At 67.4% G+C, this 55,822-nt stretch carries 55 protein-coding genes (2 of these 55 cut by a window edge); 36 read left to right on the top strand and 19 right to left on the bottom strand.

Annotated features, from left to right (window positions below; genetic code table 11):
* On the top strand, nt 1-546 hold the 3' portion of the coding sequence (locus MRBLWO14_RS05480) for an iron chelate uptake ABC transporter family permease subunit (protein ID WP_341935445.1). The gene continues 486 nt to the left of window position 1, outside the view; only the last 546 of its 1,032 coding nucleotides appear in the window; the start codon falls outside the window, past its left edge; the stop codon is at nt 544-546.
* Complete coding sequence (locus tag MRBLWO14_RS05475; RefSeq protein ID WP_341935444.1) at nt 543-1,298, top strand: ATP-binding cassette domain-containing protein; 756 nt, start codon at nt 543-545, stop codon at nt 1,296-1,298. Before MRBLWO14_RS05480 ends, MRBLWO14_RS05475 begins: the two co-directional genes overlap by 4 nt.
* 19 nt (nt 1,299-1,317) lie before the next feature.
* On the opposite strand, the gene MRBLWO14_RS05470 is transcribed toward MRBLWO14_RS05475, so the two are convergent.
* The 3 genes from MRBLWO14_RS05470 to MRBLWO14_RS05460 are packed head-to-tail and all read right to left on the bottom strand — an operon-like array spanning nt 1,318 to nt 3,235.
* Nucleotides 1,318-1,515 (bottom strand): hypothetical protein, encoded by a 198-nt coding sequence (locus MRBLWO14_RS05470; RefSeq protein ID WP_341935443.1) that lies wholly within the window; start codon nt 1,513-1,515, stop codon nt 1,318-1,320.
* Between the two features lie 36 nt (nt 1,516-1,551).
* A complete protein-coding gene (locus MRBLWO14_RS05465) occupies nt 1,552-2,508 on the bottom strand; it encodes a DNA-3-methyladenine glycosylase 2 family protein (RefSeq protein ID WP_341935442.1) in 957 nt (318 codons plus the stop codon).
* 34 nt (nt 2,509-2,542) lie between these two features.
* A complete protein-coding gene (locus MRBLWO14_RS05460; RefSeq protein ID WP_251589026.1) occupies nt 2,543-3,235 on the bottom strand; it encodes a winged helix-turn-helix domain-containing protein in 693 nt (230 codons plus the stop codon).
* Between the two features lie 330 nt (nt 3,236-3,565).
* Between MRBLWO14_RS05460 and MRBLWO14_RS05455 the strand changes: the two genes are divergently transcribed.
* The 4 genes from MRBLWO14_RS05455 to MRBLWO14_RS05440 all read left to right on the top strand — a co-directional run bounded on the left by MRBLWO14_RS05455 (nt 3,566) and on the right by MRBLWO14_RS05440 (nt 8,851).
* Nucleotides 3,566-3,874, top strand: a complete 309-nt coding sequence (locus MRBLWO14_RS05455) for a GNAT family N-acetyltransferase (RefSeq protein ID WP_341935441.1) — start codon at nt 3,566-3,568, stop codon at nt 3,872-3,874.
* A 54-nt stretch (nt 3,875-3,928) separates the two neighbouring features.
* The gene (locus MRBLWO14_RS05450; protein ID WP_341935440.1) at nt 3,929-4,396 is read left to right on the top strand and encodes a DIP1984 family protein; all 468 of its coding nucleotides are present in this window, start codon (nt 3,929-3,931) and stop codon (nt 4,394-4,396) included.
* A gap of 280 nt (nt 4,397-4,676) precedes the next feature.
* Nucleotides 4,677-5,831, top strand: coding sequence for an exonuclease SbcCD subunit D (locus tag MRBLWO14_RS05445; protein WP_341935439.1), 1,155 nt, complete (start codon nt 4,677-4,679; stop codon nt 5,829-5,831).
* Between the two features lie 14 nt (nt 5,832-5,845).
* Nucleotides 5,846-8,851 (top strand): SMC family ATPase, encoded by a 3,006-nt coding sequence (locus MRBLWO14_RS05440; RefSeq protein WP_341935438.1) that lies wholly within the window; start codon nt 5,846-5,848, stop codon nt 8,849-8,851.
* A 3-nt stretch (nt 8,852-8,854) separates the two neighbouring features.
* On the opposite strand, the gene MRBLWO14_RS05435 is transcribed toward MRBLWO14_RS05440, so the two are convergent.
* On the bottom strand, nt 8,855-9,412 hold the full coding sequence (locus tag MRBLWO14_RS05435) for a nucleoside phosphorylase (protein WP_341935437.1): 558 nt from the start codon (nt 9,410-9,412) through the stop codon (nt 8,855-8,857).
* A gap of 111 nt (nt 9,413-9,523) precedes the next feature.
* On the opposite strand from MRBLWO14_RS05435, the gene nadE reads away from it, so the two are divergent.
* The 3 genes from nadE (at nt 9,524) to MRBLWO14_RS05420 (ending at nt 14,750) form a co-directional block, all read left to right on the top strand.
* Nucleotides 9,524-10,342 carry an ammonia-dependent NAD(+) synthetase gene (gene nadE, locus MRBLWO14_RS05430; RefSeq protein ID WP_341935436.1) on the top strand — a complete coding sequence of 273 codons (819 nt, stop codon included), beginning with the start codon at nt 9,524-9,526 and terminating at the stop codon, nt 10,340-10,342.
* 74 nt (nt 10,343-10,416) lie between these two features.
* Complete coding sequence (locus tag MRBLWO14_RS05425) at nt 10,417-13,887, top strand: TM0106 family RecB-like putative nuclease (protein ID WP_341935435.1); 3,471 nt, start codon at nt 10,417-10,419, stop codon at nt 13,885-13,887.
* Nucleotides 13,884-14,750 carry a hypothetical protein gene (locus MRBLWO14_RS05420; protein ID WP_341935434.1) on the top strand — a complete coding sequence of 289 codons (867 nt, stop codon included), beginning with the start codon at nt 13,884-13,886 and terminating at the stop codon, nt 14,748-14,750. Before MRBLWO14_RS05425 ends, MRBLWO14_RS05420 begins: the two co-directional genes overlap by 4 nt.
* 10 nt (nt 14,751-14,760) lie before the next feature.
* Here MRBLWO14_RS05420 and upp read toward each other — a convergent pair whose 3' ends face one another.
* Nucleotides 14,761-15,393: a uracil phosphoribosyltransferase gene (upp, locus tag MRBLWO14_RS05415; RefSeq protein ID WP_341935433.1), complete on the bottom strand. Its 633-nt coding sequence runs from the start codon at nt 15,391-15,393 to the stop codon at nt 14,761-14,763.
* 59 nt (nt 15,394-15,452) lie between these two features.
* Between upp and tadA the strand changes: the two genes are divergently transcribed.
* A complete protein-coding gene (gene tadA / locus MRBLWO14_RS05410; RefSeq protein ID WP_341935432.1) occupies nt 15,453-15,908 on the top strand; it encodes a tRNA adenosine(34) deaminase TadA in 456 nt (151 codons plus the stop codon).
* 28 nt (nt 15,909-15,936) lie between these two features.
* Here the strand turns inward: tadA and MRBLWO14_RS05405 are convergent, their stop codons facing one another.
* Nucleotides 15,937-16,908: a cation diffusion facilitator family transporter gene (locus MRBLWO14_RS05405; protein WP_341935431.1), complete on the bottom strand. Its 972-nt coding sequence runs from the start codon at nt 16,906-16,908 to the stop codon at nt 15,937-15,939.
* Between the two features lie 60 nt (nt 16,909-16,968).
* On the opposite strand from MRBLWO14_RS05405, the gene proC reads away from it, so the two are divergent.
* Nucleotides 16,969-17,808, top strand: a complete 840-nt coding sequence (gene proC / locus MRBLWO14_RS05400) for a pyrroline-5-carboxylate reductase (RefSeq protein ID WP_341935430.1) — start codon at nt 16,969-16,971, stop codon at nt 17,806-17,808.
* 33 nt (nt 17,809-17,841) lie between these two features.
* Here the strand turns inward: proC and MRBLWO14_RS05395 are convergent, their stop codons facing one another.
* On the bottom strand, nt 17,842-18,513 hold the full coding sequence (locus MRBLWO14_RS05395) for a TrkA family potassium uptake protein (RefSeq protein WP_047520565.1): 672 nt from the start codon (nt 18,511-18,513) through the stop codon (nt 17,842-17,844).
* The gene (locus MRBLWO14_RS05390; RefSeq protein WP_341935429.1) at nt 18,506-19,936 is read right to left on the bottom strand and encodes a potassium transporter TrkG; all 1,431 of its coding nucleotides are present in this window, start codon (nt 19,934-19,936) and stop codon (nt 18,506-18,508) included. Before MRBLWO14_RS05390 ends, MRBLWO14_RS05395 begins: the two co-directional genes overlap by 8 nt.
* A gap of 104 nt (nt 19,937-20,040) precedes the next feature.
* Here MRBLWO14_RS05390 and MRBLWO14_RS05385 point away from each other — a divergent pair, with 104 nt between their 5' ends.
* The 10 genes from MRBLWO14_RS05385 (at nt 20,041) to MRBLWO14_RS05340 (ending at nt 25,660) form a co-directional block, all read left to right on the top strand.
* Entirely contained in the window at nt 20,041-20,457 is a 417-nt protein-coding gene (locus MRBLWO14_RS05385; protein ID WP_341935428.1) for a metalloregulator ArsR/SmtB family transcription factor, read from the top strand.
* A gap of 317 nt (nt 20,458-20,774) precedes the next feature.
* Nucleotides 20,775-21,635, top strand: coding sequence for a cyclase family protein (locus MRBLWO14_RS05380; protein WP_341935427.1), 861 nt, complete (start codon nt 20,775-20,777; stop codon nt 21,633-21,635).
* 75 nt (nt 21,636-21,710) lie between these two features.
* A complete protein-coding gene (locus MRBLWO14_RS05375) occupies nt 21,711-21,902 on the top strand; it encodes a helix-turn-helix domain-containing protein (protein WP_096713387.1) in 192 nt (63 codons plus the stop codon).
* Nucleotides 21,903-22,042: 140 nt separating this feature from the next.
* Nucleotides 22,043-22,141 (top strand): AURKAIP1/COX24 domain-containing protein, encoded by a 99-nt coding sequence (locus MRBLWO14_RS05370; protein WP_003792170.1) that lies wholly within the window; start codon nt 22,043-22,045, stop codon nt 22,139-22,141.
* 82 nt (nt 22,142-22,223) lie between these two features.
* Nucleotides 22,224-22,526: a rhodanese-like domain-containing protein gene (locus MRBLWO14_RS05365; RefSeq protein WP_341935422.1), complete on the top strand. Its 303-nt coding sequence runs from the start codon at nt 22,224-22,226 to the stop codon at nt 22,524-22,526.
* Nucleotides 22,523-22,819 (top strand): glutaredoxin family protein, encoded by a 297-nt coding sequence (locus tag MRBLWO14_RS05360; RefSeq protein ID WP_341935421.1) that lies wholly within the window; start codon nt 22,523-22,525, stop codon nt 22,817-22,819. The genes MRBLWO14_RS05365 and MRBLWO14_RS05360 overlap by 4 nt, the downstream gene beginning before the upstream one ends.
* A complete protein-coding gene (locus tag MRBLWO14_RS05355; protein ID WP_341935420.1) occupies nt 22,816-23,118 on the top strand; it encodes a Dabb family protein in 303 nt (100 codons plus the stop codon). The genes MRBLWO14_RS05360 and MRBLWO14_RS05355 overlap by 4 nt, the downstream gene beginning before the upstream one ends.
* Nucleotides 23,119-23,258: 140 nt before the next feature.
* Nucleotides 23,259-24,074, top strand: a complete 816-nt coding sequence (locus tag MRBLWO14_RS05350; protein ID WP_341935419.1) for a basic amino acid ABC transporter substrate-binding protein — start codon at nt 23,259-23,261, stop codon at nt 24,072-24,074.
* Between the two features lie 36 nt (nt 24,075-24,110).
* Nucleotides 24,111-24,908 carry an amino acid ABC transporter permease gene (locus MRBLWO14_RS05345; RefSeq protein ID WP_341935418.1) on the top strand — a complete coding sequence of 266 codons (798 nt, stop codon included), beginning with the start codon at nt 24,111-24,113 and terminating at the stop codon, nt 24,906-24,908.
* Nucleotides 24,905-25,660 carry an amino acid ABC transporter ATP-binding protein gene (locus tag MRBLWO14_RS05340; RefSeq protein WP_341935417.1) on the top strand — a complete coding sequence of 252 codons (756 nt, stop codon included), beginning with the start codon at nt 24,905-24,907 and terminating at the stop codon, nt 25,658-25,660. The genes MRBLWO14_RS05345 and MRBLWO14_RS05340 overlap by 4 nt, the downstream gene beginning before the upstream one ends.
* Nucleotides 25,661-25,918: 258 nt before the next feature.
* Here the strand turns inward: MRBLWO14_RS05340 and MRBLWO14_RS05335 are convergent, their stop codons facing one another.
* From MRBLWO14_RS05335 to MRBLWO14_RS05320, 4 genes are all read right to left on the bottom strand, one after another.
* Nucleotides 25,919-26,998 carry an ABC transporter ATP-binding protein gene (locus MRBLWO14_RS05335; protein ID WP_341935416.1) on the bottom strand — a complete coding sequence of 360 codons (1,080 nt, stop codon included), beginning with the start codon at nt 26,996-26,998 and terminating at the stop codon, nt 25,919-25,921.
* On the bottom strand, nt 26,995-27,789 hold the full coding sequence (locus MRBLWO14_RS05330; RefSeq protein ID WP_341935415.1) for an ABC transporter permease subunit: 795 nt from the start codon (nt 27,787-27,789) through the stop codon (nt 26,995-26,997). The genes MRBLWO14_RS05335 and MRBLWO14_RS05330 overlap by 4 nt, the downstream gene beginning before the upstream one ends.
* Nucleotides 27,786-28,646: an ABC transporter permease gene (locus tag MRBLWO14_RS05325; protein ID WP_341936167.1), complete on the bottom strand. Its 861-nt coding sequence runs from the start codon at nt 28,644-28,646 to the stop codon at nt 27,786-27,788. Before MRBLWO14_RS05325 ends, MRBLWO14_RS05330 begins: the two co-directional genes overlap by 4 nt.
* A gap of 86 nt (nt 28,647-28,732) precedes the next feature.
* Nucleotides 28,733-29,878: an ABC transporter substrate-binding protein gene (locus MRBLWO14_RS05320; RefSeq protein ID WP_341935414.1), complete on the bottom strand. Its 1,146-nt coding sequence runs from the start codon at nt 29,876-29,878 to the stop codon at nt 28,733-28,735.
* A 242-nt stretch (nt 29,879-30,120) separates the two neighbouring features.
* Here MRBLWO14_RS05320 and MRBLWO14_RS05315 point away from each other — a divergent pair, with 242 nt between their 5' ends.
* Nucleotides 30,121-30,948 carry a TSUP family transporter gene (locus MRBLWO14_RS05315; RefSeq protein ID WP_341935413.1) on the top strand — a complete coding sequence of 276 codons (828 nt, stop codon included), beginning with the start codon at nt 30,121-30,123 and terminating at the stop codon, nt 30,946-30,948.
* 164 nt (nt 30,949-31,112) lie between these two features.
* Here the strand turns inward: MRBLWO14_RS05315 and aspS are convergent, their stop codons facing one another.
* The gene (gene aspS, locus MRBLWO14_RS05310; protein ID WP_341935412.1) at nt 31,113-32,894 is read right to left on the bottom strand and encodes an aspartate--tRNA ligase; all 1,782 of its coding nucleotides are present in this window, start codon (nt 32,892-32,894) and stop codon (nt 31,113-31,115) included.
* Nucleotides 32,895-33,010: 116 nt separating this feature from the next.
* On the opposite strand from aspS, the gene MRBLWO14_RS05305 reads away from it, so the two are divergent.
* Both MRBLWO14_RS05305 and MRBLWO14_RS05300 read left to right on the top strand, forming a co-directional pair.
* The gene (locus MRBLWO14_RS05305) at nt 33,011-33,385 is read left to right on the top strand and encodes a DUF5684 domain-containing protein (RefSeq protein ID WP_341935411.1); all 375 of its coding nucleotides are present in this window, start codon (nt 33,011-33,013) and stop codon (nt 33,383-33,385) included.
* A 1-nt stretch (nt 33,386) separates the two neighbouring features.
* Nucleotides 33,387-34,016 (top strand): histidine phosphatase family protein, encoded by a 630-nt coding sequence (locus MRBLWO14_RS05300; protein ID WP_341935410.1) that lies wholly within the window; start codon nt 33,387-33,389, stop codon nt 34,014-34,016.
* Nucleotides 34,017-34,157: 141 nt separating this feature from the next.
* Here the strand turns inward: MRBLWO14_RS05300 and MRBLWO14_RS05295 are convergent, their stop codons facing one another.
* The gene (locus MRBLWO14_RS05295; protein WP_341935409.1) at nt 34,158-35,063 is read right to left on the bottom strand and encodes an NAD(P)/FAD-dependent oxidoreductase; all 906 of its coding nucleotides are present in this window, start codon (nt 35,061-35,063) and stop codon (nt 34,158-34,160) included.
* A gap of 238 nt (nt 35,064-35,301) precedes the next feature.
* Here MRBLWO14_RS05295 and MRBLWO14_RS05290 point away from each other — a divergent pair, with 238 nt between their 5' ends.
* From MRBLWO14_RS05290 to MRBLWO14_RS05280, 3 genes are all read left to right on the top strand, one after another.
* A complete protein-coding gene (locus tag MRBLWO14_RS05290; RefSeq protein WP_341935408.1) occupies nt 35,302-35,616 on the top strand; it encodes a helix-turn-helix transcriptional regulator in 315 nt (104 codons plus the stop codon).
* The gene (locus tag MRBLWO14_RS05285) at nt 35,606-35,995 is read left to right on the top strand and encodes a MerR family transcriptional regulator (RefSeq protein ID WP_341935407.1); all 390 of its coding nucleotides are present in this window, start codon (nt 35,606-35,608) and stop codon (nt 35,993-35,995) included. Before MRBLWO14_RS05290 ends, MRBLWO14_RS05285 begins: the two co-directional genes overlap by 11 nt.
* A 362-nt stretch (nt 35,996-36,357) precedes the next feature.
* Nucleotides 36,358-36,837 carry a GNAT family N-acetyltransferase gene (locus tag MRBLWO14_RS05280; RefSeq protein WP_341935406.1) on the top strand — a complete coding sequence of 160 codons (480 nt, stop codon included), beginning with the start codon at nt 36,358-36,360 and terminating at the stop codon, nt 36,835-36,837.
* Between the two features lie 303 nt (nt 36,838-37,140).
* Here the strand turns inward: MRBLWO14_RS05280 and MRBLWO14_RS05275 are convergent, their stop codons facing one another.
* From MRBLWO14_RS05275 to MRBLWO14_RS05260, 4 genes are all read right to left on the bottom strand, one after another.
* Complete coding sequence (locus tag MRBLWO14_RS05275; RefSeq protein ID WP_341935405.1) at nt 37,141-38,280, bottom strand: hypothetical protein; 1,140 nt, start codon at nt 38,278-38,280, stop codon at nt 37,141-37,143.
* Nucleotides 38,280-39,437, bottom strand: a complete 1,158-nt coding sequence (locus MRBLWO14_RS05270; RefSeq protein WP_341935404.1) for a hypothetical protein — start codon at nt 39,435-39,437, stop codon at nt 38,280-38,282. Before MRBLWO14_RS05270 ends, MRBLWO14_RS05275 begins: the two co-directional genes overlap by 1 nt.
* Nucleotides 39,434-41,890 carry a hypothetical protein gene (locus MRBLWO14_RS05265; RefSeq protein WP_341935403.1) on the bottom strand — a complete coding sequence of 819 codons (2,457 nt, stop codon included), beginning with the start codon at nt 41,888-41,890 and terminating at the stop codon, nt 39,434-39,436. Before MRBLWO14_RS05265 ends, MRBLWO14_RS05270 begins: the two co-directional genes overlap by 4 nt.
* Nucleotides 41,891-42,111: 221 nt before the next feature.
* The gene (locus MRBLWO14_RS05260; RefSeq protein ID WP_341935402.1) at nt 42,112-42,579 is read right to left on the bottom strand and encodes a hypothetical protein; all 468 of its coding nucleotides are present in this window, start codon (nt 42,577-42,579) and stop codon (nt 42,112-42,114) included.
* Nucleotides 42,580-43,926: 1,347 nt separating this feature from the next.
* Between MRBLWO14_RS05260 and MRBLWO14_RS05255 the strand changes: the two genes are divergently transcribed.
* Nucleotides 43,927-45,129: a Druantia anti-phage system protein DruA gene (locus MRBLWO14_RS05255; protein ID WP_341935401.1), complete on the top strand. Its 1,203-nt coding sequence runs from the start codon at nt 43,927-43,929 to the stop codon at nt 45,127-45,129.
* A gap of 292 nt (nt 45,130-45,421) precedes the next feature.
* Here MRBLWO14_RS05255 and MRBLWO14_RS05250 read toward each other — a convergent pair whose 3' ends face one another.
* Nucleotides 45,422-45,931, bottom strand: a complete 510-nt coding sequence (locus tag MRBLWO14_RS05250) for a hypothetical protein (RefSeq protein ID WP_341935400.1) — start codon at nt 45,929-45,931, stop codon at nt 45,422-45,424.
* A 147-nt stretch (nt 45,932-46,078) separates the two neighbouring features.
* Between MRBLWO14_RS05250 and MRBLWO14_RS05245 the strand changes: the two genes are divergently transcribed.
* From MRBLWO14_RS05245 to MRBLWO14_RS05210, 8 genes are all read left to right on the top strand, one after another.
* Nucleotides 46,079-46,894 carry a metallophosphoesterase gene (locus MRBLWO14_RS05245; protein ID WP_341935399.1) on the top strand — a complete coding sequence of 272 codons (816 nt, stop codon included), beginning with the start codon at nt 46,079-46,081 and terminating at the stop codon, nt 46,892-46,894.
* Nucleotides 46,895-48,005: 1,111 nt separating this feature from the next.
* Nucleotides 48,006-50,468, top strand: coding sequence for a hypothetical protein (locus MRBLWO14_RS05240; protein WP_341935398.1), 2,463 nt, complete (start codon nt 48,006-48,008; stop codon nt 50,466-50,468).
* Between the two features lie 175 nt (nt 50,469-50,643).
* Nucleotides 50,644-51,003: a MerR family transcriptional regulator gene (locus MRBLWO14_RS05235; protein WP_341936166.1), complete on the top strand. Its 360-nt coding sequence runs from the start codon at nt 50,644-50,646 to the stop codon at nt 51,001-51,003.
* Nucleotides 51,004-51,116: 113 nt separating this feature from the next.
* Nucleotides 51,117-51,743 (top strand): MSMEG_1061 family FMN-dependent PPOX-type flavoprotein, encoded by a 627-nt coding sequence (locus MRBLWO14_RS05230; protein ID WP_341935397.1) that lies wholly within the window; start codon nt 51,117-51,119, stop codon nt 51,741-51,743.
* A gap of 18 nt (nt 51,744-51,761) precedes the next feature.
* Nucleotides 51,762-52,688 (top strand): PDR/VanB family oxidoreductase, encoded by a 927-nt coding sequence (locus MRBLWO14_RS05225; protein WP_341935396.1) that lies wholly within the window; start codon nt 51,762-51,764, stop codon nt 52,686-52,688.
* A gap of 103 nt (nt 52,689-52,791) precedes the next feature.
* The gene (locus MRBLWO14_RS05220; protein ID WP_341935395.1) at nt 52,792-53,442 is read left to right on the top strand and encodes a TlpA disulfide reductase family protein; all 651 of its coding nucleotides are present in this window, start codon (nt 52,792-52,794) and stop codon (nt 53,440-53,442) included.
* Nucleotides 53,443-53,458: 16 nt separating this feature from the next.
* On the top strand, nt 53,459-54,217 hold the full coding sequence (locus tag MRBLWO14_RS05215) for a cytochrome c biogenesis CcdA family protein (RefSeq protein WP_341935394.1): 759 nt from the start codon (nt 53,459-53,461) through the stop codon (nt 54,215-54,217).
* Between the two features lie 28 nt (nt 54,218-54,245).
* Nucleotides 54,246-55,822, top strand: the 5' portion of a protein-coding gene (locus MRBLWO14_RS05210; protein ID WP_341935393.1) for a cytochrome c biogenesis protein ResB. Its footprint extends 280 nt past the window's final position; the window shows 1,577 of its 1,857 coding nt (coding positions 1-1,577); its start codon is at nt 54,246-54,248; its stop codon lies beyond the right edge, outside the window.

Here is a 55,822-nt window from a genome sequence, read left to right as displayed (position 1 = left end):
ATCGGGATCATCCTCGGCACGGGGATGGGCGCGCTGTCGACCTTCCTGCAGCAGATGCTCGACCCCAACGAGTTCGACGTGCTCGCGGCGCGGCTCTTCGGCAGCATCACGAACGCGAACACCGACTTCCTCTGGTTCGTCGTCCCGGTCTGCGCCGCCGTCGGAGGGACGATCTGGATGCTGTCGAAGCGCCTCGACCTCATCGGGCTCGGCCGCGACATCAGCACGAACCTGGGTCTGAACCACAAGCGTCAGGTCATGCTCGTGCTCACCCTGGTCGCGGTCCTGTCGGCGATGAGCGCCTCGTTGTTCGGCCCGATGACGTTCCTCGGGTTCCTCGTCGCGACGCTCGCCTACGCGATCGCCGACACCTACGATCACCGGCTCCTGCTTCCGATGGCCTGGCTCCTGGGGTACGTCGCGCTCGGGCTCGCCTACTTTCTTCTCAAGCACGTGTTCACTCTGGTCAGCGCGGCGACGATCATCGTCGAACTGATCGGGGGGCTCGTCTTCCTCGTCGTGATCCTCCGAAAGGGGCGGCTGTGATCAGCATCCGCGAACTCGTCCACCGCTACGGCAGCGACACCGAGATCGGACCGCTCACGCTCGACCTGCCCTCCGGCGGAATCGTCGCGCTGATCGGTCCGAACGGGGCGGGGAAATCGACGCTGCTGACCATGATCGGGCGGCTTCTCGTCCCCGACGACGGTCGGGTCGAGATCGCCGGGCTCGACGTCCAGCGCACGCCCTCGAAGCAGATCGCGAAGATCGTCTCGATCCTCCGACAGGAGAATCATTTCGTGACGCGGCTCACCGTGCGTCAGCTCGTCGGCTTCGGACGCTACCCGCACTCCGGCGGACGTCTCACGCAGCTCGACGAGGACAGGATCTCGGAGGCGATCGACTTCCTCGGTCTGACCGACCTCGAGCAGCGCTTCATCGACGAGCTGTCGGGCGGCCAACGGCAGCGCGCGTACGTCGCCATGGTGCTCGCGCAGGACACGGAGTTCGTGCTGCTCGACGAACCGCTCAACAACCTCGACATGAAGCACGCGGTGCAGATGATGAAGCACCTCCGGCGGGCCGCCGAGGAGCTCGGACGCACGATCGTCATCGTGCTGCACGACATCAACTTCGCGGGGCACTACGCCGACCGCATCTGCGCCATGAAGGACGGGGCGATCGTCGAGTTCGGCACCCCGGCCGAGATCATGACCGACGAGGTTCTCACCCGGGTGTTCGACACTCCGGTGCGGGTGGTCGACGGGCCGGCCGGGCCGCTCGCCGTGTACTACTGACCGGTGCGGTCGGCAGAGGTCAGAGCTCTATGCCGTGATCCTCGTCGTTCACACCGGCGTTGCGACCGCGCCGCGACTCGTAGCCGAGGAACCAGCCCAGCCAGATGATCGCCGCGAGCAGGATGCCGAGCCACACGTTCTGGAAGACGAGACCGATCACGACGCCGGCGACGAGCAGACCGACGGTGACGGAGACGCGGAGTGCGGTGCGTGACATGGTCTCAGCCTAGAGCCGCCGCGGGTCGTGCAGGGATCAGTGCCGGCGGTGGTCGGCCGGGGTGAGCCGGGGGCCTCGGCGCGGTTCGCTGACGCCGCTCGCGAAGATGAGGCGGATCACGCGCTGTCGGTGGCCGGCCCAGGGGGCGAGGAGCTCGAGCATCCCGTCGTCGTCGGTGCGGTGGCCGGTGAGGGCGTGGCCGACCTCGTGAGCGAGGTGGTAGTCGCCGACGCTCACGGCGTCGGAGTCGCCCAGCGCGCGGAGTCGGGTCTCGGCGGAGGTCCACACTCCGATCCCGGGGAGGCTCGTGAGCACCCGATCGCGGTCGTCGCCGGTCGTCGCGGAGAGGAAGGCGCGGGAGACGGAGTCGGCACGCGCGGCGGCTCTCACGATCGTCTTCGACTGCGGGGGCTGGACGCCGGCGCGGTGCCACTCCCACGACGGGATGCGATGCCACTCGGATGCCGTGGGCGCGGCGTACAGGGGGCGAGGAGTGGGGCCGGGAGCCCGGTGGCCGAACTTCGTGACGAGCAGACGCCAGGCGCGGAACGCCTCCAGACCGGTGACCTTCTGCTCGAGGATGGCGCAGGCCAGGGCGTCGAACACCTCGCCGGTCCTCGCGAGGCGGATGCCAGGAGACCGCCGAGCGACCTCTGCGATGAAGGGGTGGTGGGAGGGGTCGAATCCGGTGGGGTCGTCGTCTGCGCCGCACAGGGCGGGCACGGTATCGAGCGCCTCGTCGGCGCCGGCGCCCCACGCGCTCGCTCTGATCTCGTCGCCGACGGCGCGGAGAGCGAGCGTGGCTGCTCCGTGCGAGGTGCGCACCGCGCGCCAGATGACGGCGCCGTCGAACACCATGGTGGGATCGCCCGGGCCGCGACGCAGCATGCCCACCGTGCGCCGGACGTCGACGTGGTGTCCCGGCCGGTAGACCGATTCCCGACGAGGGGCGGCTGCCGCCTCGGCGGCTGCGGCGTCCTGCGTCAGGGTCATGCGCCCACCCTACGCGGCGGGCCTGACACCGGGATCAGAAGCGGTCGGGCGACGGCGTTCCATGGCCGTAGCGGATGACGACGTCCGCGTGGCGGTCGAAGCGGTAGCCGATGCCGCGCACCGTGCGCACGATGTCCTCGTAGCGGCCGAGCTTCGCGCGGAGACGACGCACGTGCACGTCGATGGTCCGCTCGCCGGGGGTCTCGTCGTCCTGCGCCTGCCACAGAGCCGACACGAGCTCGCTGCGCTCGATCGTGCGTCCCTCGCGGAGCACGAGGTACTGCAGCAGCTCGAACTCCTTGTACGTGAAGGCGGCGGATTCGCCGTCGATGAGGACGCGCTTGCGGGAGATGTCGACGACGACGCCGCCCTCTTCGTCAGTGGTCTCCTCTTCGGCGGCCGCCTTGGTGCGGGCGATCGCGCCGGGCTCGTGCAGCGCGAGGCGCACGACGTCGAGGTCGCGTCCGCCGGATCCGTGCGGGGCGAGCGCCACGGTGGCGTGGGTCTCGGCGCCGGGTGCGAGCTCGGCGAGGGTACGGCGCAGGGCGTCGACGAGGAGCGGGAGGCTCACGCCGGCTTCGGCGGCCTTGATCTCGTCGAGTCCGACGTACAGGGCGAAGCCGCGCGGGGAGCGGACGGCGGGCAGATCGGCGGCGAGCGGTGCCGAGGCGGCGGGGGCCGGGGCGGCAGCGGTGGAGGGACGCTCGAGAAGTGCGGTGTTCGACATGATGATGAAGTCGCTCTCAGGACGTGAGCCGAAGGGGCTCTGATGCGTTGCATGAATGACCGGGCGAGCCGGAGGAGCGAGCAAGGGTGGATGCTCGGAGACCCGGACCTCGCAGATCGCGAAAGGTCAGGTCAGACGGAGTGGCTGTTCGTTCAGCGACACATTCGGCAACACATGCCAACGCGACCGGGCATCATCATCCCGGCAGTCCCGTTCGCCTCCTGGGCGGACAAAGGGCTTGCGTTGGTAGTCATGGGAGGGATTATGTCCGAAGAAGTCCGCGTATGTCAAAACGAGCCCCGGCAGGGGTGGCGGGCGTAACGTGGAGGCGTGACCAGCTCGACACTCGCCTCCGGTTTCATCCTCACCGATGAGAAGGACGCCTCTCGGTACACGCTGACGCGCGACGGCAAGCTCGTGAGCGTGCTCGACTACCGTGACGACGGCCGCACCATCGCTCTCACGAGAGCCTTCACGATCCCGACTTTCCGGGGCCACGGCTATGCCGGGACTGTCGTCGAGGGGGCCGTCGCCGACATCGAGTCGCGCGGCGATCGCAAGGTCGACGCGGTGTGCTGGTACGTCGCCGACTGGTTCTCCGCGCACCCCGAGCACGCCGGACTCCTGCGCTCCCGATGAACGTTCCGTCGTGTGACGCCGTGTTACACGACCGCCCCCTGCGAGGATGAAGCCATGAGACTCGCAGAGGCACTCACCGCCAGAGCCGACCTGCAGCGCCGCATCGAGCAGCTGCGCGCCCGCATCACCGCCAACGCGCGATACCAGGAGGGCGAGGAGCCGGCCGAAGACGCCTCGGCACTCCTCGTCGAGGCCGACGAGGCGCTCGACCGGTTGCGCGACCTGATCCGTCGCATCAACGCCACGAACGCCCGGCTCGACCTCGGTGCGGACGGCACTATGACCGACGCCCTCGCCGCACGCGACGTGCTGCGGCTGCAGCACTCCCTTCTCACGGATGCCGCAGCCGCGGCGTCCGGCGCATCGTCGCCGGGCTTCCGGCAGATGCGCTCCGAACTGCGCCAGCTCGCCGCACTGCCCGTCGCGACACTGCGGGTCCGTGCCGACGACACCGCGCGCGACCTGCGGGAGCTGGACAACCGGATCCAGCAGGCGAACTGGACCAGCGACCTGGAGGAGTAGAGCGGAAGTCGGTAGTCACGACGGGGCGGGCACATCCCCAGCCGGAGGGGCAAGTCCGGCACCTGTGGGCGGAGGGCAGCCCGTGCATCGCATCGCGCAGCCCCGCACGTCGCACAGGTGATCGTGCATCGCGCACCACGCATCACCGCGTGCCGACCGTCGTGACGAGGGTGGGTCAGGGGACCTTCCGCGCTCTCCACCGCGCCGGAACGGCGGTCGTTCCGCGCTGTCGGCGGCACGCCTCTGAACGAATGTCGGTGGGGGTTCGTACCGTGTGAGTATGCGCATCCTGCACACCTCCGACTGGCACATCGGCCGCACGTTCCATGGCAACTCCACCATGGATGCACTGGCCGAGGTGCTCGGAGCGCTCACGGAGCAGGTGCGCGAGCATGCGGTCGACGTCGTCGTGATCGCGGGAGACGTCTTCGACTCCGCGACCCCGGCCGGCGCGGCCTACACCCTGCTCAGCGACGCGCTCGTCGCCCTGAGTGAGACGGGCGCGCGCGTGATCGTCACGAGCGGCAATCACGACTCGGCCGCACGACTGGGTTTCCAGGCGCGGCTGCTGCGCGACGGCATCCATGTGCTCACCGACCCGCGCGCGATCGGCACGCCCATCACCGTGGAAGACGAGCACGGGCCGGTGCGGTTCTTCGGCATCCCGTACCTCGAGCCGGCGGTCGTCCGCCAGCACTGGCCGGATGTCGAGCTGCGCACGCAGGCGCAGACCGTCGCTCACGCGATGGACCTCGTCCGCAGCGGCATGCGGGACCACCCCGGCCGCTCCGTCGCGATCTCCCACTGCTTCTCTGCGGGAGTCGACGCCACCGTCGGGCTCGAGCGCGAAGTGCGTCAGGGCGGTCTCGACGTCGTTCCACTCGCGGTGTTCGACGGTCCCGACTACGTGGCGCTCGGTCACATCCACGGACGCCAGCAGGTCAGCGAGCGGGTGCGGTATTCGGGAGCACCGCTGCACTACAGCTTCGGCGAGCAGAGCAAGCCGCGCGGGTCGTGGCTCGTCGACCTCGACGTTGACGGCCTCGCCACGGTGGCATGGCTCGATCTGCCCGTGCCTCGCCCGCTGGTGACCCTCACCGGTACGCTCGACGAGATCCTCTCGACCGCGAACGTCGAGGCGCATGCCGAGCATTGGGTGTCTGCGGTGTACACCGATGCTGTCGCTCAGACGGAGCCGATGCGTCGTCTGCGAGAGCATTTCCCGTACTGCGCCATGGTCCAGCATCAGCCGGCCGAAGGCGGCGATCAGACGCCGCGCACCTATGTCGACAGGTTGCGCGGAGCGGTATCCGATGTCGAACGCATCGATGCCTTCCTCGAGCATGTCCGCGCGGGGCACGGACCCACGGATCGCGAGCGCGAGCTGATTCGCGAGGTCCTCGACGACCGCGTGCGCGCTGACGCGCTGATCTGAGGCGGAGACTCCTGGTGCAGCTCCATCGGCTCGAGGTCGAAGGGTTCGGTCCCTTCCGCGAACGCCAGATCGTCGACTTCGACGCATTCGCCGACGACGGCATCTTCCTGATCGAGGGTCGGACCGGTGCCGGGAAGTCGAGCATCCTCGACGCCGTGTGCTTCGGGCTCTACGGCGGTGTCCCCCGCTACGAGAGCGGAGACAAGCGCCTGCGCAGCGACCACTGCGAACCCGACGACGTCACCGAGGTCGTCGTCGAATTCAGCACGCCCGCCGGTCGGTATCGGGTGCGGCGCTCGCCCGAGTACGAGAGGCCCAAGAAGCGCGGCGGTGGCATGACCGTTCAGGCCTCCTCCGTCCAACTCGACGCCCTCGTCGCGGGTGAGTGGATCGGTCTCGCCGCCAAAGAGCGAGAGGCGGCGTACGAGCTCGACGACATCCTGCAGTTGAGTCGCGAGCAGTTCCTTCAGGTCATCCTCCTCGCTCAGAACCGCTTCTCGGAGTTCCTTCTGGCCGGCAGCCGCGAGCGGCAGGCGCTGCTGCGGAGGCTGTTCGGCACCGAGCGTTTCGAAGACGTGCAGGCCCGGTTCGACGAGCGTCGACGGGCTGCCGAGCAGGAGCTCGCCTCGGGGCTCGCCGTCGTGGCGGCGAGACTCGACGAGGCCGAGCGGCTCGTCGAGAACGCCGGGCTCCTGACCGAGGACCGCGAAGCCGTCGAGGGCGGGTCGCCGCGCGGCGAAGGAACGCACGCCGCCGCCGCCCTCACGACCGAGCAGCGGCTCGACGAACTGGCCCTCGCCCGTGCACGAGCGGACTATCGCGCGGAGCGTCGGGCCGCGGAGCGGGACGATGCCGCGACGCGGTCGGCTGCCGCCGATGCGACGCTGAGTACCGCCAGGGAGGAGCGCCGAGCGCAGCAGGAGCGCGACCGTGCCAGGCAGGCGCTCGCACGCCTCGAGGAAGCCGAGCCGCAGATCGTCGCAGCGCGCGAGGAGCTGTCGCGAGCGCGAGAAGCAGAGACCCTGCGGACGATGATCGTTGCGGCGGCGCGCGCGGACGCGGCGCTCGTCCAGGCGGTCGAGGAGCACGCGCGGGCGCAGCGCGACTGGGACGCTCATGACGTCGACGCCGAGGACCTCTCCGCGTGGGCGTCCGAGCGAACCAGAGAGACCGGGGCCTGGAGGCGCGCAGACGAGCTCGAGCGGTCGGCGTCGGCACGCGAATCCGAACTGCGCGAGGCGGCGGAGGGCGTCACCGGCGCCGCGGATCGACTCGCAGCGGTCGACGCAGAAGGCGAGACCCTTCCCGTCCGACTCGACGAGACGACCCGTGAGCGCGACGCTCTCCGTCGCATCGCCGACCGATCTGACGACCTCGCCACGGCCCTGCAAGCAGCGACGGGGCGTGTGGCGGCCGCGCACGACGTCGTGCGGCTGGAGGCGGAGAGCGCGGCGGCTGAGCAGGATCTGGTCGCGGCGAGCTCGGTGCTCGCAGAGAGGCAGACAGAGCTCGCGCGTCTGCGGCAGCGTCGTCTCGACGGGTTCGCGGGTGAGCTCGCGAGCGCTCTTGTCGACGGCGGGGCCTGCCCGGTGTGCGGTGCGCATGAGCATCCGGCTCCGGCCGACCACACCGATCCCGTATCCGCCGACGACATCGTCGCCGCGGAAGCACGACGCGACGACGCCGTCGACGTCGAGCGGTCGGCCGCCGAGAAGGTGGCGTCGCTGCGCGTCGAGCTGGCGGCAGCGAGCAGTCGCGCCGACGGGAGAGACGTCCGCGCCGCGACTGACGAGCTGACCCGAGCGACAGACGAGCACGCTCAGAGTCTCGCCGCCGCCGAACAGGTGACCGCTCTCGACCGACGCGCCGCCGAGCTGTCGGCGCGCATCGCCGGACTGCAGAGCGACCGCGAATCGGCGGCCGCAGCGCTCGCGGCCGCACGCGAGACCCACGCGATCGTCGAGCAGAGGGAGATCGAGGCGGCGTCCGCGGTGGCGGAGGCTCGCGGAGCCTTCCCCTCGGTCGCCGAGCGGATCACCGCGGCGGAGCGCGAGGTCACCGACGCGCGCACGCTCATCGAGGCGACCGATGAACGAGCGCGCCGCGCTGACGCCGCGGCATCGGCCGCCCGGGAGCTGAGCACAGCGCTCGACGCCTCCGCGTTCGACGACGCGGACGCCGCCGAGGCCGCACTTCGCTCACCTCTCGTACAGGCCGAGCTCGAAGCACGCATCTCCCACCACGCCGTCGAGCGTGAGAAAGAACGGGCGATCCTCCTCGACCTCGAACTCCGGACTCTGCCCGAGGAGCCGATCGACCTCGATCCGATCGAGCAGCGTTCCGCCGAGGCGAGGTCGCTGTGGTCGACGGCCGTGGCCGACGCGGAGCGCGCTGCTGCGCTCGCCGAGCAACTGGGATCGCTCATCGGCTCCGCGTCCGCGGCTCACGCGGAGAGTGCCGCGGGCGCCGCCGACTTCGAGGTGCTGCGAGGGCTCGCCGACGCTCTCGCAGGTCGCGGCGCCAACACGCGCAAGATGACCCTCGAGACCTTCGTGCTGGCCGCCGAGCTCGAAGAGATCGTCGAGGCGGCCAATCGCCGTCTGGCCGACATGTCCACCGGACGGTATCAGCTGCGCCACTCCGACGCCCTCGCCGCACGCGGTGCCGCCTCCGGCCTCGGCATCGTCGTGTTCGACGCCTACACGGGCCAGACGCGTCCCGCGCAATCGCTGTCCGGTGGAGAGACGTTCCTCAGCTCGCTCGCGCTCGCGCTCGGACTCGCCGAGGTCGTGACGGCGCGAGCCGGCGGCATCCGTCTCGACACACTGTTCATCGACGAGGGCTTCGGATCGCTCGACGGCGACACGCTCGACGTGGCCATGCGCACCCTCGACGAGCTGCGCCAGGGCGGCCGGACGGTCGGTGTCATCAGTCACGTCGAAGCGATGAAGGAGCAGATCCCGGCTCAGCTGTCGGTGCGGGCCACGCCGAACGGTCCGAGCGTCATCGAGACGCGCTGAGCGTCAGACTCCGTACTCCTGGCGGATCGTCTCGCGCAGCATCACGCTGCAGCGCGCGATCGCCGCACGGAAGTCGACGAGTGCGCCGTCCTCAGCGCGATCCGAGATCGCTCTGAACGCGCGGATAGGCACGCCGAACTGCTGCGCGACCCAGATGTACGCGTACGTCTCCATGTCGACCAGCCCGGCACCGGACGGGCGGATGACCGCGGTGATCCCCGCATCGCCCACGAAGCTGTCTCCCGTCGCGATCAGCACACCCTCGCGGCCGGTCGACACGCGCGCGGGCAGCGAGACGTGCTGTCCCGCGACGCCCTCGAGGTCGAAGACGTCATGCTGCAGCGCACTGCCCACCTCGTGCACCACCGCGTCCAGCTCCGGGTCGATGCCGCCCGCGGTGCCGACGACGACGATCTCCTCGTAGTCCCTCGCGGACAGCGCCCTCGTCAGCGCGTATGTCGCCTGCATCTTGCCCTCGCCGGTGACGAGCTGATCGAAGCCCTCCAGGTCGTCGGGGAACGCTTCGAGTTCGGATGCCATCGCGGCGACGAGAAGTCTCACCCGTCCATTCTCCCATCGTGCGTCGACGCCCCGTGCTGCTCCTCGCCCGGCACGTCATTCCGATGTAACACTGGGGGAGGATACTGATGTCGACAAGACCGGAGGACCGCCATGACCCTGCAGCAGCAGATCGCGGAAGCGCTCGGCGTGAAGCCCGAGATCGACCCGGAAGCCGAAGTGGAACGCCGGGTGCAGTTCCTCGTCGACTACCTGCGCACGACCGGAGCCAAGGGGTTCGTCCTCGGCATCTCCGGCGGACAGGACTCGACTCTGGCAGGCCGCCTGGCTCAGCTCGCGGTCGAGCGCGTGCGCGCCGAAGGCGGCGAGGCCAGCTTCCTCGCCGTGCGGCTCCCGTACCGCGTGCAGCACGACGCGGAGGACGCGGCGGCAGCGCTGGCGTTCATCGAACCCGACTCCTCGGTCGAGGTGAACATCCAGAACGGCGTCGACGGTGTCGAGGAGGACATCGAGTTCGCCGTCACGAGCGACATCACCGACTTCAACAGGGGGAACATCAAGGCGCGTCTGCGCATGGTGACCCAGTACGCCCTCGCGGGCCACGACGGGCTGCTCGTGATCGGCACCGACCATGCGGCGGAGGCCGTGACCGGTTTCTACACGAAGTTCGGCGACGGAGCGGCAGACATCCTGCCGCTCTCCGGCCTGACCAAGCGCCAGGGGCGGTCCCTGCTGCTGCATCTCGACGCGCCGGAACGGCTCGCCTACAAGGTGCCCACCGCTGACCTGCTCGACGGGCAGCCCGGTCGTGCCGACGAAGACGAACTGGGACTCACCTACGAGCAGATCGACGCGTTCCTCGAGGGCGAGCAGGTCGACGCCGATGTCGCCGGGCGCATCGAATCCCGGTACCTCGCGACACAGCACAAGCGTCACCTCCCGGTCACGCCGGACGACACCTGGTGGCGCTGACCGGTCCGAGCCGATCGAACGCCCGTGTCGGATGCCGCGGCTAGTGTCGAAGCATCCGAAGGAACGGGAGCAACGTGCGGATCGACACCCTGGCGCAGCGCGTCATCTGGAGCGCGAGCGATCTCAAGGCGGCCGCCGAGTGCGAGTTCGCCTGGTGTCGAGCGATCGATGCGAAGCTGGGGCGCGTACCGGCGGTCGATGAGCCGGAGGACGCGACGCTGGCGCGGGCTGCGCGTCTCGGAGACGTGCACGAGCAGAACGTGCTCGACCGCTACATCGCCGAGCTCGGCGATGAGCGGGTGCACCGGATCGAGAAGGTGTCGTCGGTCGATGCCGACGCCCTCGCCGCAGCCGTCGACGAGACGATCGACGCCCTCGGGTCCGATGCGGTCGTCGTGTTCCAGGCGGCGTTCTCGACAGACGAGTTCGTCGGATTCGCCGACTTCCTGAAGCGCGATGACGACGGGCGGTGGCGGGTGCAGGATTCCAAGCTGGCCCGAACGGCGCGAGTCACGGCGCTGATGCAGCTGGCGGCATACGTCGATCAGCTCGATCGTCTCGGTGTACCCCGCTCCGATGAGGTCGACCTGATCCTCGGCGACGGCACCCTCAGCACGCATCGCGTCGACGACCTGCTGCCTCTGTTCCAGGTCCGCCGCGCGCGGCTGCGCGCCCTGATCGCCGACCGGCGCATCGACGACCCGAGTCCCGACGCCGTGCTCGCCTGGGGAGACGATCGCGGCGATCTCGACGTCGTCGCCTGCGGCCGATGCGCGACCTGCGAGGAGCAGGTGGTCGCCCATCGCGACCTGCTCATGGTCGCGCGCATGCGGCCCGTGCAGCGAGCGCGACTCCGCGCGGCGGGGATCGAGACCATAGACGCTCTCGCCGCGGCGACGACCGCTCCCGACGGCATGAACGTCGACACGTTCGAGACGCTGCGCTCGCAGGCGCGCGTGCAACTGCGGGCGGATGCCGAGGGCGTGGCCGCCTACGACGTGCACTACGCTGCGGCGATCCACACGCTTCCCGTGCCGAGCCTCGGCGACATCTTCTTCGACTTCGAGGGCGACCCGCTGTACACCGAGCCCGCTGCAGACGGACAGGCGCAGTGGGGACTCGACTACCTCTTCGGCTGGGTGGACAACCACGACCAGTACTCGGCCCTGTGGGCGCACGATTTCGCGGCCGAGAAGCGGGCCTTCGAGCAGTTCCTCGACTTCGTGAACGTGCGGCGGACCGCCCATCCCGGCATGCACATCTACCACTACGCGCCCTACGAGACGTCGCACCTCATCGCGATGGCCGCTCGGTACGGCGTGCGAGAGGCCGAGGTAGACAGGTTGTTGCGCGAGGGCGTGTTCGTCGACCTCTACCCGCTCGTGCTGCGGACCGTGCGCGTCGGTTCGCGCTCGTACTCGATCAAGAAGCTCGAGCCGCTCTACATGGGCGACGACGTGCGCACGAGCGACGTGCAGAAGGGCGACGACTCGATCGTGCAGTACGTCGCAGCCCGCGAGCTCGCCGCGGCGGGGGAGCAGGCCGATGCCGACGCCGTGCTCGCCGACCTCGCCGACTACAACCGGTACGACTGCGTCTCGACCAGGCGCCTCCGCGACTGGCTGATCGAGATCGCCCGCCGCGAAGGCGTGAACCCGGCCCCGCCCGACGAAGCGGACGAGGTGATCTACGAGCCGTCCCCGCGGTCCGTCGCGCTGCTCGCCGACGCGGAGCGCGCGGTCGCCGCGGGGTCCGACGGCCAGGTGCACCGCATCGCGGCCGCGGCCATCGACTACTTCCCCCGAGAGGCGAAGAGCTTCTGGGTGTCGCACTTCCAGCGGCTGCGGGAGCCCGTCACGATGTGGGACCACACGCGTGACGTCGTCCGCGTCGATCGCCTCGCGTCCCGCGTGGTCCGTGAGTGGAGCGTCGGGGAAGGGCGCCGCGTGATGTCTCGCGACATCGAGATCCGGGGCGAGGTCTCTCCCGGCACGACCCTCGGCGAGGGCGGCCAGCCGTTCGCGCTCTACGAGGTCCCTGCTCCGTTCGACCTCGAGGTGCCGTCACGCGCCGTGCACGTGCCGCACTCCGTCTCGGTCACGGGGGTGCTCGATGACGGCTACGTCGTGACCGAGTCGGCGATCCAGGGACAGACGTGGGACGACCTGCCCCTCGCGCTGACGCCGGCCCCCCCTCCGCGGGTCGTGTCGCTGCAGGGAGCGATCGACGAGTGGGCGGATGCCGTGCACGCGGCCGCACCCGGCTATCCGCGGGACGCGGCCACCGACATCCTGCGGCGGATCCCGCCGCGCACGCGGTCGGGGCAGAGCCTTCCCGCACAGGGCGACGACACGGTCGACGCGATCGTCCGAGCCGTCCTCGATCTCGACGACAGCTACCTGGCCGTGCAGGGTCCTCCCGGCACAGGCAAGACCTACACGGGATCGCAGGTCATCGCGCGGCTCGTGAACGAGCACGGCTACCGCATCGGCGTGGTGGCCCAGTCGCACTCGATCATCGAGAACCTGCTCGAGCGCGTGGTCGCCGACGGGGTGCCGCCTGGTCAGGTGGGGAAGGCTCCGAAGGATCCGTCCGCCGAGCCGGGGTACACCGTCATCCCCAAAACCGGCATGGCGTCGTTCCTCGCCGAGAACGAGGGCCGGGGCGTCGTCGTCGGCGGTACGGCCTGGGATTTCAGCAACACGACCAGGGTCGACCGGCACGGGCTCGACCTGCTCGTCGTCGATGAGGCCGGCCAGTTCTCCCTCGCGTCGACCATCGCCGTCGCCGCGGGCGCGAAGAGCCTCCTGCTCCTCGGAGACCCGCAGCAGCTGCCGCAGGTCAGTCAGGGCGCGCACCCCGAGCCTGTCGATACCTCCGCGCTCGGCTGGGTCATGGACGGCGACGAGGTCGTGCGGCCGGAATACGGGTACTTCCTCGAACGCTCGTGGCGCATGCACCCGTTCGTCGCGGCCCCGGTCTCGCGCCTCGCGTACGCCGGACGTCTGGCGTCGGCCCCGGGGACCGAGAAGCGCTCGATCGAGGGCATCGATCCCGGGCTCCACGTGGTTCCGCTGCGTCACCGCGGCAACGCCACCCAGTCGCCCGAGGAGGCCGACGCGGTCGTGGCGCTCGTGCGGGAGCTGCTGGGCCGAACCGTCACCGATCACACGGCTGAGACGCCCACACGCCCCCTGGCCCAGAGCGACATCATCGTGGTCACGCCGTACAACGCGCAGCGGCAGCTCGTGCACGACGCTCTGGCTGCCGCAGGGTTCCCCGACGTGCCCGTGGGCACGGTCGACAACTTCCAGGGCAAGGAGGCCGTCGTCTCGATCACGTCGCTCGCGGCGTCGAGCGGCAAGGATGCCCCGCGAGGACCGGAGTTCCTGCTCATGCAGAACCGCCTGAACGTCGCCATCTCTCGGGCGCAGGTCGCGGCCTACCTGATCCACTCACCGGCGCTTCTCGACGACCTCCCCCGCACGCCCGAGGGGGTCGCGCGGCTCAGCGCCTTCGCACGACTCGTGGGGGCGGCGGCGTGAACGCCTCCGCGTCGCGCGAGTACGCCGCAGAGCGGCCGGAGCCGACCGGCGCGGCTCTCGATCGCCGAGGACTCCACGGCGACGCGGCACCGACCGCGCACACCACCGAGCAGATCCTGCGCGCCGCCGCCGCGTGGGCGTGGTTCCCGCGCGACAGCGAACAGGAGAAGACCCACCTGCAGCTCGTCCGCTACCCCGCGCGCTTCGGCGGCGGGGTCCGCGGATCGCAGGTCGACTCGCGCGCCGATTCGAGTACCGTGATCGACCACGCACTGGAGCGGACGCAGGCGTGGGGCGAGACCGTGTTCACGTTCTGGACGAACGAGTCCGATTCCCCCGACCTCGAAGACGAGCTCCGCCGCCGCGGGGCCGACCACATCGACACGGTCGCGGTCTTCTCACGCGCGATCGACAGCCCGGCGATCGACGTACCGCCCGGTATCACCGCCGAGATCGTGCGCACCCTCGAGCAGGTGCGCGACGTCGACAGCGTGAACGTGCCGGTGTGGGAACAGGCCGCGCTCGACGACGAGGGACTCCGCACCGAGCTCGCCGAGGTCAGCGCCGCGCTCGACGCCGGAGAGGGTCTGCGTGTGCTTGCCCGCCTCGACGGCATGCCCGTCAGTACCGGCGGCTGCACGATCGTCGACGGCTTCGCCCGACTCTGGGGAGCGGCGACGCTGGAGCACGCGCGCGGACGCGGGGCGTACCGCGCCGTGCTCGCCGAACGCCTCCGCGCGAGCGCAGAGAGAGGCGCGACCACCGCGCTCGTGAAGGGCCGGGTCTCGACGTCGGCGCCGATCCTCCGTCGTGCGGGATTCGTGCACTACGGCGACGAGCGGGCGTACCGCCTGGCCGTGTGAGGCGTGCGGGTCAGACCGTGCCGTAGAGGCGGTCGCCCGCGTCGCCGAGGCCAGGAACGATGTAGCCCTTCTCGTTCAGTCGCTCGTCGAGAGCGCCGAGCACGAGTGTGACGTCGCGGTCGCCGGCCATCTCCTCGATCGCGGCCACGCCCTCGGGAGTGCCGAGCAGGCAGATGGCGGTGACGTCCTTGGCCCCGCGGTCGAACAGGAACTGGATCGCGGCGGCGAGCGAGCCGCCGGTGGCGAGCATCGGGTCGATCGCGAAGCACTGGCGGTCGCTGAGGTCGTCGGGAAGGCGCTCGGCGTAGGTCGTGGGCTCGAACGTCTGCTCGTCGCGCACCATGCCGAGGAAGCCGACCTCGGCGGTGGGCAGCAGCTTGACGAGGCCCTCGAGCATGCCGAGACCGGCGCGCAGGATGGGGACCACGATGGGCCGGGGCTCCGAGATCTTCACGCCCATGGTCGTGGTGACCGGGGTCGTGATCTCGATCGGGCTGACCTTGACGCTGCGGGTCGCCTCATACGCGAGGAGCGTCACGAGCTCCTCGGTGAGCTGACGGAACACCGGCGACGGCGTGCGATGGTCGCGCAGCACCGAGAGCTTGTGGGTGATGAGAGGGTGGTCGGCGACGTGGACACGCATGAATACAGGCTAATGCGCCGCGGGCCCGCGCACGACATCCGACCCCATAGGCTCGACGCATGACCGAGGCCGACACCGCAGCCATGCAGCGCGCGCTCGAACTCGCCGCCGAGGCGGCCGCCGTCGACGAGATCCCCGTCGGCGCCGTGATCCTCGACCGCACCGGTCGTGTCATCGCCGAGGGGCGCAACACCCGCGAAGAGTCGCACGACCCGACCGGACACGCGGAGATCGAAGCGCTGCGTCGCGCTGCGGCATCCCTCGGCTCCTGGAATCTGCAGGGGTGCACCCTGGTCGTCACGCTCGAACCGTGTGTGATGTGCGCGGGCGCGATCCTCCAGGCGCGCGTCGCGCGCGTGGTGTTCGGGGCATGGGACGACAAGGCGGGGGCCGCCGGCTCCATGTACGACGTGCTGCGCGATCGGCGACTGCCCTACCGCGCCGAGGTCGTCGCCGGAATCGAGGCGGATGCCGCGACGGCACTGCTCCGGGACTTCTTCGAGCAGCGCCGCTGACGCCGGTGATCCGCCGGCGATCGTCGTCTCAGTCGGAGGACTTCAACACGAAGACGTCGGTCGACGGCTCCGGGTCCAGCGACGGGCGGTACACGTCGGGCTCGATGTAGATGACTCGGGCGATCGGCACGGCCTCGCGGATGCGGGCCTCGATCACGTCGATGTCATCGGCGGCCTCGCGCAGGGGCTTGTCGGCATTGAGGGCGATCTTCACCGCGACCATCAGCTCGTCCGGACCCAGGTACAGGGTCTTCATGTGGATGATCTTCTCGATCTCGTCGCCCGCGTTGATCGCGTCGACGATGCGGTCGTGGTCGGCGGCCGTGGCCCCTTCGCCGATCAGGAGGCTCTTCGTCTCGACGCCGAGCACGATCGCGATGAGCACGAGCAGTGTGCCGATCATGAGCGTTCCCAGAGCGTCGAAGACCGGGTTGCCGGTGATCACGGTGAGACCGACGCCGAGCAGCGCGAAGCTGAGGCCCGTCAGAGCCCCGACGTCTTCGAGCAGCACGACGGGCAGTTCCGGCGCCTTCGCACGGCGCACGAACGACACCCACGACTGACCCTTCTCGCGGACGAGGTTGCTCTCCTTGACGGCGGTGCGCAGCGAGAACGACTCGAGTCCGATCGCGACGAGCAGCACCACGATCGGCAGCCACCACCAGGTCTGGTCGAGCTCGTGCGGATGCGTGAGCTTCTCGACGCCCTCGTAGATCGCGAACAGACCGCCGACGGAGAAGAGGATGATCGACACGACGAACGCGTACACATAGCGCTCTCGCCCGTACCCGAACGGGTGCGCGCGGTCGGCCTCGCGCTTCGCCTTGCGCCCGCCGAGCATCAGGAGCAGCTGGTTGCCGGAGTCGGCGACGGAGTGGATGGCCTCGGCGAGCATGGACGCCGAACCCGAGAGCGCCCACGCGAGGAACTTCGCGAGGGCGATGCCCAGGTTCGCCAGAAACGCCGCGATGATCGCCTTGCTGCCGCCGGAAGCACTCATGGTCCGAGTCTAGAACCGCCTGTCGGAGGATGCCGGGTGAGCCCGCCGTAGGATGACGACATGGCTGACTCTCTTCCCTCTCTCGCGTTCGTCGGTGCCGGATCGATGGGAGGAGCCATCCTCCGCGGAGTGGTCGCCTCCGGCATCCGCGTCGACGGCGGGATCACCGCCACCAACCGCACGGCCGAGAAGGCCGCGGCCCTCGCCGACCTCGACGGCGTCACCAGCATCGCCCTCTCCGAGCAGCCGGACGGCAACGCCGCGGCGGTCGCCGACGCGCGCATCGTGCTCGTCGGCGTCAAGCCGGCCATGGTGCCCGACCTCCTCCGCGAGATCGCTCCGTCGCTCGGCGACGACACCATCGTCGTGAGCCTCGCCGCGGGAGTGACCCTCGCGACGTTCGCCGAGGGACTGGGGGCGGACGCCCGCGTCATCCGATCCATGCCGAACACCCCGGCCACGGTCGGCAAGGCGGTCACCGGCCTCGCGGCCGGCAGCGGTGCCTCCGACGACGACCTCGCCCTCGTGCGCCGGCTGTTCGAGACCGTCGGCGCCGTGGTGGAGGTGCCGGAGTCGCAGATCGATGCGCTGTCGACCATCTCGGGCTCCGGCCCGGCGTACGTCTTCCTCCTCATCGAGGAGCTCACCAAGGCGGCGGAGGGCATGGGGTTCGAGCGTGCCGACGCGCGGCTCATGGCCGAGCAGACGTTCATCGGCGCGACCGCCCTGCTCGACGCCTCGGGGGAGGAGCCCGCTGAGCTGCGTCGACGCGTCACCAGCCCGAAGGGCACGACGGAGCGGGCGGTCGCCGTGCTGCAGGATGCTCACCTCGACCGCACTTTCGCGGATGCTGCGGCGGCGGCTCTCGACAGGGCCAAGGAGCTCGCCGCAGGCGCCTGACCGGCGGGCGCCGAGCGCGTCAGCGCTCGGATATCAGCGGTCGAGGGCGGCGAAGCGCTCGATGTCGCTGTTGGTGCCCGACACGATGATCAGGTCGTGGTTGGTGACGATCGTGTTCGCCTCGGCGTAGCGGAACGGCTTGCCGGGGCTCTTCACGCCGACCACCGTCACCTTGTACTTGCTGCGCACGCCCGATTCGTTGAGGCCGACTCCGCGGATGAACTTCGGCGGGTACATCTTCGCGAGCACGAAGTCGTCGTCGAAGCGGATGAAATCCAGCATCCGTCCCGAGACGAGGTGAGCGACGCGCTCACCCGCCTCGCGCTCCGGGTAGATCACATGGTTCGCGCCGACGCGGGCGAGGATCTTGCCGTGCGACTGCGACACGGCCTTCGCCCAGATCTGCGGCACTTTCAGGTCGACGAGGTTCGCGGTGATGAGCACCGACGCCTCGATCGACGATCCGACCGCGACCACGGCGACCTGGAAGTCCTGGGCGCCGATCTGACGCAGGGCGTCGATGTTCTTCGCATCGGCCTGCACGGTGTGGGTGACCCGGTCCGACCACTTCTGCACGAGTTCGAGGTTGTCGTCGATCGCGAGCACCTCGCGGTCGAGGCGGTCGAGCTCGCCGGCGCAGGCTGCACCGAAACGGCCGAGACCGATGACGAGGACGGGAGCATCGCCCCGGAGGACTTCAACCAACGATCGGCCTTTCCACGGGCAGTGAGTAGTACTGCGTTCGCGATGTCGCGGCGACGGCCGCGGCGAGTGTCACTGTACCAACGCGCCCCATGAAGATGGTGGCCGCGAGCACGTAGGCGCCGGCGTCCGGCAGCTCGGCCGTGAGACCCGACGACAGGCCGACGGTCGCGAACGCGGAGATCACGTCGAACAGCACATGACTGATGTCGGCTTTCGTGATCTGCGCGATGACGATCGTCGACAGGGCCACGATCGTCGCGCCCCAGGCGACGACGCTGAGCGCCACGCGCTGCACGTCGCTCGGGATGCGGCGGCCGAACGCCTCGACCGACTGGCGGCCCTTGGCCTCCGACCACACGGCGATGGCGAGCACCGCGAGGGTGGTCACCTTGATGCCGCCGGCGGTGGATGCCGAGCCGCCGCCCACGAACATGAGCATGCTCGCGGCGAGCAGCGACGAGCCGTTCATGTCGTCGATCTCGATGACGCTGAATCCGCCCGAACGCGTCATCGCAGACAGGAAGAACGCCTGGAACGTGGTGTCCGCAGCATCCATCGATCCGAAGGTCTTCGGATTGTTGTACTCGAGCACGAGGAACACGGCGGCGCCGAGGATGAAGAGGAGCACGGTCGTGACGAGCGTGAGCTTGGTGTGCAGCGACCACTTCTGCACGTGCCACACGTGCTTGGCGAGGGTGTAGATGACGGGGAAGCCGATGCTGCCGAGGAACACTCCCACCATGAGCAGCGACAGCACGAGGTAGTCGTCGGCGAACACCGCCACGCCCCCGTCGTTGGGAGCGAAGCCGGTGTTCGTGAACGCCATGGCCGAGAAGTACGGTGCCTCCCAGAGGGCGGCGATCGGGTCGACGCCCGCCATCACGAGGGCGGGGTAGAGGAGCACGGCCAGTGCGCCCTCGATGATGAGGGCCGACAGGGCGACGGTGGTGAGCAGCTGGCCGACCTCGCCGAGGCGCACGGTCTGGCTCTCGTTAACGACGCCGCCGTGTGCGCGCAGCGGGTTCGTGTCGCCTGCCGCGAGCAGTTTGGCGCGGAGCCCCAGTCGCTTCGAGATGAGCATGCCCATGAGAGAGGCCAGCGTGAGCACGCCGAGTGCGCCGATGTTGACGCCGATGAAGATCAGCACGTGACCGAACGGCGACCAGTGCGTCGCCATGTCGACGGTCGCGAGGCCCGTGACGCAGATGGTCGACACGGCCGTGAACAGCGCGTCGGCGAGGGGTGTGACGGTTCGTGACGCCGACGAGATCGGCAGCGACAGCAGCACCGTGAAGACGAGGATCAGGAGGGCGAAGATCACGATCGCGAACCGCGACGGCGAGGACGTGATGATGTGCTTGCCCCAGGACGCGGCGGTCTTGAGGCGATGGCCGGGGGACGACGCCGACACGATGCCCGACATCGCGTCCCCCTTCGTCCGACTCCCCACCCCAGCGGCGGCGGCACGGCGGCGTTCGCCGAGCCTTCGTCATGGTACTCCGTGCCGGGGACGACTACCCTGATCACATGACCGACATCTTCGACGTGATCGCAGACGGCACGAGGCGCGACATCCTCCAGCTCCTCCTGCGACGCACCTCGGAAGGCGATGCCGGTACCAGCGTGAGCCACATCGTCGCCGACCTCGGCATCAGTCAGCCGACCGTGTCGAAGCACCTGAAGGTCCTCCGCGAGGCGGAGCTCGTGAGCGTGCGCGAAGACGGTCAGCGCCGCTACTACAGCCTGGCCGTCGAGCCGCTCGAGGCCGTCGACGACTGGCTGGTCCCGTTCCTCGTCGACGCCTACGGCGACGGCGCACCCGACATCGACTACCCGGGTCAGCCGCTCCCCGACGGGGCGGCGCACGCCGCCGAGGTGGTCGGCCGCGCCGCGGCATCCGCGAAGCACGTGGTCACCGCGGCGCTGAAGCGCCTCGGCAACTGAACCGACCCGACACGGCGGTCTCCTGACGCACTCCGCCCCCGGCGACAGGGGGGCATGTCGTCGGGGGCGGAACCGCGGGCCCCATACCCGCGTGGGCCGGAAAGGTGCCTGTCCGGGCCGTGTGATCAGAGTGGCAGGGGTGGCTGGACGGTTCCGGGACGGCGGCTATGTCTCCGCTGAGACGAGCGGCCCGCCCGCTGCGCGATCTCGATCGGTGCGTGTGGTCTCGACCCGTGCGCGATGATGTGGACATGACGCGACCTGTCGAGCACCGGGCACACTTCGATTTCTCCCTCACCTTCGCGAACGGAGGGGGTATGAGCGGTGAGGGGTTCCGGCTCGACATCCCGTCGGCCGACCTCGGTCAGGCGGAGATCGCGAACCTGCTCGTCCGTCACCTCGGGCTCGCCCTCGTGCAGGACGTCCAGCTCCGCGACCTGCGACTCGTCGAGGAGCCGCATCGGGGGTCCAGGGGTGTGGAGACCGCGGCGGCGACGGAACGCCGGATCATCGACCTCAGCCATCCGATCGCGGCGGGGCTGGTGACCTATCCCGGCCTGCCCGTCCCGATCATCACCCCGCATCTCACCCGCGAGGACTCGCGGCAGAAGTACGCGCCCGGTACCGAGTTCGCGATGGACATCATCACGATGATCGGCAACACGGGCACCTACCTCGACGCCCCCTTCCACCGCTATCCGGAGGGCGGCGACCTCGCCGCGCTCCGCCTCGACACCCTCGTCGACCTGCCGGCCGAGGTCTTCCACCTGCATGACGCCTGGGCGCCGGAGCGGCGGGGCATCGGCGCGGCCACCCTGGCCGACCGCGACCTCGCGGGGACCGCCGTGCTGCTCGACACCGGGTGGAGTCGACACTTCGGCACCCCCGCATACGGTCGGGGAGCTCCCTTCCTCACCGAGGAGGGCGCGCGTCACCTCGTCGATGCGGGCGTCGCCCTCGTCGGCATCGACTCGCTCAACATCGACGACACGGAGAGTGGAGGGGAGCGGCCGGCGCACAGCATCCTCCTGGCCGCGGGCGTGCACGTGGTCGAGCACCTGACCAACCTCGCCGAGGTCCCCGCGCGGGGCGCGCGGTTCACCGCGGCCCCGCCCGCCGTGCGCGGATTCGGCACGTTCCCGGTGCGCGCGTTCGCCACCGTCGGCGGGGAGCGCTGATCACACGAGTCACACGGGTTTACACGCGTCCCAGCCAGCCCATAGAGTGTGCTCATCGAGAAAGGGGTACGTGGGATGCCCGAAGTGCCTGATGTCCGGTTCCTGACGGTGGCCGAGGTCGCCGAACTGATGCGCGTGTCGAAGATGACCGTGTATCGGATGGTGCACGCCGGGGAGCTGCCCGCCATCCGCTTCGGTCGGAGTTTCCGCGTTCCCGAGTCCGCCGTCGCCGACGCGCTGCAGCGTCCCATCTCCGACGTCGGCTGAGCACGCCGAACCGTCCGATCCGCTCCGGTGACGGAGTGGGCCGCTGGGTTTGCTAGACTGCTCCGAGGCATTTTTTTCCATGCCCGTACCCGGGTGTCCGTGACCGTGCGACGCCCAGCCCCTGACGTAGTGAGGTTTCCGTGGGTTCTGTCATCAAGAAGCGCCGCAAGCGCATGGCGAAGAAGAAGCACCGCAAGCTGCTTCGCAAGACTCGCCACCAGCGCCGCAACAAGAAGTAAGCGGCCAGACACTGAGCGCCTGTCTCCGGACGGGCGCTTCGTGTCTCTGCCCCCGGTTCCGCCCCGACGTCGAGGAGTAATCATGAAGTCGATCACCGTCACAGAGCTCGCCGAGCGGTCGAACACGCCGCTCATCGATGTGCGCGAGGCGCACGAGTTCGCCGCAGGGCACGTGCCCGGCGCCGTCAACATCCCGATGTCGGAGATCGGCAATCGCCTGGAGGAGCTTCCGGCCGAGTCGTTCGACGTCATCTGCCAGGCCGGCGGGCGGTCCGCGCGCGTCGTCGAGGCGCTCGAAGCCCGCGGGTACGACGCGACCAACGTCGAGGGCGGCACGGGCGAGTGGATCGCACAGGGCCGCGAGGTCGAGGTGCCGTCGGCGTGACCACGCTGACGCTGATCGGCAAGCCCGACTGCCATCTCTGCGACGTCGCCTCGGAGATCGTCGACGCCGTCGTCGCCGAGCTGCCGGATGCCGCGGCCGAACGCATCGAGATCGTCGAGGCGTCGATCAAGGACGACCCCGCGCTGTACGAGCTGTGGTGGGAGAAGATCCCCGTCGTGCTCATCGACGGCGAGCTGCACGCGCACTGGCGGCTGTCGGCCGACCGTCTGCGCGAGGCGCTCGAGGCCGCTGTCGTCCGCGACGCCGAGAACCCCGTGAAGGAGATCCGATGACCATCCGCCACGTCGTGAGCTGGAAGCTCTCCGCCGAAGACCCCGAGGTGCGCGCCGAGCAGGCCGCAGAGGTCGCACGCCGCCTCCTGGCACTCGACGGGGTCGTGCCCCAGCTGCTGTCGATCTCTGCCGGTGCGAACGTCGCCTACCCCGATGCCAACTGGGACGTCACCCTCGTCGCAGACTTCGAGTCGATCGCGGCGCTCGAGGAATACCAGGTGCACCCCGCGCACGAAGAGGTCGTCGCGTACGTCCGCTCCGTGGTCGCCGGACGCGTCGCCGTCGACTTCGAGATCTGACGGCCGCGGCATCCGCGCCCTTTGCAACACAAACGTAATGCGCAGAGGGCCCTCGCCGTTCCGTCGGGCGATGCCGCCCGTGTTTAGATGTTCTCCTACCCGTCCGTGGGCATTCGACCCTCGTCCCCTCAGGAGCTGACATGCAGCGTCGCAACATCATCGCCGGGATCGCTCTCGCGGCGACCGCCACCCTCGCTCTCGCGGGCTGCGCAGGCGGAGCGGGCGGATCCGGCGGCGGCGATTCCGATGCGGACAACGAGTACGGGCTTGTCGACGCGGGCACGCTGACGGTCTGCTCCGACATCCCTTACCCGCCGTTCGAGTTCGAGGGTGGAGACAACGGCACCGGCTACACCGGCTTCGACATCGACCTGCTCGACGCGATCGCCAAGAAGCTCGACCTCAAGCTGGCCGTGCAGGACGTCGGCTTCGACGCCCTGCAGTCGGGAACGACACTGGCCGCAGGGACCTGCGACATCGGTGCGTCGGCGATGACCATCACCGACGAGCGCAAGGCGAACATCGACTTCTCCGACCCGTACTACGACTCGCTGCAGTCGTTGCTCGTACGCACCGACTCCGGCATCGAGTCGATCAAGGACCTCGACGGCAAGAACGTCGGCGTCCAGCAGGGAACCACGGGCGAGGCCTACGCGAACGAGAACGCCACGGGCGCGCAGATCGTGCAGTACCCCTCAGACGGCGAGCTGTGGCCCGCGATGCAGGCCGGCCAGATCGACGCGATCCTGCAGGACCAGCCGGTGAACCTCGAGCACGAGAAGGCCGACAGCGCCTACGAGATCGTCGAGGAGTACAACACCGACGAGTCCTACGGCTTCGCCTTCGCAAAGGGCGAGAAGGCCGAGCTGCTCGACGCGGTCAACGGTGCTCTCAAGGAGCTCCGCGACAGCGGCGACTACCAGAAGATCTACGACACCTACTTCACCGCGAACTGATCCGACGGTAGGCAAGGGATCGGGAGGACCTTGACAATGGCGTTGAGGCGCACCACGAAGCAGAAGCTGTACCGATACATCGTCTACGCGGTGCTGATCGCGATCGTCATCTGGGCTGCGGTCTCGACCAACTGGGCGAAGATCGGTCCGCTCTTCTTCAACCCCGAGGTCGCGGCGAAGATGTTCCCCGGGATCATCACCACCGCCCTCGTGAACACCGTCTGGTTCACGGTGGTGGCCTTCGCCGGAGGGCTGCTGCTCGGCATCTTCCTCGCTCTGCTGAAGCTGTCGAGCATCGGCCCGTTCCGCTGGATCGCGACGGCCTGGATCGAGCTGTTCCGCGGGCTTCCTGCGATCCTCACGATCTTCGGCGTCGCTTTCATCGTGCCGATCGCTACAGGTATCCGAGGGCAGGAGCTCGGTGGTCCCGTGGTTCTCGGTCTCATCGGGTTGATCCTGGTCGCCTCCGCGTACATGGCGGAGACCATCCGCGCCGGCCTCCAGGCCGTGCCGAAGGGGCAGACCGAGGCGGCCCGCTCCCTGGGTATGTCGCCCATGAAGACGACCTTCTGGATCGTCGTGCCGCAGGGCTTCCGCATCATCATCCCGCCGCTGACCAACGAGTTCGTGCTGCTGCTCAAGGACACGTCGCTGCTCTTCATCGCGGGTGCGTTCATCTGGTCGAAGGAGCTGACGACCTTCGCGCGTGACGCGACGACCCAGAACTCGAACGCGACGCCGTTGATCATGGCGGCGATCCTGTACCTGATCGTGACGATCCCGCTCACGCGTTTCACCGCGTATCTCGAGCGGCGGATGGCGAGGCAGCGATGACCACCGACCTGATCGACGTCCACGCCCCGGCGATCGACGTGCGGGGACTCGTCAAGACCTTCGGCGACAACGAGGTGCTCAAGGGCATCGACCTGACCGTGACCGCCGGCGAGGTCGTCTGCGTGATCGGCCCGTCGGGCTCGGGTAAGTCGACGCTGCTGCGTTCCGTGAACCTGCTCGAGGAGCCGACCGACGGCAAGGTCTTCATCGAGGGCATCGACATCACCGATCCCGACGTCGACATCGACCGGGTGCGCACGCGCATCGGGATGGTGTTCCAGAGCTTCAATCTGTTCCCGCACCTGAGCGTGCTGGATAACCTGACGATCGCCCAGCGTCGCGTGAAGAAGCGCAACAAGGCCGAGTCGGAGCGGATCGCGCACGAGATGCTCGGCCGGGTCGGGCTCGCGGAGAAGGCGAAGGCGTTCCCCGGACACCTGTCGGGCGGACAGCAGCAGCGCGTCGCGATCGCGCGTGCCCTGTGCATGAACCCCGACATGATGCTGTTCGACGAGCCGACCTCGGCGCTCGACCCCGAACTGGTGGGCGAAGTGCTGCAGGTCATGCGGTCGCTCGCCGACGAGGGCATGACGATGCTCGTCGTGACGCATGAGATGGGCTTCGCCCGGGAGGTGGGCTCGCGCCTCATCTTCATGGACGGCGGCCACATCGTCGAAGAGGGCGACCCGCGCGAGGTGCTGGCTAATCCCCAGCATTCGCGCACGCAGGACTTCCTCTCCCGCGTTCTTTGACCCTGTCCCCTCGCGGGGCCCTGCTCCTCGCGCGCGTCCTGCCCTCGCGCGCGCTGCCTCTCGTGCGCGCTGCCCCTCAAGCGCGTCCCCGGGCGTCATAGTCACGCCCAGACCCACCATGCGCGTCGAAACCCACCAGCGCGGACGTCGTTTCTGGTGGGCTTCGGCGCGCGTGGTGGGTTTCGGCGCCAGGGTGGGGAGGGAGCAGGGGGAGCAGGGGCGGGGAGGGGAGGGGGAAGCGGGAACGCGGCGTGCGGCTCAGCCGCGCGGGTGCACCGCGACCGGCTCGGGAGCCACGGCGATGCGCACGCGATCGCCGAAGGCCGGATGGATGCCGGGGGCGTGCTGCAGCCGCACGAGCTCGCCCGACTCCGTGCGCACGAGCGTGCGGCGCATGCTGCCGAGGAACGTGCTCTCCTGCACGAGGGCATCGGTCGCAGCATCCGCCTCCGACGCGAAGTGCACGTTCTCCGGGCGCAGGTAGACGTCGACCGGGCCGTCCGCCGGCGCCTGCAGCGGAAGCCGCTGTCCCCACACCACGACGTGATCGCCCTCGGCGACGCCCGAGACGACGCTCGACAGACCCACGAACGCGGCCACGCCCGCCGTCGACGGCGTCGTGTATAGCTCCTCGGGCGACCCGATCTGCTCGATCGTGCCCGCATTCATCACGGCGATCCGGTCGGAGACGGCGAGGGCCTCCTCCTGGTCGTGCGTCACGAAGACCGTGGTGATGCCGAGGCGCAGCTGGATGCGGCGGATCTCGTCGCGCAACTGCACCCGCACCTTCGCGTCGAGCGCCGACAGCGGCTCGTCGAGCAGCAGGACCTTGGGCTCGGTGACGAGCGCACGGGCGAGCGCGACGCGCTGCTGCTGGCCGCCCGAGAGCTGGTGCGGGAATCGGTCGGCGAAGTCGCCGAGACCCACCAGTGCGAGCGCATCGAGGGCTCGCGTCGCGGCCTCGCTCTTGCCGATGCCGCGGCGCCGCAGACCGAACGCGGTGTTGTCGACGACGCGCAGGTGCGGGAACAGCGAGTACGACTGGAAGACCATCCCGATATCGCGCTTGTTCGTCGGCACGCGCGACACGTCGCCGCCGTCGAGGAGCACGGCACCGCTGTCGAGCCCTTCGAGTCCGGCGAGCACCCGCAGCAGCGTCGTCTTGCCGCATCCCGACGGACCGAGCAGCGAGACGAACTCGCCCGGAGCGATGTCGAGGTCGACCCCGTGCAGCACGGTGTTGCTGCCGTAGCTCTTGACGATGCGCTGCAGCTGCACGCGGGTGCCCTCGCCTGCTTCGGCGAGCAGGATGTTGTCGGCGGTCTGAGGGAGGGTCATGACAGGGCCTTTCGATTGCCGCGCGCGACGCGGCCGATGAGGAGGAGCAGGACGAAGACGAAAGCCAGCGCCAGGAGGGTGAAGATCGCCGGCGCATACGGGTCCTGCTTCTGCACGACCACCATCGCGGTCTGGAACACCTGGCGGTTGAGCAGCGAGGCGATCGTGAACTCCCCGAGCACGACGGCGATCGAGATGAGGGATGCCGCGAGCAGACCCTGACGGAGGTTCGGCGCGAGGACCTTCAGCACGACGGTCGGCCAGCTCGCACCGAGGGAGCGGGCGGCTTCGGCGAGCGTGCGCAGGTCGGCGGCGTCGATCGACGCCTGGATCGACCGGTACGCGAACGGCAGCACGGTGATGCCGTAGGCGAACGCGAGCGTCCAGGTGCCGGTGCCGAGGGAGCGACCGATCTGCAGATAGATCGGGGCGAGGCCGACGACCAGCACGATCGCGGGGATCGAGATCGGCAGCAGCACCGCGAACTCGAACGCCGGCCGCAGACGCCCGAAACGCAGATTGACGAGGATCATCGTCGGCGCGAGGAGCAGCAGCACGATCGCGACGGTCACGAACGCCAGCACGAGCGAGTTGCCCAAACCCATCCAGATCGGACGGATCGCCGCGGATTTCGCCGGGTCGAACAGCGCGGCCCACCGCTCGAAGCCGAGGGAACCGTCGGTCTGACGCAGCGTGTACAGGAACGTCGAGACGAGCGGGATCGCGAAGAACGCGCCCACCAGGATGCCGATGACCCAGCGCGTCACGGGGGAGGGGGCGAGGCGGTTCATGACTGCCACCTCGCTGCCCGACGCTGGATGAGCGAGTACAGGGCCATCACGACTCCGACGACGAGGATCATGCCGAGCGCGAGGGCACCGGCGAGGTTCTCCCGACCCAGTACGGTTTCGCTCGTGAGCGCCGTGCGGATCTGCAGCGGCACGATCTGCGAGCCCTGGCTGGCGAGCGCCGCCGCCGTGGCGTACGACGAGAAGGCGTTCGCGAACAGCAGCAGCAGGCTCGCGAGGAACGAGGGAGCGAGTACCGGGATGCCGATGCGCAGCCAGAAGCTGGCTCGCGTGCCGCCCAGGGTGAGGTTCGCCTCGGACCACTGCGGCTTCAGCGCCGCGAGCGCCGGCATGAACGTGATGACCATGAGCGGGATCTGGAAGTAGATGTACGGCAGGATCAGGCCGGGCAGTTCGTACAGCCAGGTGCCGTTCTCGTAGATGTTGATGCCGAACGTGTCCTGCAGGAAGAGCTTCAGCACCCCCTGGATGCCGATCGTCGCGATGAACGCGAACGCCAGCATCACGCCGCCGAACTGCGCGAGCACGCCTGCCGCGGCATCCACCGTCGAGCGCACGACGCCTTCGGGATCCATGCCGAGCAGGGCGTAGCAGACGAGCGCGCCGACGGCCGCGCCGACCACGGCGGTGAGGAGAGACAGCCACGCGGAGTTCGCGAAGGTCGTCAGGACGACGGGGTCGGCGAGTGCCGAGACGTTCGTCCAGGTGAACTCGCCATCCTTCGTGAAGAAGCCGGAGCCGATCGCGAGCACGGTGGGCACGGCGAGGAAGAGCAGCACGTACGCGGCGAACGGGACGAGTCCGAGCCAGGCGGCGGACGGCGCGGAGCGCGGGGCCAGCGACGACGTCGCCGGCCCCGCGCCGTGCGGAGCGGAGGGGACGGGGGCGGATGCCGTGGCATCCGCCCCCGCTGCGATGGCAGTGGTCACTGGACCGCCGCAGCCCACTTCTCGCCGAGCAGGGTTCCGGCGTTCGTCGACTGCTCCTCGGTCGGGACGACCGTCTCGTCCGGGACCTCGGGGAGGGCGGCGGCGAGGTCGGCGTCGATCGTGCCCGCCTCGGTCATGGCATCCATGCGAGCCGGGCGGGCGCCGCCGCCGAGCCACAGGTTCTGCACCTCGTCGCTGTAGAGGAACTCCTGCCACAGGCGAGCGGCGGCCGGGTGCGGAGCGTCGACGTTCACGGCCTGGTTGTAGTAGCCGGCGTAGCCGGTGCCGTCGAACACGACGACCTTCCAGTCCTTGTTGTCGGCGACGTGCGTGGCGTTCAGGTAGTCCCAGTCGAAGACGACGGGGGTCTCACCGCTCGCGATCGTCGCGGTGGTCACGTCGACCTTGAGCAGGTTGCCCGCCTTCTGCAGTTCGGAGAAGAAGTCGATGCCCGGCTGGTAGTCGTCGAGCGTGCCGTCGGACTGCACGGTCGCGAGGCCCACGGCAGCGAACGCCGCGCCCGCCTGCGTCGGGTCACCGTTGATCGCCACTGCGCCCTTGTAGTCGGCGCCCAACAGGTCGTCGAGCGAGTCGGGTGCGGGGAACTTCGACGAGTCGTAGCCGATCGACATGTAGCCGCCGTAATCACCGACGAAGAGACCGGTGGGCTCCTTCAGCTCCTCGGGGATGTCATCCCACGTCTGCACCTTGTAGGGGGCGAAGTGGTCGGTGTTCTGCAGGGCGACGGTCAGCCCGAGGTCGAACACGTCGGGAGCGGTGTCGAGCCCCTTGTTGGTCTCGGCTGCCTGGATCTCCTCGGCGCTGGAGACATCGGGTGACGCCTCGTTGACCGTGATCTCCGGGTACTTCTCCATGAACAGGTCGATGATCTCGCCGTAGTTCGCCCAGTCGCGGGGGAGGGCGATGACGTTGAGCTGTCCCTCGGCCTTCGCTGCCTCTTCGAGGTCGGCGAAGGTGCCGAAGTCCTCGACGGACGTGGCGGTCGCGGCGTCGACGGAACCCTCGCCGGAGCCGGAGCCCGCGGCATCTGCCGCACCGGAGCAGGCGGTCAGGGCGAGGGCGGCCGTGGTGACCAGGGCGAGGCCGGCGCCGATGCGGGCGCGGCGGGTGATGCGAGACATGGGGTGTCCTCTCGGTATCCGGCGCTGTGTGCCGGTATTCGGGTTGCGAGAGGAAACTACGGCTCCCACGTTGCCGATCGTGCGGGGGTGGGTGAACGAACGGTGTCCGGTTCATGGCCGATCCGGTGCGGCGTGGTGCGCCGTCAGGACAGCTGTGCGCAGAGATGCAGGATGCCGGACATGGGGCCACTCGCCGCGGGTGGCGTCGCTGGTGCGCCCTCGCGGTCTGACATCCTGGAGGGATGGACATCGGCAGTGTGCTCGGGCTGGAGCAGCTCACCTGGGGCACGCTGATCCTCATCGTCGTCGCGGCCTTCGCCGCCGGGTGGATCGATGCCGTCGTCGGAGGCGGGGGACTGCTGCAGCTCCCGGCGCTCCTGCTGATCCCGGGGATCTCGCCGATCCAGGCTCTTGCGACGAACAAGCTCGCCTCGGTGTTCGGCACCGCGACGAGCAGCGTGACGTACTACCGACGCGCGAAACCCGACATCCGCACGGCGCTGCCGATGGCGGTGATCGCGCTCGCCGGATCCTTCGGCGGCGCGGCCGTCGCCACTGTGCTGCCGGCAGCGGCGTTCAAGCCCATCATCGTCGTCGCGCTGCTCGCGGTCGCGCTGTTCACGGCGTTCCGCCCGCAGATGGGGGCGGCCACGAAGCTGCGGTTCTCCGGGCACAGGCACCACATCATGGCGGGGCTGGCGGGGCTCGTGATCGGGTTCTACGACGGGCTCATCGGCCCAGGGACGGGCACGTTCCTCGTGATCTCGCTCGTCGCGCTGCTCGGCTACGACTTCCTGCAGGCGAGCGCGAAGGCCAAGATCGTGAACCTCGCCACGAACACCGGAGCGCTGCTGCTGTTCATCCCGCACGGTGCCGTGCTGTGGCTGCTCGGCGGCATCCTCGCGATCGCGAACGTCGCGGGCAGCTATCTCGGATCGCGGATGGCGATCTCGCGCGGCGCGACGTTCATCCGCGTCGTGTTCCTGCTCGTGGTCGTCGCGCTCATCGCGAAGCTCGGCGTCGACGTATGGAACGAGAACATCGTCCCCGCGATGGCGTCGCTGCGCTGACGTGCGCCGGATCCCCGTCGTTGAGCGAGGAGCGCAGCGACGAGACGAAACGCGGTGAGACGCACAGAGCGTCTCACCGCGTTTCGTCTCGCGGAGACCCGCACTGAGCGAGCGAAGCGAGTCGAAGTGTCGCTCAACGACCGAGGTGGAGCGAGGGTGCCGGGTCAGGCCTCGGCATCCTCCGGCTCGAAGTCCACGCCCGCCTCGGCGCGCTGCTCGGCCGTGATGGGCGCGGGAGCCGCGGTGAGCGGGTCGAAGCCGTTGCCCGACTTCGGGAAGGCGATGACCTCGCGGATCGACTCCGTCTTCGACAGGTGCTGCAGCACGCGGTCCATGCCGAGGGCGATGCCGCCGTGCGGCGGGGCGCCGAACTTGAAGGCGTCCAGCAGGAAGCCGAACTGCTCCTTGGCCAGCTCGTCGCTGAGGCCCATGACCTCGAAGACCCGCTTCTGGATGTCTTCGCGGTGGATGCGGATGGACCCGCCGCCGAGCTCCGAGCCGTTGCACACGATGTCGTACGCATAGGCGAGGGCGGAGCCGGGGTCGGTGTCGAAGGTGTCCTCGAACTCCGGCTTCGGACCCGTGAAGGCGTGGTGCACGGCGGTCCAGGCGCCAGCGCCGACCGCGACGTCGCCCGAGGCCACGGCATCCGCCGCCGGCTCGAACATCGGGGCGTCGACGACCCAGGTGAACGCGAACTCGTCGGGATTCAGGTACCCGAGGCGGCGACCGATCTCGACGCGGGCGGCGCCGAGCAGCGCCCGGCTCTCCTTCGTGGCGCCGGCGGCGAAGAACACGCAGTCCCCCGGCTCGGCGCCGACGAACTCGGCGAGGCCCGCCTGCTCGGCCTCGGACAGGTTCTTCGCGGCGGGGCCGCCGAGCGTGCCGTCCTCGTTGAAGAGCACGTACGCGAGGCCGCGGGCGCCGCGCTGCTTGGCCCAGTCCTGCCAGGCGTCGAGCTGCTTGCGCGGCTGGCTCGCGCCGCCGGGCATGCGCACCGCGCCGACGTACTCGGCCTGGAACACGCGGAACGGGGTGTCTGCGAAGTACTCGGTCGCCTCGACGAGCTCGAGACCGAAGCGCAGGTCGGGCTTGTCGGAGCCGTACTTCGACATCGCCTCGGCGTAGGTCATGCGCGGCAGCGGAGTCTGCACTTCGACGCCGATCGTCTTCCACATCGCGACGACGAGGCGCTCCATGAGCGCGATGACGTCTTCCTGCTCGACGAAGCTCATCTCGATGTCGAGCTGCGTGAACTCCGGCTGACGGTCAGCGCGGAAGTCCTCGTCGCGGTAGCAGCGGGCGATCTGGAAGTACTTCTCCACGCCGCCGACCATGAGCAGCTGCTTGAACAGCTGCGGCGACTGCGGCAGCGCGTACCAGCTGCCGGGGTGCAGGCGCGCCGGCACGACGAAGTCGCGGGCGCCCTCCGGCGTCGAGCGCGTGAGGGTCGGGGTCTCGACCTCGGTGAAGTCCTCGGCGTGCAGCACGTCGCGGATCGCCTTGTACACGTCGGAACGCAGGCGCAGAGCGGATGCCGCGGCGGGGCGCCGCAGGTCGAGATAGCGGTACTTGAGGCGGGCCTCCTCGCCGACGTTCTCGGTCTCGGCGAGCGCCGTCGACACCTGGAACGGCAGGGGAGCGGACTCGTTGAGGACCACGACGTCGGTGGCGATGACCTCGATCTCACCGGTCGGGAGGTTCGGGTTCTCGTTGCCGTCGGGGCGGCGGGACACCTCGCCCGTGACCTTGAGCACGAACTCGTTGCGCAGCGGGTGCGCGATCTCCTCGTCGCGGATAACGACCTGGGCGATGCCCGATGCGTCCCGCAGATCGATGAACGCGACTCCTCCGTGATCACGACGGCGATCCACCCACCCGGTGAGGGTGACGGTCTGGCCGATGTGCTCGGCTCGCAGGGAGCCGGCGGAGTGAGTGCGAAGCACGGAGGATTCCTCCTGATCTGGGAGATGGTGAACCCGCCCATTCTACGTGGGCGGGCATCGCCTCCCCGGCCCGCTGCATATCGGTCAGTAGGATCGCCACGACAGAAAGGCGCACCATGGACCGCAACGGCATCTCCGACCTGTACGCATCGATCTTCTCGGGAACCACGGGCCTCATCGCCCTCGTCTTCTACATCCTCGTCGTCATCGGCCTCTGGAAGGTGTTCACGAAGGCGGGGTACCCCGGCATCCTCGCGATCATCCCGATCGTGAACGTGGTCTTCCTCGTCAAGATCGCCGGGATGTCCGGATGGTTCGCGCTGCTCTATCTCATCCCCGTCGTCGGGTTCGTCTTCGGCATCATCGTCGCCATCAAGCTCGGCGAGCGGTTCGGCAAGGGCGGGCTGTTCTCGTTCTTCCTGCTCTTCGTCTTCCCGTACATCGGCTACCTGATCCTGGGCTTCGGCGAGTCGCGCTACAGCAAGGCCTGACGTGCCGGCCTCGCGACTGCACCTGGTCCGACACGGCGAGGTGCACAACCCCGCGCGGGTGCTGTACGGGCGACTGCCCGACTACCACCTGAGCCGCGCAGGGCGGAAGATGGCGAGCGCCGCCGCCGAGTACGTCGCCGGGCTCGACCGCCCCATGAGCGGACTGTTCTGCTCGCCGTTGGAGCGCACCCAGGAGTCGGCCGAGCCGTTCGCAGAGCGCTTCGACCTCGTGCCCGAGATCGACGTGCGGCTGATCGAGCCGACCAACGTCTTCGAGGGCACGCAGATGAAGCGGTCTCTGCTCAACCCGCTGAACTGGTGGCATCTGCGACAGCCGTCGCTGCCGAGCTGGGGCGAGCCGTACGCCTCGATCGCCGAGCGGATGACGGGACTCATGGCCGAGGCCTGGAACGCCTCCGACGGGGGAGACCTCGTGATGGTCTCGCACCAGGCGCCGATCTGGATCACCCATCTGCGCGTCGCGGGACTGCCGCTGCGGCACGACCCGCGCACCCGGCGCTGCGCGCTCTCGAGCGTCACGTCGTTCGAACTCGTCGGCGATGTGTGGCGCGAGGTCGCGTATGCCGAGCCCGCCGCGACGGGCGGCGCGGTCGACGTCGGCGCCGTCTGACGGCGTGCCGCGTGCGGTGTCGCGTTTCGTCTCGCTCCGCTCGCTCAACGACCCGGGTGGTGCTCCGCTCGCTCAACGACCCTCGTGGGGCATCCTCCCGCGGGTCGTTGAGCGGGGAGCGCAGCGACGAGACGAAACGGGTCAGGCTTCCGACGCCATCAGGTCCTGGATGACGCCGACCGCGGCGAGCTGCCCGGCGGTCGCGGCCATCATGACGGCGGCCATCGGACCCGGCAGCGATGCGCGGTGCGCGATGTCACCCGCGGCGAAGATCCCGGGCACGGAAGTGCGTCCGAACTCGTCGATCCCGATCGCGCCGGACTCCAGCATCCCGAGCCCGAGCTGTGCGGCGAACGGGGCGCGCTGACGCATCGAAGCGGAGGCGACGAAGATCCCCGCGACCTCGTGCTCGGCATCCGCGGTGCGCACGACGACGTCATCGCCCGCGCGGCCCACGGAGTCCACGGGCGTGCGACTCACGCGCGCCCCGCGGGCTTCGAGCGACGCGACCTCTTCGTCGGTGTACGGCTCGTCGACGGGGACAGCGGTGATCACGCCGACGAAGCGTCCGAGCATGCCGATGAGGTGCTCGGCCCTCGCGGCGGCTCCGAGCACCGCGATGGGCCTGCCCGCGTGCTCGTGGCCGTCGCAGAACGGGCAGGAGAACGCCCCGCGCCCCCAGAGGGCGTCCAACCCCTCGACCGGGGGCAGGTCGTCGGCGATGCCCGTCGCGAGGATCACGGTGCGAGCGGATGCCGAGGCGCCGCCCGGCAGCGACACTACGAAGTCGCCCGCGATGCCGGCGACGCGCTGCACGGCCACGTCGCGGATCTCGACGTCCGCGTACTCCGCCAGTTGCGCGCGGGCCGTCGCGCGGAACTCGGCGGGCGGGGTGCCGTCGTTCGCGATGACGTTGTGCATGTGCTGCACGGTGCCGTTGCGGTACTCGCCGGAGTCGAGCAGCAGGGTCGACCGGTGCATCCGGCCGAGGGTCAGGGCGGCCTGGAGCCCGGCGGGGCCGGCGCCGATCACGATCGCGTCGTACATGGGTGTCCTCTCGGGGGAGTTGCTTTCCCGCCCAGTGTGTGACTTCATGTTGACATGAAGTCAAGTCGCGAGCATCCGTGGTCCGTCGGCGACGTCGCGAGTCGCTTCGATTGTCAATCGTCACGCAACCCGCGCCAAAACAACCTTCAACCTGCACCAGCGTCGCCTACCTGCACCAGGTTGACCTAGTTGCTCCACGTGAATTCGCGATTTCTACACTCTCTTTTGGAAAGTATCCATGCCTAAGTCCCCGCGCCACGCGCCCTCAGAGCTCACCGATTCCTGGCCGGATGTCACGTCTCCGGACACCGCCGGGGAAAGAGCCCGTCAACTAGCGAACAACCTCCGTCACGTCATCGACGAAGAGCGCAAGGTCAGCAACGCGAGCGTACGATCCATCGCCGACGATGCGGGCATCGACGAGGGGACGATCCGCAACATTCTGTCTGGGGCTCGCTGGCCCGACTTGCGGACGATCACTCTCCTTGAGGAGGCGTTGAACACCTCGCTGTGGCCTGCGCGCTCCGACGAGGGGCTGACCAGTGAAGCTTAGGAGCATCGGCGACGTCGCCCGCGTGATGAGCTTGCCTACCAATGTCCTCCGCCACTGGGAGACCGTTGGGCTGCTCCTCCCGGAGCGCGATTCGGCCGGTCGACGTAGGTACGACGAGGACCAGGTCGTGCGGATCGCTGTCATCCAGCGCAGCCAGGCTTCGGGGATGACGTTGAAGCAGATCGCGGTGATGCTCGACGACGGGGCGCGCGAGCGTCACGAGGTCCTGCAGCAGCATCTGGACGACATCGACCGCCGCATGGAAGACATGCGGCGGTCGCGCGAGATGACGGAGCACGCGATGAACTGCCGTTCTCATGACATCGCAACGTGCCCGCGCTTCCGCGCTGGTGTCGATGACGTTCTGGCGCGCTTCTGACCGCTGCTTGATGGGAAACCGCGTGGCCTGATGTCTAGAGCCTTGGGCGGGCTTTGCCCTTCGGGCTCCCCGCCTGACCGCCTCAGTGGGGCGGTAGTGCGACATGCGGTGGTGAGGACGGGTGCGCGGGTTCTCGGATCCCACGACGCGCATAGCAAAGCATGTCAAGAAACCCGGAACTGAGGGACGTGGCGCACGCAGGCGACACGCCTGACGAAACGTCCCCGGCAACCGCTATCGTTGATGGACTGCCGTCGGCAGCCGGCGAGGATGTGCGGGATATGCAGCGTACCCACGTTTCCGCCGGTCGCTCATATGAACGAGCAGCTATCATTCGAAGTGAGTCGATTGAAGGTGATGTAATGACGAGACTTCTTCCGCCCCGTCTCCAACTGAACCACGCGAACGACAACAGCTGGCATTCAGACGTACGGGAGCTTCTGGACTTCCTCCCCGTCCTGTATCCGGGTGGCGAGCAGTGGCTTGATGCCCGACTTCGACTTATCGACGAGGGCAAAGCCGTCGCTCACTTGGTGCGTGACCACGCTGGCACGCTCGTCGGAGTGATGCTCGGCATCGCCAAAGATGCCCACCGATTCAAGGTTTCGACGCTGTACGTTGCTCCTGGGCATCGAGGCGCCGGCGTCGGACGCACGCTGCTTGACGCTGCGCTCCTGCGCGCCCAGCAGGCGGAATGTACCGAGGTTTACATCACTGGGGCGACGACGGTGAGGGACGAGCTGTCCCCCTTGCTCTCTTCACGCAGGTTTGTGCGCATCGCCACTGAAAGAGATCGGTACGGCGTGGGTCGCGACGAGGACGTCTACAGCCGCGCGCTCTGACCGACGAGCGTCACGGAGTCACCCCTTCCGAGTCCGATGATCCAGAGCGCGGCGCGCGACATGGCAGCCGCGCCGCCGCTCGCTGGTCTTTCCCCTACTTCTCCGCGGCGATAGAGCGTGAGCGCACAGCACATGGGCCGTTGAAACGATCCGCAGTCGCTCGAGTTTCTGCGGACACGTCGCGAGGGTGACAACCCCGGGGCACGTGACGGAGCTAAGCCGGCCCATACCAAGTCGGGCTGTGTGGCGGAGCACTTGCACCGTCGAGTGTTCTGATTGCGACCAGCGCACTGAGCCTGCGACTCAGTCTCGGGGCCCGACGTCGCGGAGAAAGTGAAACAACCACTGCTCGAAATCGTGGAACCGTGTCTTGACCCAGCGGCCGATGCTCTTCGACCACCCCACGAGACGCAGTATGGCGGCGATCACTGCGATACCAACAGCAACCGAGATGATTGCGACCCCGTTCGGCGCGATGAAGCCGGTAATAGCTGCCCACGTCTCATTCCACCACTGGACGATCTCGGCTCGCACGGGCACACCGAAGAGTCCCCAGACGACGAACGCGAGGACGGGGGACGCGATAAGGGCCGTGCGAATCGCAGAGGATCTCGCCGTAACGCGGAACTGGGCGAATGCGCGCATCGGGTTCTGCGTGGTGATGGGTTTACCCGGGGCGGGCTCTTCTCGCCAGTAGTACACGACGAGACGAGACCTGCGCGACAGTTCCGGCGACCGCTCGAGGTAGTCAGACCAGACGTTCCCCTCGAGCAACCGGATGTACGCCGGTTCCGGGTGCAGCGTCGCTGCATGGAGCCAGATCGGGGCCATCACGAACGCGGCGACCGAACGGATCGGCCGGATACGGTCGATCAGCTGCGAGCCGCCAGCGACCTTCTGAGAACTGCGAATATCGGAGATGCGGAAGTCGAAGATCGCGCCGTTCCTCACGAGGCGAGATTTCGTCCACTGCCAGGTTCGGCCGATGCCGCTGATGGGGAAACGGACTCGAATGTACGCAGAATCCCCCTTCTGAATCTCTTTCGTCAGCGGGATGTCCCACAGCGAGAAGCCGCGCTGTGTGAACGCATCGACCTTCGTCGCCATCTGCGTCATCGCTTCCAGCGCGGTGAATGTGGTGCTTCCGTAGGTGACCTTGTCGCCGTCGAAGCTGACCTCACGGTCGAAGATGAGGCCAGCAAGCTTACGGTCAAGCACCTTCGAATGAAGGCTTGACGGTGCCAAAGTGTCGAAAGGGAGAGCGAGAGTGATCTGACCGACGTTCTTCGTCTTGGCCTCGATGAGCAGTCCGACATCGAGGACAAACATTCGGCGGTGAATTCCGAGCGCCGCGAGGGACCACAGATTGAGGTGCAACTTCTTCACTTCGAAGTCAGTCCGGTCTGCGGCCTTCGCGGCGTCAAGCACAGAGAAAAATGACATTAGAGCGCCCCTCCCAGCGGGTCGGTCAAAGCTACCGCGGTTGTCCGCGGTCGCTTGTCGACGTCCTCCTCGATGCACAGCGCATTGATGGCTCTGACGGTCGTGCTGAGTCGCCCGAAGTCTCCGAGCGGAAGCAGATACGTTTCGCCGACACCGTGGGAGTAGCCGGCGCCGCCGTAGCTCACGGGCGGGAGCATCTGCACGCGCACATCGGAATGCGCCTCCGCGAAAAGGGCGACGGCGATGGACTGCATCTTCGAACCGAAAGGCAGAACGGTGAGACGACTGCGCGGCTCGGTGGCGGAATACGCTGCTTCGAGGTGCCGCAGGGTCTCCTGATAGTGCAGCGTCGACGCTTTCTGTGACGGGCGGAGGCCGTTGATGCGGTTCATAACGCCGTACCGCCACTCGTCGCGACTGCGTGGTGGGTGACCGCTGATGAACCTCACGTCAGGATGGTTCTTGTCGATGTTGAACGACGTGTCGATCTTGTCCAGCGACGCGGCGACTCTGTCGGCGTTGAACCCGCAGATGACGACGGCGCTCTCCGACACGGGTTCCAACCGCACGTCGCCGGGGGCGATGATGTGTGCGGTCTCGTCGGCGTCGAAGTCGAGGCCGAGTGTTGTCCCTTCGGCCGCATCGCCCTCATCGAACCTCTTGATGAGGCTCTCGGCTTCTTCTTGCGAGGGCTTGTAGTCGTGCGCCGACGCGTAGGCGATGTCGACGCTGATGGGCTGGCTCCGGGCATGCTCGAAGAGTGCTCGCATGACGCGCAGGACGTAGGCGCCGCTGCACGCGCTGACGTCGAAGAGAATACGGGCGTTCGGCGGGAGTAGGGACTGGAGCCGTTTGTCGAACTCGAACTCAGTTCCTTGGTCATCGATGATGTGCACGGTGCCTGTGGCGGCGCCCACGAGAGATACGAGTTCGTTTCGCTTGCCTGCGTTGTCCTCGGTGTTGCTGTTGTAGTCGAGGATGATTGCGGTCGCGATGGACGCGTTGCTCGTGCGGACGCACTCAGTGATGTGCGTTGCGCGGTCCTCGAATCCTGCGGCGCAGATGAGTACGTCGTAGTCGCGAAGGTCCGCCTCGAGGGTTTGGACGCCCGGCAGCATCTCTGCCACCCGGTCGTATGAGACGGTCGTGATTCTCATTCTTGCTCCCCCCAGAGGTCGAGCTGAGCGGCGGGTTCTTCGTGCGTGCGTCGCCGTTTGCGCCATCCGTCGAGGAACTCCTGAGGCCCGTCCAGGAACTCGCCGAATTCAGAGGCAGTCGCTTTCACGGCTTCGTCTTTGCCGAGCCCCGCGAGGAACGCAGGGAGGAAGATGCGGCGTAGATGCCACCTCGTAGTCGTGACCATGTTGTGTCTGCTGCGTCCGGGCTGAATCGAGATGTACACGGCTCGGCGAAGGAGCTCTTTTCGGAGCCGTTGCTGCTCGGTCGTCAAGGTCTGCAGTGCAGCGCTGTCGCCGTCGATCTCGATTCGCGGGATCTGCACTGGCTTGCCGCCGCCACTCTGTGTCGCGGTGTCGACGAGCATGCGGCGGGCGAACTGGCCGAAGGCCTCACTGTGCGTGTGTAGCTGCTTCCCGAGCGGCCGATGATGCATCAGGGACTGCAGCATCTCGCGGCTCACTCCGATGATGGCCGTGTGCTGCTTGTTCGTCGGCACCTGATCTTTCGAGGTGCTCGTGCTGCCCGCGAGGACATGCCGGAAGACGTACAGTAGCGTCGCGACGTCGCCGGAGCAGAGGTTCGCGATGGTGCCGAGTCCGTAGTACGTTCGGTCGTTGCTCTGTGTGGGATCAGCGAGCTTCTCCGCGATGGCTTTCATCGACGGCGAGCCGCCGATGAGTTGCTCTGGTGTGCCAGACCACTCGGCGGCCTTGAGCCTATTGGCCAGCAGCTGGGTCGCGAACTCGAGGTTGCGCTCCGGTGTGGCCGAGACGAACTCGGACCCCGCGTCGACTTCAATTCGTTCGCGCGTGAGATCGATGGTGAGCTCGCCGCCCTGATAGTCGTCCACGATCCCGTGCTTCTCGCTGCTGACCTTGAACATATGACTGGAACGTCGCTCCCACACAATGGGGATCAAGGCTCTTTGGACATGCTCGGAAAGCCGGTGGAGGCTGAAGTCGTCGAGCAGGAACGCGATGCGGTGCTTGTCGAAGAAGGGCACAGCCCGCACGAGCGCAGACGTCAGGTCGCCCAGGAAGGAGATGGAGGTGAGGGTCTTCTCCGGGGCTGCATGGGTGTGTAGACGCTTCTGCGACTCGAAGATGGCACGTTCGAGGCTGCTAGCCGCTGAGCGCAGAGGAAGGTTCTCGAACGATGCTCCATCCGGCTCGAGGATGTGCGCAGCGAAGAACGCGGCGATGGACGCGGCGGCTGAGTCACCTAGTCCGAAAACAGTCTCGGCGTCGTCGCGGGCGGCGATAGCCATGAGCGTCGCGACGAGCTCGCGCGCATGGATGAGATTGAAGTAGTGGATGACCTCGTGGCGAGTCGCTTCGAGGTCGGCCTCGGTCTGAATCTCGGCAAAACGATTCTGGAAGTCCGCGGTACAGGAGACGTAGATTCCGGCGACGTTGAGCGAGGTCAGCGGCACCTCCTTGTCTCGTTGTTCGGCGTGAGCGCGCAGGCTCATCCATCGCAGGACCATGCTCTTCCCGCAGCCACGCGGTCCGGTGAGAAGAACGGGGTCGCCGGAGGTGACCTGCTCGAGCCATGAGGTTGTGGCGAAGAGGTCGAGAAGAAGGCTGTCGCTGCTGATCTGTTCCGCGCTGATGAACTCGAATGGGTTAGTGAGAGCCCTGGTGCGGCGAGGGCCGCCGAAACGCACACGCTCATACGCCTCGTCGATGTGGTTACGAAGTTCCTTTCCGGTTCGTATTCCTCGGTCCGCGTCCTCCTCGATGAGCATCGGCATGATGTCCCGAAGTTCGCCGAGGAACTCCCGGTCGCTGGCTGTCAGGTCTCGGCGTGCATGCATCACGTTGTGCATGTGCGCGAGGTGGTGCGCGAGGTGGTTGTAGTCGGTCCACGGCTTGTGCGTGTCCTGGATGAGTTTCAGGCTCCCGGTGTCGACGATGACCAGCTGCAGGGTGTTCGCGGTGGGCGAGTAGTTCACCTCGCCGGGGAGCGAGTCGCGGACCAGGATGTTGCGCCAGTGCAGGTCATCGTGTGCCAGGCCGTTCGCAGCCAATGCGTCGAGGGCGCTGGATAGGTGCCGCACGAGTCCAACGACGGTGTTGATGTCGATTCGGTCGGGATGAAACCTGACGAAGTCTTCGAGCGTAGATGCGTCCGCTACCCATTCTTCGACGATGACCTGGAACCGCTTTCCTGTGGCCGAGTGTGTCCACATGTCAAAGTCTTCAGCGCGTGTGAAAAGCGGGGAGGGCAGCGCTTGTCTCAGATCGAACTCGCGCCGAGGGTCAGCTTCGTCGGTGAACTCGATGGGGGTGAACTTCGCCGCCCGCTCTCGCCCGTAGCGATCTTTCACTCGCCACACAAAACCTGTCTCGCCGCGCGCCACGAACTCGACTGCCGTGTACTTGTGACCCGCTTCGAAGGTGTGCTCTTCGAAGGCGTCGAGCGACGTCATCAGTGCGATTGTTTCCGCGTCAAGCCGGGGTCCCCCATGACCAGACATGCCGCCCCTCTCGTAATCGGGGTGATGTCGTCCCCACTCGCATTGCACATTATGCCGGTACAGGTACGTTCCTGTATGCAAGTGCATCGAAACTGTGACACAGCTGTTCTGAAGATGTGCCAGGCGGGTTCCCGTGCAAAAGGGCGACGGAGGCGCGGGAATCGGCGGTGACGCTAAATTGCCCTGGACAGACTGCGGAGTATGTCCTGTTGGTCGGCGCTTAGATAACGATAGCTCTGGGGCGGCTCGAGTGCCGCGAATTCGCGCATGCTCTCCAGCGAAACGGGGCGGTCCCATCGTTCGTCGACCCGCAGCTCGACGACGGAAGCAGTGCCTCTGTCCCCGAGATACTCCAGGAAGTACTCTTCCGTGATGTCGAGCTGATCGCCGTATCGCGGCCACAGGACCTCGGGGGCGCCTGTGCGCACTGCTTCGATGTGAAGAACACCGATGATGGCACGAAGGGGGCTACTGGCGTATAGGTACACGGCCGTGCCGTGAGCGAGCGTCGGAAAGCGGCGGCGAACCTCGGCGGTCTTGTGGCCCGAGAGTAAACGCCGAGCGAACTGAGGTTTCACGGACAGTAGCACCGTGTTCACATGCGGGTCGTTCCGAACGGTGCGATGGGCTGTCGTCTGCAAGCCGACTCCTCTGGTGGCTGTGGCGCCGATATCGAAGCCCGGCGCTCCAATCGGTGCGCGCGGCGCCACGCAATTGTCTCAGGTTCCGAACGTCTCCGAATCCGCGGACCCAAGTCCCTGCTGCGTCATAATCAATGCCATCTAGGTAGGTGCGCGAGCCGGCTGGGCGGCACGCTTCGCCGGTCGAGGAACGCTCGCGGTCTGTCGCAGGAGTCACCCGCCGATCAGGCAGCTATCACCAAGCATCAGCTGCAGCTCATCGAGTCGGGGCGAGCTTCCGGCAGGAAAGGTGAGGTCGGTCCCTCTAACCCACGGACCGCGACGCTAAGTGGCCTCGCGGCTGTGCTGGGGATGACCGTAGCCGAACCTTTCGCCGTCGCTGAGCTGTGAGCCGCATCAGACTGAGTACTCGGTCCAGTAGCCGGTGGCGGGGTTGAACCGACGCACGAGTCCGTTCAATCCATCCAGCCATAGTTCATCGAGGTCAGTCGGTAGCTGAAAGGACCCATCGGAGAGCTCCCAAGTGCTCGCCGTGCCAATGTGGGCGTTCTTGCCGGTCGGCGTCGTGAGTAAGTAAAGGTGCCGATGCCGAGCTCTGACGGATCGCGCGTCTGTGATGAGCTTCTCGCGCTTGTTTCTCATGGCTGTCCCGTCCAGAAAACTGGTGAGCTCTTCCGCCGCGCCGATCTGTGAACGGGGAACCCGAGAATCCCAACCGCGTATCTCGACGCCGCCGAGTGCTGATGCGTCCCTCCATGCGAAGATCCAGTGCGCGCTTCCGAGGCTCCCATAGGGAAGTCCGGGTCTCGCTGTTCGAGTTCCCGGGCGACAGCGTCCGCAAGTATGCGTCTGTGTTTGGCCGGAGGCACATCCCAGCCGGGTTGCAGGTGCAGCACCCAGCGGTCCGTCCCCGCGTATCGCGAGGCGATGTCAGCCTCGAAGCGGTCGCTGTTGTGCGTGTCTCGTCGGAGAATCGGGTCGAAGGTGGATGACACTTCGACGACCGCTCGCGAGCCCGTGGGGAGCGCGAGCAGGATGTCTACAGCTCGCTGCTTGCCGTCCTTGTCATGCAGTAGGGGAGTCCCGCCCGTGAAACGGCAGAGCATTTGAGCTGCACGGTGCTCATCGGGTGCGTCATGAAACTCCCGGTGCAGGCGATTCCACACTCGAAGGTCAGGTGCGGGAGCATCCACACCCGCAATGAATGTCCGCGCCACCGTTGCAGTCTATGCACGGTGTCCGGTCGCGCATCCGGGCAGGGTCATCGATACCGCGCCGACCGCGCATGTATGAGACATGAACCGTACGATGAACCAAGGCGGAGAACGCCCTGAGCCGAGGAGGAACGTGCACACGAACGCGCTGCGCGTCTCTTCAGACCCGCCCCAAGAACCGAACGAGGCAGCTCTGAGCGAGCCTGAGCTTCGAAAGCGCATCCTGCTGAGCTTGGGTGCTCAAGGTTTCAAACTTCTCGACGATAAGGGTCTCTTGGCTCCGGTCGGCGACAAGAACAGCGTGCGCTCGTTGCACGAGGTTGCGGTCGCATCGCAACGAGAGCGAGCGCGCGGTGCACTCGAGCGCTACGAGCCGGAATTCATTGCCCGCCTTGTCGCGGGGAGCGAGATCGACCCGGCGAAGGTTTCGCCGCGCCTTGTAATCCTGCCTCCGGGACGGGGACGTGATGCTCTGCTGTGGCGATGGGTTTCGTTGCATTGGTCCATACCGGTTTCCGGCGGCTACGGCCGACGCATCCGAGCGCTCGTCGTTGATGAAGGTCACGGCGATGCGGTCATGGGTCTCATCGGGCTTGCCGATCCTGTGTACTCGCTCGGCGTCCGTGACCGCGCCCTCGGCTGGTCAGCGGATCAGCGAAAGGACAGGCTGACGTCGGTCATGGATGCGTTCGTCCTCGGCGCTGTCCCTCCATACAACTCGCTGCTCGCGGGCAAGCTTGCAGCATTGCTATTGCGCAGCGATGAGCTGCGTAGCGTCTTCGACGAGCGCTACGGCGCTCGTGAGACGTTGATCTCTAGGCGTGACCCGCAGGCCTCTCTTGCCCTCGTGACCACTGCGTCGGCCCTTGGTAGAAGCTCCGTGTACAACCGGGTACGCGCATCCGATGGCTCGCTCGCGCTGCGCAGCGTGGGCTTCACCCAGGGAACTGGTGACTTTCACTTCTCGGGCGAGGTGTATGACTTGCTCGTCGAAGCCGCCAGGAACGACATGTCTGGGACGGACGCCACGCACCGGCATGCAAACTGGGGGAGCGGCTTCCGCAACCGACGAGAGGTCATCCAGCGCGGTCTGTCCGCCGTCGGCTTGAGCCCATCTCGTTTCCGAATGCACGGCGTACAACGAGAGGTCTTCATCGCTCCGCTCGCACGAAACAGCGCGGAATGGCTTCGTGGTGACGTGAGTCAACTCGATTGGGTCACCTCTCCAACGGCAGAGCTCGCCGCATGGTGGAAGCAGAAGTGGATGCTCCCTCGGGCGAGTCGAACGCAAGAATGGCGCGAGTTCCTACCGGAATCGTGGAGGCTGTGGCCCTAGCCCCGGACGCGTCGCATCGAGCAGCTGCTCACGACGCCGAAGGTGCGGGCCCACTGGGGAGGAACCGCGGTGAGCCCGTTGCCGACGTGACCGTCGCATAACTGAAACGCGGGGTAGAGGACGACGCCGTCGCTGGCATCGAGCTCGAGTACGTGAAGCTCGACCGCAGCCTGGGTGATCTTGTCCTCTGCCCACCAAGGTGCGGGACAAGCTTGTTGCGGTGTAGCACTGGCCGACGATCTCAGCCCGACGGCTCGGCTCTTCACTCATGAGAGATCTCCCCGTGTGCGCTCTACATCCCGCTGAACACCACGTTCGGCATCCCGCCCTTCGGAAACCACTTCGGCGGCGCAACGCTCAGCGGGAAGTTCGACATGAGGTGGAACGAACGCTGGTCGACGCCGTCATGGCGGAGGAGTGCGTCGAGGGTGGTGACGGGGGTCTTCGTCGAGTCCAGCAAGGTGAGCTCCGGGAAGACCTGCTGCGCGATGTAGGCCACCACATCCCACGCACGGACTCCCTGCTCTTCGGCCAGGGCGAGGATAACTTCGAGCTGGGTGCAGGCGTACTCGAAACGAAGCTCGCCGTCGGCGGTGCGCAGGGCGTCGACGTTCTCGCGCTCGGTGAGGTGGATGGCCTCGTGGATCTCGTCGGATTCGAGGTCGGGAGCCAGCGCGCGGATGGGGAGGATGCGATGCCCGCCAATGTCGACCGTCTCGACGAGCGGAACGTCGGGCAGGTACGCGGCCACCTCCTCATAAGTGAGGAAGAGGGGGAACGGGGTCTCGTTCAGGATGGTCATGCACCCCCTATGCGTGGCGGATGAAAGGACGACGACGGCCGTCGTTGCTCCGCCGTTCGGCGAGGAGCGGTAGTCCTATTGCGGACTTTAGTCCGCAATGCGTTATCATGCAGTCATCGGGCGGTAGCTGAGCCGAGCGGAGAACTCGTGGAAGCGCTCGAGTACACGGACCGCATCGTGCTGGATGACCAACGTGTCGCGGTGTGTGGTGACTGGCACGGGAACGTCGGCTGGGTGAGAACGCTGGCGCGAGTGATTTCTGCGCTCGCGCCCGATGTGACCACCATCCTCCAGCTTGGCGACTGGTGGATCGATCCGGCGCTCACTGACGAGATCTTCGCCGACACCAACATCGACCGTATCTACGTCACGCTCGGCAACCATGAACCATGGTCCGAGATCACGCCGCTGCTCGACGAGCGCCCTGGGGAGGCGGTGCGCGTCTCGAGGATCACCTGGCTGCTTCCGCGGCCGGCCCGCCTTGTCGTCGCTGGGCGTTCTGTCCTTTCGCTCGGAGGCGCGGCATCCGTTGACCGATTGTGGCGCATCAACGGTGCAGGATGGTGGCCGGACGAGGCCATCACGGACAACCATGTCGAAGCGGCCATCGCGGGCGGGCCCACTGACGTGATGCTGACGCACCAATCACCGGCGCGCACGCCGGTCCGCGCCGTGCGGCAGGTGCTCCGCGCCAACCCCATGGGGTTCCCCGATGAGACGCTGGCTGAGTCAAAGGAGTCGCGTGAGCGCGTGGCGCAAGTATGGGATGCCGTGAGACCCGAGCTTCTCATGCACGGGCACATGCACGTCGCCGGCGGTGGGGCGACCGACGATGGCCGCCGAGTGGCGAGCTTCGGGCGCGACACACAGGAGGGGAGCCTCGCCATCCTGAACCTGCGCACGCTGCGGTTGGAGACGCCGAGCATCCGCCAGATACGGTCAGCGGCGTTCCCTGATGGATAACGGTCGCGCCTTTCGTTCGAGGGAAGAGCGACTCAACGGCGTACTTGAGGCGTTCCACTCATGTCGGCTCGACGGCTTACAGTCATCGCGTGCCGCAATCCGTGACGGCTGGGACTACATTGACGGGCGACGGATCTTGGACGAGATCATCGAAGATGTGGTTCGACGGCACACTAGGGGTAACCATGGACGATGGCGCTGAGAGGAGCCCGTGGCCCGAGATCACGACGCACCCCAACCTCGCGGCGGAACTCCACCCTGACCGGAACGGTGATCTGACCCCGCGAAATGTCCGAGCCAGCACAGCCAGGGTGCTGGCCTGGCGCTGTCCGCGGTGCAGTCACGAATGGCGGGCCACGGGTATCGCCCGCGCCCGGGGACGGCATCGATGCGGGGTCTGCGCGAACCGCATCATACGCGCGGGCCTGAACGACCTCGCCACCACTCATCCACATCTCGCTGCCGAGTTTCATCCCACCCAGAACCTGCCCTTCACGGCCCCGTCCATCACGGCTGGAAGCAACCGAAGGCTCTGGAGGCGGTGCGCGCGAATTCATCTGTGGCGGTGCGCGCCGCAGTCTCGTCTTCGAGGCACTGGATGCCCCGAATGCTCTGGAGTTCGTGTTGTTCCAGGAGTGAACGACATGGCTACCACGCATCCGCACATCGCGGCCGACTGGGTCGAAGGTCGAAGCGGGGTTAGCACGCCTTCAAGCGTGAAAGCGACCGCCTCGAAGCAGATCCATTGGGCCTGCGAAGCAGGGCATGAGGTGCTTGAGTCGGGCAGGATGCGGACAGCGCGTGGCGGGTGCGGGGAGTGCAACCGCAAAGAGCCGGGATGATCTTGAATTGGGGTTCGCAACCCCGGAAGGTGGGGCGCAGGCTGAGGATTTACGGACGTGGTCGTGCATACTTCTCCGCGTCGCAGCTCTCATGAATCGACATTTCATGGCCTCCTGATTTGATCCGCAACTCTCGCTCAGCGGTGAGGGATCGTGGAGTTGAACGAGGATGACCGAGCCTCGCTGTAGCTGGTATCGCTCTCCTGCCTGCTGAAGTACCTATGGGTGTCTGCGGTCGGCGCTATGGTTCCCGTGAAGAGGGGGAACTCATGGAAAAGAAGCAATCACTGGATCTGCCTGCAGGTCGCATCATCTCCGCCGACGACGAAGGTCTCGGTGCCGCGTTCCAGCGGATGGGTGAAACGCTCGCGCGTCTCGAGGAGGGGGAGAACCCGCGCGAATATGTCAAACGGGGGCCAGCGATCATCGAAGATCACGTCAACAACATCGTCGAGTCGCTGAAGGATGCGGACGCTTTCGATGTGATTGAGCTGATGCGGATGCGGGAACTACCGATGTTCCTCGAGGGCTACCGTGAAAGCGTAGAGGACCACCTTCCTTCGGCCGTCGAGCTCATCGCCATCATTCTCCTCACACGAGGTCAACGCGCACCCGTCGAGCGTCCCACCGCGACGACGCGACCCGCCGGGACGATCCCTGACCTCCACGAACGTGCAGCGGAGATGCTCACGTTGGGGTCGTTCACGCTCCTCGATGCTGGCGAGCGAAATGAGCATGGTGCGCTGACCGCGCTGTCCGCCTCCTATGTGAGCCACGACCTGACTGTGCAGTTCAAGCAGTATCTGCATGTCCACGACGAGATCAACTCGGCGTTGTTCGCGTCGGAACACATCGGTGACTTGCTGGTCGACACACTCGGCTTCAGCTATGAGGACTTTCTCGCCGTTCGTAATGCCATCGCGCAGGTTCATGGTGAGAAGTTCTTCGCGCTGCGTGACGCCACCGCAGGCATGTTCGAACAACGGCACGCGAAAGCGAACGACCCTGCGTTCCTCGCTGAGGCTCGGACCGCGCTGTCGAGCATGTTGGAGTTCCCGGGCAGACGCGCCGCGCTCACCGTAGAGGAGATCGCCGAATCCGCGAACGTTGATCCCGGTCGTGCTCTGGCCGTTCTGGAACTGTTCAGTCTGCCTTTCGAGGAGGCCGACGCTCTCGCTGCAGTACAACGGTTCCTTGGCGGCGACAATGCTTTCAGGTCAGCGTCCCTTGTCCGCGATGCGGATGGCGTCTACGTCTCCACGGGTAAGCCCATCGGTACCGATTGCTTCCGCCTGGTCGCTGAGGAAGCGCTGAAGCGGTCCGCCCCGAAATTCAAGCGGTACGAAAAGCGACGAGCGCTGGTGAGCGAGCAGCTCGCGCTCGAACGACTGGGCACATTGCTCGGCGCGGATGCCGCGCACGCTAACCTCAAGTACTTCCGTGCCAATCCCGACGTGGACGTCGCCCGCCTAGGGCCGGATGCGGAGAACATCACCACCTTCGCGGAACAGACCGAAGCGGACGGACTATTCCTCGTCGAGGATGTTGCCATCTGTGTGGAAGTGAAGGCGAAAAGCCTCTCCAGTGCAGCCCGACGCGGAAAGGTCCAGCGTCTGTCCGCTGACCTCCGTGAGACCGTCGGAAGCGCCACGACGCAAGCGCTGCGGCTCGAAGACCACATCCGCACGAATGGCGGACTGTGGCTCGAGAACCGTACCTGGTTGGACCTTTCAGAGATTCGCGAGATTCGGTCAGTCACGGTGTTCCTCGACGACTTCGGCCCGATATCGACCGCGCTCGACGAGCTCGTGCGCGCCGACGTCATCAAGAGCGAACGCTTCCCGTGGCTGATCACATTGCACGACCTCACCATCATCTCCGAGGTGCTGGACCGGCCGGCGGAGTTTCTTCTCTACCTGCGTCGCCGCACAGAATCCGAGGTGTCGCTCACCTTCAAAGCAATCGACGAACTCGATCTATTCATGCTGTTCCTAAGCGGTGGACTATGGGTGGAACCGGACCCTGACCGCGTGAGCGAGGAGTTCCTCGGCGTGCCCCGGCCGACGGGGAAAGACCGCCGCCGCTTCCGCGAATCCGCAATGCCGACGCGAGTGATGACGCACACCGATCCGCTGGACGCGTGGGTGTACTTCCGTGAGGGGTCCAGCACGGAGGAAGCCCCGAAACCGGTCTTCGAGGCGATGACCTCCGTGAACGAGCTTGTGGACTTCCTTCAGGATGGGCGCAAGCCCGGTTGGTTCCGTTTCAGTTCGGATCTCTTGAACCTTGCCGAGGAGGGGCAGGAGTCCGTGGGGGAGATGATTGAACAGCTCGTGGCGAAGACGGCGGATGACGGGCTGCACCACAACTCGCTGATGACGTTCGCGGGGGCATGGGGCTATCCGACTTTATTCATGGGCACGAAACCCAAGGGGATGTCTGATCAGGAGGCAAGCCGACGACTGGCGATCTACGGCTTCACCAAGAAGCACCAGATCAAATCGGACCGCGCGCTGATGGTGATCTTCGACGAACAGGCGCAGGTGCGCTCGATCCGGTATGACAACAGCTTGCCGGCCGAGAACAAGGAACTTGATGACGCCGCTGTTGAGATGGGTCTCATTCCGTCGGCCGTAATGGGGCGTCCGGTTCCACCGTCTGCTCGCCGAGCGACGAAGCGTCTGAACCCGAGCAAGAAATCGAAGGGAGCCGGCAGACGCCGGCGCGGCTAGTCCGGCGAATCTTCTTTCTCGAGTTTCGACCGATCTCGAACCGTCGCTCCTAGCGCTTGGAGCGATCTCGTCGAGAATGGAGCAACTATCGTGACGATGTAGTCAAAGCTCGCGAGTGTCTCGGCCCGCTAAATCAACGAGCACATGCTCCAGACCTGATGCATGCTTCGTGACGATGCACATCGATCTGCCGACGAACGTGCTGCGTCACTGGGAGTCCGTCGGCCTGCTCCGCCCGACGAGGGATGCCGCGGGGCGCCGCCGCTACGGCGAGGACGACGTCGTGCGGGTCGCCGTGATCCAGCGCAGCAAGGCAGCGGGAATGTCGCTGGAGCAGATCGCGATCCTCCTCGACGACGGCGCCCGCGGTCGTCACGAGGTGCTCGAACAGCACCTCGCCGACCTCGATCGACGCATGGAGGAGATGCGGCGCTCGCGCGAGATGACCGAGCACGCGATGCGGTGCCGATCCCACGACATCGCGACGTGCCCCCGCTTCCGTGCGGGCGTCGACGACGTCCTGGCGCGTCTGTGAGGGGCACGGCGTCGGCGGTGCCGCCGTCGACTGTGCCCGGGGCATAGTCGCCGTCCCGATGCCTGTGTCGATACGACGCAGACGTCGTCGGACTCCGCACGTAGCGTGGAGTGATGGACGTTCGAGAGTTCCGCCCGGTCGACCTCAGCGGCATGCGTGCAGCCCTGGGCGATGTCGAGCCTCCCACCGTGCAGAAGATCATCGACCACCTCGATGACAACTGCCTGACGTTCCTCGCGCACTCGCCGTTCTGCTGTCTGTCGACGTCGGATGCCGCAGGCAACTGCGACTGCTCGCCGCGAGGCGACTATCCCGGTTTCGTGCGCGCCCTCGACCGGCGGACGCTCGTGATCCCGGATCGGCTCGGGAACAAGATCGCCGACTCGATGACGAACATCCTCGACAACGGCCACGTGGGGCTGCTGTGCTTCGTCCCGGGGATGACGGAGACCCTCCGCATCAACGGCACCGCCTCCGTGACCGACGATCCGTCCCTGCTGGCGATGCTCGAGCAGGACCACTCCGTTCCCGACCTCGCCATCGTCGTGCGCACGGAGCAGGTGTACCTGCACTGCGGACGCGCCCTGCTGCGGGCGGGCCTCTGGGATCCCGAGACGCAGGATCTCGCCGAGGAGGTGCCGACATCCGGGCAGATCTGGGCGAGCACCTCTGGCTACGATCCCTTGGTCGGGGACACGATCGACGGCGCGATGGCCAGTGCGTACAAGGTGCTGTACTGAATGCGCTCTCGCGAAGGGATGATGCCCCTCCTCGTCAGCGAGATCGTCCGCGAGACCCCCTCGATCGTGAGCGTGCGCCTCGAAGCGCCCGATGGTGCGGCGCTGCCGCCGTGGGCGCCGGGCGCGCACGTGGACGTGCAGCTGATCACGCGTCACGAACGTCAGTACTCGCTGTGTGGGGATCCCGCCGACATCACCGGTTATCGGATCGCCGTGCTGCGCGAGCCGTCGTCACGCGGGAGCTCGCAGTACATCCACTCGTTCCTCCGCGTGGGGAGCCGGGTGTGGGTGCGACCGCCCCGCAACCTGTTCGCCCTCGCGGAGGCGTCGTCGTACCTGCTCGTCGCCGCAGGAATCGGCATCACGCCTATCCTCGCGATGGCGCGGCATCTCGCGGCCGCAGGCGCTGACTGGCGGATGGTGTACCTCGTGCGACGACCCGACGACGTCGCCTTCGCTGCGGATCTCGACGCGCTCGGCGACCGGATCGTCATCCACGCCAGTGGTGAGGACGGCCGGGTCGACCTGGCGCGCCTCGTGTCCGAGGTCGCTCCGGGCACGGCGATCCATGCCTGCGGCCCGCAGGGCTTCATCGATGCGCTCACCGCGCTCGATGCGGATCTGCCCAGCGGCAGCAGCATCCATGTCGAGCGTTTCGAGCCCAAGCCGCGGGAGCATCGGCCGAACGAGGAGTTCACGGTCGTCTGCAGTCGATCGCGGATCGCCGTGACGGTCGCGGCGCAGCGGTCCATGCTCGACGCTCTGCGAGACTCCGGGGTCGACGTGCGAGGTTCCTGCCTGCGCGGCATCTGCGGTTCGTGCGCACTGAGCGTTCTCGACGGGAAACCCGAGCATCGCGACTCCCTCACCGTCGACGAGGATTCATCGACGATCTATCCGTGCGTCTCGCGGTCGATCAGCCCCCGGCTCACCGTCGACGCGTGAGTCACGCGGGCTTCCGTGCCGGCGTCGACGACGTGCTCGCGGGGCTCTGAGGCGACTCCTCCACCCGGCCTACGCATAGGAACCCGCGCGTAAACTGGGAATCGTGCCACTCGCCTCGACGGTTCGTCCGATCCGCAGCGGCCGCCCCTCCCGCATCCGGTCTTCTCGCCGTGCGGTCGGAGTCGCGCTCGCCGCGGTACTCGCCATCGGTCTGAGCGCCTGCGCTCCCGATGCGGTCAGCGACTCCTTCCTCAGCGGAGACAACACCGGCTACGTGGCCGCCGACGGTGCGATCGTCGAGATCCCCGTCGCCGAGCGCGGCGAGCCCGTCGCCTTCGGCGGCGTCACGGAGGACGGCGAGGACTTCGACAGCGCCGACATCGCCGGCAAGGTCACGGTCGTCAACTTCTGGTACGCGGGCTGCGCCCCGTGCCGCCTCGAGGCGAAGGACCTCGAGACCGTCTGGCAGGAGCAGGGCGGTGACGGCGTCGCGTTCGTCGGCATCAACACCCGCGACCAGGCAGACACCGCCAAGGCGTTCTCGGCGGAGTTCGGAGTGACCTACCCGAGCCTCATCGACGTCGACACCGCCGAGGCCAAGCTCGCCTTCGCCGAGGTCGTGCCGATCCAGGCCACCCCGACCACGCTCGTGCTCGACAAGCAGGGCAGGGTCGCGGCGAAGATCATCGGTCCGATCGACAGCACCTCCATCCTCTCGACGCTCGTCAAGGACGCTCTGGCGGAGGACTCGTGACCCCGGCGGGTGCGCCGTGAACCCCGAAGTCATCATCAACTCGGGCGCACTCTGGTTGGCGATCCCCGTGGCCATGCTCGCGGGGCTCATCTCGTTCCTGTCGCCCTGCGTGCTCCCGCTCGTCCCCGGTTACCTGGGGTTCCTCGGCGGCGCGGTGTCGCCGCGCCCCGCGAACGGTGCGCAGCAGGTCGCTCCGGGGCGCGGCCGCCTCGTCCTGGGTGTGCTGCTGTTCATCCTCGGCTTCAGCATCGTCTTCGTCGCGCTCACCTCGATCGGCGGGGTGGCGAACGTCTTCCTGATCCGCTGGGGCGATCTCGTCACCCGCATCCTCGGCGCTGTCGTCATCCTCATGGGTCTCGTGTTCCTCGGCCTCTTCGGATTCGCGCAGCGGGAGCTCCGCTTCCATGTCGACTCGAAGTACGGCGTGATCGGCGCACCGCTGCTCGGCATCGCGCTCGGTATCGGGTGGGCGCCGTGCCTCGGCCCCACGCTCACGGCGATCTTCGCACTCTCCTTCAATGCCGGAGATCCGGTGCGCGCGGGCTTCCTCGGCCTCGCGTACTCGCTGGGCCTCGGCATCCCGTTCCTGCTCGTCGCCCTCGGGTTCGGCTGGGCGGCGAAGACCATCGGCTTCCTGCGCCGCCACATCCGCGTCGTGAACATCATCGGCGGCGTGCTGCTGATCCTGCTCGGCGTGCTGATGGTGACCGGACTGTGGACCGACATCATGTCCCGACTCCAGGCGGTGATGAGCAGTGTCTTCCTCCCGCTCTGACCAGAAGACGCCGCGACGGAAGGATCCCGTGAAGACCACGTCCCGCGACACCAGCAGCGATCCGCTCCGCCCGTCCGATCACATCGACGGCGAGGAGTCGATCACGCAGCCCCGCCTGGGGTTCGTGGGCTGGCTGCGCTGGGGCTGGCGTCAGCTGACCTCGATGCGCACAGCGCTCATCCTGCTGCTGGTGCTGGCGATCGCCGCGATCCCCGGATCGATCTTCCCGCAGCGCATGGCCGACCCGAACGGCGTCACGCAGTGGCAGCGCGACAACCCCGATCTCTTCCCCATCCTCGATGGGCTGAAGATGTTCGACGTGTACCTGTCGCCGTGGTTCTCGGCGATCTACCTGCTGCTGTTCACGTCTCTGGTCGGCTGCGTGATCCCGCGCATCAAGCACCACGCGAAGGCGCTGCGCGCCCGGCCCCCTCGCACACCGGCGCGACTGAAGCGGCTGGCGGACTTCCGCACGGTCGAGCGCACCTCGACGGATGCCGCGGCCGACACGTCCGCGACCATCGACGTCGCGCAGAAGCAGCTCAAGGCCCTCGGCTACCGCGTCGAACGCTACGACGACAAGAGGTCGTCGTCGGTGTCGGCCGAGCGAGGGTACTGGCGCGAGACGGGCAACCTGCTGTTCCACCTCGCCCTGGTGGGCGTGCTCATCACGATCGGCGTGGGCGGCGGCTTCGCGTACACCGGGCAGCGCGTGCTCGTCGAGGGTGAGACGTTCGCGAACACGCTGCTCGACTACGACTCGATGAACCGCGGACGCTTCGTGAGCGACGGGGCCCTCGCGCCGTACTCGATGCGCCTGGACTCGTTCGACGTGACCTATCAGCCGTTCGGTGAAGCAGGGTCCGGTCAGGCCGGCGACTTCTCGGCCAACGTGACCGTGCTGGAGAACGGCGAGGAGCGCACCGGCGCCGTGAAGGTGAACGAGCCGCTCGCCGTGGCAGACGACAACGTCTTCCTGCTCGGCAACGGCTACGCGCCGACCATCACGGTGCGCAACGCCGACGGCGACGTCGTCTTCACGAACAGCACGCCCTTCCTGCCGCAGGACAACAACATGACCTCGCTCGGCGTCATCAAGATCCCCGACGGACTCGCCGAGCAGATCGGTCTCGTCGGATTCTTCTACCCGACCACCGGTGTGCTCGACACCGGGGCTTTCTTCTCCGCGTATCCCGACCTCACCAACCCGACACTGACGCTCGACGTCTATTCGGGCGACCTCGGCATCAACGACGGCGTCCCGCGATCGGTGTACGTGCTCGACACCGAGGGCATGACGAAGGTCACCGGCCGCGGCACCGATTTGGACTCGATCGAGCTCGCGCCCGGAGAGACCGCCGATCTGCCGAACGGCCTCGGCACCGTCACCTTCGACGACGAGTCGCCCGCGGGAGCGACGGACGCGTCGCAGTCGGTCAAGCGCTTCGCGTCGCTGCAGATCCACCGTGATGCCTCTGGGCCGTGGGTGCTCGGCTTCGCGCTCCTCGCGCTCGGCGGTCTCATGCTCGCGCTGTTCGTGCCGCGCCGCCGGGTGTGGGTCAAGGCGACGCCGGTCGATGGGGGAGTCTCGCTGGAGTACGCCGG

Origin of the sequence: Microbacterium sp. LWO14-1.2 (assembly GCF_038397715.1) — a bacterium.
In the GTDB taxonomy this organism is placed as follows: Bacteria; Actinomycetota; Actinomycetes; order Actinomycetales; family Microbacteriaceae; genus Microbacterium.
This window is presented reverse-complemented; position numbering and strand designations above follow the sequence as displayed.

What these genes read in the sequence shown, in the direction of transcription:
- MRBLWO14_RS05470 (WP_341935443.1), bottom strand. Translation starts at nt 1,515, where the DNA reads ATGTCACGCACCGCACTCCGCGTCTCCGTCACCGTCGGTCTGCTCGTC.
- MRBLWO14_RS05465 (WP_341935442.1), bottom strand. Translation starts at nt 2,508, where the DNA reads ATGACCCTGACGCAGGACGCCGCAGCCGCCGAGGCGGCAGCCGCCCCT.
- MRBLWO14_RS05460 (WP_251589026.1), bottom strand. Translation starts at nt 3,235, where the DNA reads ATGTCGAACACCGCACTTCTCGAGCGTCCCTCCACCGCTGCCGCCCCG.
- MRBLWO14_RS05450 (WP_341935440.1), top strand. Translation starts at nt 3,929, where the DNA reads ATGAGACTCGCAGAGGCACTCACCGCCAGAGCCGACCTGCAGCGCCGC.
- MRBLWO14_RS05445 (WP_341935439.1), top strand. Translation starts at nt 4,677, where the DNA reads ATGCGCATCCTGCACACCTCCGACTGGCACATCGGCCGCACGTTCCAT.
- nadE (WP_341935436.1), top strand. Translation starts at nt 9,524, where the DNA reads ATGACCCTGCAGCAGCAGATCGCGGAAGCGCTCGGCGTGAAGCCCGAG.
- upp (WP_341935433.1), bottom strand. Translation starts at nt 15,393, where the DNA reads ATGCGTGTCCACGTCGCCGACCACCCTCTCATCACCCACAAGCTCTCG.
- tadA (WP_341935432.1), top strand. Translation starts at nt 15,453, where the DNA reads ATGACCGAGGCCGACACCGCAGCCATGCAGCGCGCGCTCGAACTCGCC.
- MRBLWO14_RS05405 (WP_341935431.1), bottom strand. Translation starts at nt 16,908, where the DNA reads ATGAGTGCTTCCGGCGGCAGCAAGGCGATCATCGCGGCGTTTCTGGCG.
- proC (WP_341935430.1), top strand. Translation starts at nt 16,969, where the DNA reads ATGGCTGACTCTCTTCCCTCTCTCGCGTTCGTCGGTGCCGGATCGATG.
- MRBLWO14_RS05390 (WP_341935429.1), bottom strand. Translation starts at nt 19,936, where the DNA reads ATGTCGGGCATCGTGTCGGCGTCGTCCCCCGGCCATCGCCTCAAGACC.
- MRBLWO14_RS05385 (WP_341935428.1), top strand. Translation starts at nt 20,041, where the DNA reads ATGACCGACATCTTCGACGTGATCGCAGACGGCACGAGGCGCGACATC.
- MRBLWO14_RS05380 (WP_341935427.1), top strand. Translation starts at nt 20,775, where the DNA reads ATGAGCGGTGAGGGGTTCCGGCTCGACATCCCGTCGGCCGACCTCGGT.
- MRBLWO14_RS05375 (WP_096713387.1), top strand. Translation starts at nt 21,711, where the DNA reads ATGCCCGAAGTGCCTGATGTCCGGTTCCTGACGGTGGCCGAGGTCGCC.
- MRBLWO14_RS05365 (WP_341935422.1), top strand. Translation starts at nt 22,224, where the DNA reads ATGAAGTCGATCACCGTCACAGAGCTCGCCGAGCGGTCGAACACGCCG.
- MRBLWO14_RS05355 (WP_341935420.1), top strand. Translation starts at nt 22,816, where the DNA reads ATGACCATCCGCCACGTCGTGAGCTGGAAGCTCTCCGCCGAAGACCCC.
- MRBLWO14_RS05350 (WP_341935419.1), top strand. Translation starts at nt 23,259, where the DNA reads ATGCAGCGTCGCAACATCATCGCCGGGATCGCTCTCGCGGCGACCGCC.
- MRBLWO14_RS05345 (WP_341935418.1), top strand. Translation starts at nt 24,111, where the DNA reads ATGGCGTTGAGGCGCACCACGAAGCAGAAGCTGTACCGATACATCGTC.
- MRBLWO14_RS05340 (WP_341935417.1), top strand. Translation starts at nt 24,905, where the DNA reads ATGACCACCGACCTGATCGACGTCCACGCCCCGGCGATCGACGTGCGG.
- MRBLWO14_RS05335 (WP_341935416.1), bottom strand. Translation starts at nt 26,998, where the DNA reads ATGACCCTCCCTCAGACCGCCGACAACATCCTGCTCGCCGAAGCAGGC.
- MRBLWO14_RS05330 (WP_341935415.1), bottom strand. Translation starts at nt 27,789, where the DNA reads ATGAACCGCCTCGCCCCCTCCCCCGTGACGCGCTGGGTCATCGGCATC.
- MRBLWO14_RS05320 (WP_341935414.1), bottom strand. Translation starts at nt 29,878, where the DNA reads ATGTCTCGCATCACCCGCCGCGCCCGCATCGGCGCCGGCCTCGCCCTG.
- MRBLWO14_RS05315 (WP_341935413.1), top strand. Translation starts at nt 30,121, where the DNA reads ATGGACATCGGCAGTGTGCTCGGGCTGGAGCAGCTCACCTGGGGCACG.
- MRBLWO14_RS05305 (WP_341935411.1), top strand. Translation starts at nt 33,011, where the DNA reads ATGGACCGCAACGGCATCTCCGACCTGTACGCATCGATCTTCTCGGGA.
- MRBLWO14_RS05295 (WP_341935409.1), bottom strand. Translation starts at nt 35,063, where the DNA reads ATGTACGACGCGATCGTGATCGGCGCCGGCCCCGCCGGGCTCCAGGCC.
- MRBLWO14_RS05290 (WP_341935408.1), top strand. Translation starts at nt 35,302, where the DNA reads ATGCCTAAGTCCCCGCGCCACGCGCCCTCAGAGCTCACCGATTCCTGG.
- MRBLWO14_RS05280 (WP_341935406.1), top strand. Translation starts at nt 36,358, where the DNA reads ATGACGAGACTTCTTCCGCCCCGTCTCCAACTGAACCACGCGAACGAC.
- MRBLWO14_RS05275 (WP_341935405.1), bottom strand. Translation starts at nt 38,280, where the DNA reads ATGTCATTTTTCTCTGTGCTTGACGCCGCGAAGGCCGCAGACCGGACT.
- MRBLWO14_RS05270 (WP_341935404.1), bottom strand. Translation starts at nt 39,437, where the DNA reads ATGAGAATCACGACCGTCTCATACGACCGGGTGGCAGAGATGCTGCCG.
- MRBLWO14_RS05265 (WP_341935403.1), bottom strand. Translation starts at nt 41,890, where the DNA reads ATGACGTCGCTCGACGCCTTCGAAGAGCACACCTTCGAAGCGGGTCAC.
- MRBLWO14_RS05250 (WP_341935400.1), bottom strand. Translation starts at nt 45,931, where the DNA reads ATGACCATCCTGAACGAGACCCCGTTCCCCCTCTTCCTCACTTATGAG.
- MRBLWO14_RS05240 (WP_341935398.1), top strand. Translation starts at nt 48,006, where the DNA reads ATGGAAAAGAAGCAATCACTGGATCTGCCTGCAGGTCGCATCATCTCC.
- MRBLWO14_RS05235 (WP_341936166.1), top strand. Translation starts at nt 50,644, where the DNA reads ATGCACATCGATCTGCCGACGAACGTGCTGCGTCACTGGGAGTCCGTC.
- MRBLWO14_RS05230 (WP_341935397.1), top strand. Translation starts at nt 51,117, where the DNA reads ATGGACGTTCGAGAGTTCCGCCCGGTCGACCTCAGCGGCATGCGTGCA.
- MRBLWO14_RS05225 (WP_341935396.1), top strand. Translation starts at nt 51,762, where the DNA reads ATGATGCCCCTCCTCGTCAGCGAGATCGTCCGCGAGACCCCCTCGATC.